This window comes from Pleomorphomonas carboxyditropha, from assembly GCF_002770725.1.
Taxonomy (GTDB): domain Bacteria; phylum Pseudomonadota; class Alphaproteobacteria; order Rhizobiales; family Pleomorphomonadaceae; genus Pleomorphomonas; species Pleomorphomonas carboxyditropha.
Genome location: NZ_NQVN01000007.1, coordinates 1 through 56,104 on the forward strand (window position 1 = coordinate 1; position 56,104 = coordinate 56,104).

54 protein-coding genes, 1 tRNA gene and 1 riboswitch (1 of these 56 cut by a window edge) are annotated in these 56,104 nt (G+C 67.3%); of the genes, 24 read left to right on the forward strand and 31 right to left on the reverse strand.

Features of this window, described 5'->3' with window-relative positions; genetic code table 11:
* Nucleotides 1-406 (forward strand): NAD-dependent epimerase/dehydratase family protein (locus CJ014_RS12150; RefSeq protein WP_118847921.1); only part of this gene is annotated, 406 nt, incomplete at its 5' end.
* 88 nt (nucleotides 407-494) lie between these two features.
* On the opposite strand, the gene CJ014_RS12155 is transcribed toward CJ014_RS12150, so the two are convergent.
* The 4 genes from CJ014_RS12155 to menC all read right to left on the reverse strand — a co-directional run bounded on the left by CJ014_RS12155 (nucleotide 495) and on the right by menC (nucleotide 5,332).
* A complete protein-coding gene (locus CJ014_RS12155) occupies nucleotides 495-1,925 on the reverse strand; it encodes a mannose-1-phosphate guanylyltransferase/mannose-6-phosphate isomerase (RefSeq protein ID WP_100080752.1) in 1,431 nt (476 codons plus the stop codon).
* Nucleotides 1,926-1,933: 8 nt separating this feature from the next.
* Entirely contained in the window at nucleotides 1,934-3,340 is a 1,407-nt protein-coding gene (locus CJ014_RS12160; RefSeq protein WP_100080753.1) for a phosphohexomutase domain-containing protein, read from the reverse strand.
* Nucleotides 3,341-3,476: 136 nt separating this feature from the next.
* The gene (locus CJ014_RS12165; RefSeq protein ID WP_100080754.1) at nucleotides 3,477-4,217 is read right to left on the reverse strand and encodes a GNAT family N-acetyltransferase; all 741 of its coding nucleotides are present in this window, start codon (nucleotides 4,215-4,217) and stop codon (nucleotides 3,477-3,479) included.
* Nucleotides 4,214-5,332, reverse strand: a complete 1,119-nt coding sequence (gene menC, locus CJ014_RS12170; protein ID WP_100080755.1) for an o-succinylbenzoate synthase — start codon at nucleotides 5,330-5,332, stop codon at nucleotides 4,214-4,216. Before menC ends, CJ014_RS12165 begins: the two co-directional genes overlap by 4 nt.
* Nucleotides 5,333-5,447: 115 nt before the next feature.
* Here menC and CJ014_RS12175 point away from each other — a divergent pair, with 115 nt between their 5' ends.
* Entirely contained in the window at nucleotides 5,448-6,404 is a 957-nt protein-coding gene (locus CJ014_RS12175) for a MurR/RpiR family transcriptional regulator (RefSeq protein WP_207765732.1), read from the forward strand.
* 9 nt (nucleotides 6,405-6,413) lie between these two features.
* Here the strand turns inward: CJ014_RS12175 and CJ014_RS12180 are convergent, their stop codons facing one another.
* Genes CJ014_RS12180 through CJ014_RS12190 form a run of 3 tightly spaced genes read right to left on the reverse strand, consistent with a single transcriptional unit; the run spans nucleotide 6,414 to nucleotide 9,275 of the window.
* On the reverse strand, nucleotides 6,414-7,046 hold the full coding sequence (locus tag CJ014_RS12180) for an anaerobic ribonucleoside-triphosphate reductase activating protein (protein WP_100080756.1): 633 nt from the start codon (nucleotides 7,044-7,046) through the stop codon (nucleotides 6,414-6,416).
* Complete coding sequence (gene nrdD, locus CJ014_RS28300; protein ID WP_100080757.1) at nucleotides 7,033-7,233, reverse strand: anaerobic ribonucleoside-triphosphate reductase; 201 nt, start codon at nucleotides 7,231-7,233, stop codon at nucleotides 7,033-7,035. Before nrdD ends, CJ014_RS12180 begins: the two co-directional genes overlap by 14 nt.
* Nucleotides 7,234-7,256: 23 nt before the next feature.
* Nucleotides 7,257-9,275 carry a ribonucleoside triphosphate reductase gene (locus tag CJ014_RS12190; protein WP_100080758.1) on the reverse strand — a complete coding sequence of 673 codons (2,019 nt, stop codon included), beginning with the start codon at nucleotides 9,273-9,275 and terminating at the stop codon, nucleotides 7,257-7,259.
* A 113-nt stretch (nucleotides 9,276-9,388) separates the two neighbouring features.
* Nucleotides 9,389-9,587: riboswitch (cobalamin riboswitch) on the reverse strand.
* A 217-nt stretch (nucleotides 9,588-9,804) separates the two neighbouring features.
* Between CJ014_RS12190 and dps the strand changes: the two genes are divergently transcribed.
* Nucleotides 9,805-10,368 carry a DNA starvation/stationary phase protection protein Dps gene (gene dps / locus CJ014_RS12195; RefSeq protein ID WP_100080759.1) on the forward strand — a complete coding sequence of 188 codons (564 nt, stop codon included), beginning with the start codon at nucleotides 9,805-9,807 and terminating at the stop codon, nucleotides 10,366-10,368.
* A 140-nt stretch (nucleotides 10,369-10,508) separates the two neighbouring features.
* On the opposite strand, the gene CJ014_RS27850 is transcribed toward dps, so the two are convergent.
* From CJ014_RS27850 to CJ014_RS12245, 10 genes are all read right to left on the reverse strand, one after another.
* Nucleotides 10,509-10,655 carry a hypothetical protein gene (locus tag CJ014_RS27850; protein WP_165790827.1) on the reverse strand — a complete coding sequence of 49 codons (147 nt, stop codon included), beginning with the start codon at nucleotides 10,653-10,655 and terminating at the stop codon, nucleotides 10,509-10,511.
* 252 nt (nucleotides 10,656-10,907) lie between these two features.
* Complete coding sequence (locus CJ014_RS12205) at nucleotides 10,908-11,678, reverse strand: fumarylacetoacetate hydrolase family protein (RefSeq protein ID WP_165790828.1); 771 nt, start codon at nucleotides 11,676-11,678, stop codon at nucleotides 10,908-10,910.
* Nucleotides 11,679-11,811: 133 nt separating this feature from the next.
* A complete protein-coding gene (locus CJ014_RS12210) occupies nucleotides 11,812-12,543 on the reverse strand; it encodes a FadR/GntR family transcriptional regulator (RefSeq protein ID WP_100080762.1) in 732 nt (243 codons plus the stop codon).
* 86 nt (nucleotides 12,544-12,629) lie between these two features.
* On the reverse strand, nucleotides 12,630-13,886 hold the full coding sequence (locus CJ014_RS12215) for a four-carbon acid sugar kinase family protein (protein ID WP_100080763.1): 1,257 nt from the start codon (nucleotides 13,884-13,886) through the stop codon (nucleotides 12,630-12,632).
* A 43-nt stretch (nucleotides 13,887-13,929) separates the two neighbouring features.
* On the reverse strand, nucleotides 13,930-15,003 hold the full coding sequence (locus CJ014_RS12220; protein WP_100080764.1) for a sialidase family protein: 1,074 nt from the start codon (nucleotides 15,001-15,003) through the stop codon (nucleotides 13,930-13,932).
* Nucleotides 15,004-15,146: 143 nt separating this feature from the next.
* Entirely contained in the window at nucleotides 15,147-16,157 is a 1,011-nt protein-coding gene (locus CJ014_RS12225; RefSeq protein ID WP_425351911.1) for an ABC transporter ATP-binding protein, read from the reverse strand.
* On the reverse strand, nucleotides 16,154-17,155 hold the full coding sequence (locus tag CJ014_RS12230) for an ABC transporter ATP-binding protein (RefSeq protein ID WP_100080766.1): 1,002 nt from the start codon (nucleotides 17,153-17,155) through the stop codon (nucleotides 16,154-16,156). Before CJ014_RS12230 ends, CJ014_RS12225 begins: the two co-directional genes overlap by 4 nt.
* A 32-nt stretch (nucleotides 17,156-17,187) precedes the next feature.
* Nucleotides 17,188-18,144 (reverse strand): ABC transporter permease, encoded by a 957-nt coding sequence (locus CJ014_RS12235; RefSeq protein ID WP_100080767.1) that lies wholly within the window; start codon nucleotides 18,142-18,144, stop codon nucleotides 17,188-17,190.
* The gene (locus CJ014_RS12240) at nucleotides 18,141-19,097 is read right to left on the reverse strand and encodes an ABC transporter permease (protein WP_100080768.1); all 957 of its coding nucleotides are present in this window, start codon (nucleotides 19,095-19,097) and stop codon (nucleotides 18,141-18,143) included. The genes CJ014_RS12235 and CJ014_RS12240 overlap by 4 nt, the downstream gene beginning before the upstream one ends.
* A 209-nt stretch (nucleotides 19,098-19,306) precedes the next feature.
* Nucleotides 19,307-20,911 carry an ABC transporter substrate-binding protein gene (locus CJ014_RS12245; protein WP_100080769.1) on the reverse strand — a complete coding sequence of 535 codons (1,605 nt, stop codon included), beginning with the start codon at nucleotides 20,909-20,911 and terminating at the stop codon, nucleotides 19,307-19,309.
* Nucleotides 20,912-21,152: 241 nt separating this feature from the next.
* Here CJ014_RS12245 and CJ014_RS12250 point away from each other — a divergent pair, with 241 nt between their 5' ends.
* A complete protein-coding gene (locus CJ014_RS12250) occupies nucleotides 21,153-23,042 on the forward strand; it encodes a sigma 54-interacting transcriptional regulator (RefSeq protein WP_165790829.1) in 1,890 nt (629 codons plus the stop codon).
* Here the strand turns inward: CJ014_RS12250 and larB are convergent.
* The 8 genes from larB to pdxA all read right to left on the reverse strand — a co-directional run bounded on the left by larB (nucleotide 23,039) and on the right by pdxA (nucleotide 31,292).
* The gene (gene larB, locus CJ014_RS12255) at nucleotides 23,039-23,695 is read right to left on the reverse strand and encodes a nickel pincer cofactor biosynthesis protein LarB (protein WP_100080771.1); all 657 of its coding nucleotides are present in this window, start codon (nucleotides 23,693-23,695) and stop codon (nucleotides 23,039-23,041) included. The genes CJ014_RS12250 and larB overlap by 4 nt on opposite strands.
* Entirely contained in the window at nucleotides 23,692-24,519 is an 828-nt protein-coding gene (gene larE / locus CJ014_RS12260; RefSeq protein ID WP_100080772.1) for an ATP-dependent sacrificial sulfur transferase LarE, read from the reverse strand. The genes larB and larE overlap by 4 nt, the downstream gene beginning before the upstream one ends.
* Nucleotides 24,509-25,798, reverse strand: coding sequence for a nickel pincer cofactor biosynthesis protein LarC (gene larC, locus CJ014_RS12265; protein ID WP_245427284.1), 1,290 nt, complete (start codon nucleotides 25,796-25,798; stop codon nucleotides 24,509-24,511). The genes larE and larC overlap by 11 nt, the downstream gene beginning before the upstream one ends.
* A gap of 11 nt (nucleotides 25,799-25,809) precedes the next feature.
* Nucleotides 25,810-27,126 carry a nickel pincer cofactor-dependent isomerase, group 22 gene (locus tag CJ014_RS12270; RefSeq protein ID WP_100080774.1) on the reverse strand — a complete coding sequence of 439 codons (1,317 nt, stop codon included), beginning with the start codon at nucleotides 27,124-27,126 and terminating at the stop codon, nucleotides 25,810-25,812.
* A gap of 33 nt (nucleotides 27,127-27,159) precedes the next feature.
* On the reverse strand, nucleotides 27,160-28,128 hold the full coding sequence (locus CJ014_RS12275) for a hydroxyacid dehydrogenase (protein WP_100080775.1): 969 nt from the start codon (nucleotides 28,126-28,128) through the stop codon (nucleotides 27,160-27,162).
* A gap of 61 nt (nucleotides 28,129-28,189) precedes the next feature.
* Nucleotides 28,190-29,080, reverse strand: a complete 891-nt coding sequence (locus CJ014_RS12280) for a dihydrodipicolinate synthase family protein (RefSeq protein WP_100080776.1) — start codon at nucleotides 29,078-29,080, stop codon at nucleotides 28,190-28,192.
* A gap of 26 nt (nucleotides 29,081-29,106) precedes the next feature.
* Nucleotides 29,107-30,237, reverse strand: coding sequence for an iron-containing alcohol dehydrogenase (locus tag CJ014_RS12285; protein WP_165790837.1), 1,131 nt, complete (start codon nucleotides 30,235-30,237; stop codon nucleotides 29,107-29,109).
* An 8-nt stretch (nucleotides 30,238-30,245) separates the two neighbouring features.
* Complete coding sequence (gene pdxA, locus CJ014_RS12290; RefSeq protein ID WP_207765733.1) at nucleotides 30,246-31,292, reverse strand: 4-hydroxythreonine-4-phosphate dehydrogenase PdxA; 1,047 nt, start codon at nucleotides 31,290-31,292, stop codon at nucleotides 30,246-30,248.
* Nucleotides 31,293-32,101: 809 nt separating this feature from the next.
* Here pdxA and CJ014_RS12295 point away from each other — a divergent pair.
* The 5 genes from CJ014_RS12295 (at nucleotide 32,102) to CJ014_RS12315 (ending at nucleotide 37,908) form a co-directional block, all read left to right on the forward strand.
* Nucleotides 32,102-32,875 carry a potassium channel family protein gene (locus tag CJ014_RS12295; protein WP_245427301.1) on the forward strand — a complete coding sequence of 258 codons (774 nt, stop codon included), beginning with the start codon at nucleotides 32,102-32,104 and terminating at the stop codon, nucleotides 32,873-32,875.
* Nucleotides 32,876-33,024: 149 nt separating this feature from the next.
* Nucleotides 33,025-34,563 carry a YjjI family glycine radical enzyme gene (locus tag CJ014_RS12300; RefSeq protein ID WP_100080780.1) on the forward strand — a complete coding sequence of 513 codons (1,539 nt, stop codon included), beginning with the start codon at nucleotides 33,025-33,027 and terminating at the stop codon, nucleotides 34,561-34,563.
* Nucleotides 34,556-35,425, forward strand: coding sequence for a YjjW family glycine radical enzyme activase (locus CJ014_RS12305; RefSeq protein WP_207765734.1), 870 nt, complete (start codon nucleotides 34,556-34,558; stop codon nucleotides 35,423-35,425). Before CJ014_RS12300 ends, CJ014_RS12305 begins: the two co-directional genes overlap by 8 nt.
* Nucleotides 35,426-35,572: 147 nt before the next feature.
* The gene (locus CJ014_RS12310; RefSeq protein ID WP_100080781.1) at nucleotides 35,573-37,090 is read left to right on the forward strand and encodes a class I adenylate-forming enzyme family protein; all 1,518 of its coding nucleotides are present in this window, start codon (nucleotides 35,573-35,575) and stop codon (nucleotides 37,088-37,090) included.
* Nucleotides 37,087-37,908 carry a creatininase family protein gene (locus tag CJ014_RS12315; protein ID WP_100080782.1) on the forward strand — a complete coding sequence of 274 codons (822 nt, stop codon included), beginning with the start codon at nucleotides 37,087-37,089 and terminating at the stop codon, nucleotides 37,906-37,908. Before CJ014_RS12310 ends, CJ014_RS12315 begins: the two co-directional genes overlap by 4 nt.
* Nucleotides 37,909-37,912: 4 nt before the next feature.
* On the opposite strand, the gene CJ014_RS12320 is transcribed toward CJ014_RS12315, so the two are convergent.
* From CJ014_RS12320 to CJ014_RS12335, 4 genes are all read right to left on the reverse strand, one after another.
* Complete coding sequence (locus CJ014_RS12320) at nucleotides 37,913-38,698, reverse strand: ABC transporter permease (protein WP_100080783.1); 786 nt, start codon at nucleotides 38,696-38,698, stop codon at nucleotides 37,913-37,915.
* Entirely contained in the window at nucleotides 38,698-39,558 is an 861-nt protein-coding gene (locus tag CJ014_RS12325) for an ABC transporter permease (protein ID WP_100080784.1), read from the reverse strand. The genes CJ014_RS12320 and CJ014_RS12325 overlap by 1 nt, the downstream gene beginning before the upstream one ends.
* Nucleotides 39,555-40,631, reverse strand: coding sequence for an ABC transporter ATP-binding protein (locus tag CJ014_RS12330; RefSeq protein WP_100080785.1), 1,077 nt, complete (start codon nucleotides 40,629-40,631; stop codon nucleotides 39,555-39,557). The genes CJ014_RS12325 and CJ014_RS12330 overlap by 4 nt, the downstream gene beginning before the upstream one ends.
* A gap of 117 nt (nucleotides 40,632-40,748) precedes the next feature.
* The gene (locus CJ014_RS12335) at nucleotides 40,749-41,831 is read right to left on the reverse strand and encodes an ABC transporter substrate-binding protein (protein ID WP_245427286.1); all 1,083 of its coding nucleotides are present in this window, start codon (nucleotides 41,829-41,831) and stop codon (nucleotides 40,749-40,751) included.
* Nucleotides 41,832-42,019: 188 nt separating this feature from the next.
* Between CJ014_RS12335 and CJ014_RS12340 the strand changes: the two genes are divergently transcribed.
* Nucleotides 42,020-42,508 carry a nucleoside deaminase gene (locus CJ014_RS12340; protein WP_100080786.1) on the forward strand — a complete coding sequence of 163 codons (489 nt, stop codon included), beginning with the start codon at nucleotides 42,020-42,022 and terminating at the stop codon, nucleotides 42,506-42,508.
* Between the two features lie 7 nt (nucleotides 42,509-42,515).
* Here the strand turns inward: CJ014_RS12340 and CJ014_RS12345 are convergent, their stop codons facing one another.
* Both CJ014_RS12345 and CJ014_RS12350 read right to left on the reverse strand, forming a co-directional pair.
* Nucleotides 42,516-43,487, reverse strand: a complete 972-nt coding sequence (locus CJ014_RS12345; RefSeq protein ID WP_100080787.1) for a LysR family transcriptional regulator — start codon at nucleotides 43,485-43,487, stop codon at nucleotides 42,516-42,518.
* Between the two features lie 116 nt (nucleotides 43,488-43,603).
* Nucleotides 43,604-43,693, reverse strand: a tRNA-Ser gene (locus tag CJ014_RS12350).
* 313 nt (nucleotides 43,694-44,006) lie between these two features.
* Between CJ014_RS12350 and rplU the strand changes: the two genes are divergently transcribed.
* The 14 genes from rplU to CJ014_RS12420 all read left to right on the forward strand — a co-directional run.
* Complete coding sequence (gene rplU / locus CJ014_RS12355) at nucleotides 44,007-44,321, forward strand: 50S ribosomal protein L21 (RefSeq protein WP_100080788.1); 315 nt, start codon at nucleotides 44,007-44,009, stop codon at nucleotides 44,319-44,321.
* A gap of 109 nt (nucleotides 44,322-44,430) precedes the next feature.
* Nucleotides 44,431-44,700, forward strand: coding sequence for a 50S ribosomal protein L27 (gene rpmA / locus CJ014_RS12360; protein WP_100080789.1), 270 nt, complete (start codon nucleotides 44,431-44,433; stop codon nucleotides 44,698-44,700).
* A 129-nt stretch (nucleotides 44,701-44,829) separates the two neighbouring features.
* Nucleotides 44,830-45,528, forward strand: a complete 699-nt coding sequence (locus CJ014_RS12365; protein ID WP_100080790.1) for a GNAT family N-acetyltransferase — start codon at nucleotides 44,830-44,832, stop codon at nucleotides 45,526-45,528.
* 154 nt (nucleotides 45,529-45,682) lie between these two features.
* Nucleotides 45,683-46,285, forward strand: coding sequence for a GNAT family N-acetyltransferase (locus tag CJ014_RS12370; RefSeq protein WP_100080791.1), 603 nt, complete (start codon nucleotides 45,683-45,685; stop codon nucleotides 46,283-46,285).
* A gap of 165 nt (nucleotides 46,286-46,450) precedes the next feature.
* Entirely contained in the window at nucleotides 46,451-47,542 is a 1,092-nt protein-coding gene (obgE, locus tag CJ014_RS12375) for a GTPase ObgE (protein ID WP_100080792.1), read from the forward strand.
* Nucleotides 47,526-48,674 (forward strand): glutamate 5-kinase, encoded by a 1,149-nt coding sequence (gene proB / locus CJ014_RS12380; RefSeq protein ID WP_100080793.1) that lies wholly within the window; start codon nucleotides 47,526-47,528, stop codon nucleotides 48,672-48,674. Before obgE ends, proB begins: the two co-directional genes overlap by 17 nt.
* 2 nt (nucleotides 48,675-48,676) lie before the next feature.
* On the forward strand, nucleotides 48,677-49,954 hold the full coding sequence (locus CJ014_RS12385) for a glutamate-5-semialdehyde dehydrogenase (protein ID WP_165790830.1): 1,278 nt from the start codon (nucleotides 48,677-48,679) through the stop codon (nucleotides 49,952-49,954).
* Nucleotides 49,951-50,556, forward strand: a complete 606-nt coding sequence (locus CJ014_RS12390; RefSeq protein WP_207765735.1) for a nicotinate-nucleotide adenylyltransferase — start codon at nucleotides 49,951-49,953, stop codon at nucleotides 50,554-50,556. The genes CJ014_RS12385 and CJ014_RS12390 overlap by 4 nt, the downstream gene beginning before the upstream one ends.
* 117 nt (nucleotides 50,557-50,673) lie before the next feature.
* Nucleotides 50,674-51,093, forward strand: a complete 420-nt coding sequence (rsfS, locus tag CJ014_RS12395) for a ribosome silencing factor (protein ID WP_100080795.1) — start codon at nucleotides 50,674-50,676, stop codon at nucleotides 51,091-51,093.
* Between the two features lie 189 nt (nucleotides 51,094-51,282).
* A complete protein-coding gene (rlmH, locus tag CJ014_RS12400; protein WP_100080796.1) occupies nucleotides 51,283-51,765 on the forward strand; it encodes a 23S rRNA (pseudouridine(1915)-N(3))-methyltransferase RlmH in 483 nt (160 codons plus the stop codon).
* A gap of 107 nt (nucleotides 51,766-51,872) precedes the next feature.
* The gene (locus CJ014_RS12405; protein ID WP_100080797.1) at nucleotides 51,873-53,228 is read left to right on the forward strand and encodes a murein hydrolase activator EnvC family protein; all 1,356 of its coding nucleotides are present in this window, start codon (nucleotides 51,873-51,875) and stop codon (nucleotides 53,226-53,228) included.
* A complete protein-coding gene (locus CJ014_RS12410; RefSeq protein ID WP_245427288.1) occupies nucleotides 53,225-54,556 on the forward strand; it encodes a S41 family peptidase in 1,332 nt (443 codons plus the stop codon). The genes CJ014_RS12405 and CJ014_RS12410 overlap by 4 nt, the downstream gene beginning before the upstream one ends.
* A 142-nt stretch (nucleotides 54,557-54,698) precedes the next feature.
* The gene (locus CJ014_RS12415) at nucleotides 54,699-55,820 is read left to right on the forward strand and encodes a divergent polysaccharide deacetylase family protein (protein ID WP_100080798.1); all 1,122 of its coding nucleotides are present in this window, start codon (nucleotides 54,699-54,701) and stop codon (nucleotides 55,818-55,820) included.
* A gap of 7 nt (nucleotides 55,821-55,827) precedes the next feature.
* Nucleotides 55,828-56,104, forward strand: partial view of an RNA pyrophosphohydrolase gene (locus CJ014_RS12420; RefSeq protein ID WP_100080799.1) — the 5' portion only. 230 nt of this gene lie beyond the right edge of the window; 277 of the gene's 507 nt are visible here — the first part of the coding sequence; it begins with the start codon at nucleotides 55,828-55,830; the stop codon falls past the right edge of the window.

The following is a 56,104-nucleotide window of genomic DNA, read 5'->3' on the forward strand; positions in this document are numbered from 1 at the left end:
CCGGGGCGAGCCGATCGACGTCTACGGCGAAGGCCACATGCGGCGCGACTTCACCTATGTCGACGACCTCATCGAGGCGATCGTCCGGCTGGTGCCCGTCGCCCCGGGCGAGGACAACCGCGTCACCGTCGGGGGCGTCACCGACACGCTGTCGCGCCAGGCGCCGTTCCGTGTCGTCAACATCGGCGGCGGCCAGCCGGTCGGCCTCCTGGACTTCATCGCGGCGATCGAGGCGGCGCTCGGCAAGCCGGCGGTCCGCAACCTGTTGCCGATGCAGAAGGGCGACGTGCCGCAGACCTACGCCGCCCCCGACCTTCTCGAGGCGCTCACCGGCTATGTGCCCCAAACCGACGTGCCGACAGGCGTCAGAAACTTCGTCGAATGGTACAGGACCTGGAAGGGCTGAAAGGCAACGGGCAAGCGACCCGAAACGTGTAGCTTGCCCGTGAGTCGAGCCGCCAATTCAGCCGGTCTCCAGCCTACTCGGCCACGTCTCAGGCGCGCTGGTAGATATCCTCGATACGCTCGATATCGTCGTTGCCGAGATAGGCGCCGGACTGCACCTCGATCAGCTCCAGCGGGATCTTGCCCCGGTTGGACAGGCGATGGCGAGCACCGAGCGGCACGTAAGCCGACTGGTTGATGGTCAGGAGGCGCGGCGCCTCACCCTCGATCTCGATGGTCGCCGTGCCGTTGACCACCACCCAGTGCTCGGCCCGGTGCTGGTGGCGCTGCAGCGACAGCACGCCGCCCGGATCGACCACGATATGCTTGACGGCAAAGCGGGGCCCGGCGACCAGCGCCTCGATATAGCCCCAGGGGCGATAATCGCGGCGATGCAGCGTCGCCTCGTCGCGCCCGCCCGCCTTCAGCGCGTCGACCAGCCCCTTGACGGCCTGCGCCTGTTCGCGTGGCGCCACCATCACCGCATCCGGCGTCGCCACCACCAGCAACCCTTCGGCGCCGACCACGGTCGTCAGGATGCCCTGGCTGTGGACCAGGCAGTCGTGCGAGGCGAGCACCACGCCGTCGCCGTGAACGGCATTACCCTCGCCGTCGCGCTCGCTCACCTGCCAGATGGCGTCCCAGGCGCCGACGTCCGACCAGCGGAAGCGGCCCTTGACCACGGCGATCTCATCCGTCTTCTCGATCACCGCATAGTCGATCGACGTCTTGCGCGCCGTCGAGAAGGCGTCCGGATCGAGCCGGACAAAGCCGATGTCCTCCGAAGCCTTGTCGACGGCCTCCGAGGCGGCCGCCGCGATATCCGGCGCGTACTTGCCGAACTCGGCCAGCATATGGCTCGCCTTGAACAGGAAGTTGCCGGAATTCCACAGATAGCCCTGCCGGAGATAATCGAGGGCCGTCGTGGCGTCGGGCTTTTCGACGAAGGCGTCGACGAGGCAGAGATCGTCGTCGCCATCGAGCGCCGCGCCGGGACGAATATAGCCGTAGGCGGTCTTCGGCTCGGTCGGCACGAGGCCGAACACCACGATCTTGCCGGCTTCCGCCGCCGTCAGGCCGAGCCGGACGGCATCGCGGAATACCTCGTCGTCGAGCACCACATGGTCGGCGGCGAGCGCCAACACCGCGCTGCCCGGGCGCGTCTTTTCGACGAAGGCGGCGGCGGCGGCAACGGCGGCGGCGCTATCGCGGCGGGCCGGCTCCAGCACCACCGTTGCCTTGACGCCGACATCCGCCGCCTGGCGGCGGGCGAAGAAGCGGAAGGCGTCCGAGGTGATCACCACCGGGTCGTCGAACAGGGCGGGATCGGCGACGCGCCGCAACGTCTCCTGATAGGTCGACAGGTCGCCGGTCAGCGGCTGGAACTGCTTGGGAAAGGCGTCGCGCGACGCCGGCCACAGGCGGGTGCCGGAGCCGCCGGCCAGGATGACGGGAACGATCTTGGAGGATCCTTGGGACATCGGTTCTCTCAGGCGGCGAAATGGCGGTTGAGGGCGGCCAGCATATCGGCGAGCAGCGCATCGGTCTTCGCGGCGCTGTCGGTCTCGACATAGCAGCGCAGCTCCGGCGCGTTACCCGACTGCCGGAAGTGGACGATGTCGCCGCCCGGCAGCACCAGGCGAAGCCCGTCGGTGCGGTCGACGGCGACCGGCGCGGCAAGGCGCGGGTCGAGCGCGACGCGCGCCTCGCGCGAGCCGTCGACGGCGGCGATCAGCCTTGCCCCGTCGGCCGGCGCGATCTTTTTGAGCCGGTCGGCCTTCATGACGCGCGGCGGCAGATCCGCCACCAGCGCCGACAGCGGTCTCTTCGCCTCGGCCGAGGCCACGAGCACGGCAACCATCGGCAAGATGGCGTCGCGGGTCGGCAGGCGCGTCAGCGAGCCACCGGCAAGCGCGATGTCGCTTTCGGTCAGGAAGCCGCCGTTGGCTTCGAAGCCGACCACCGGCGCCGCCGTCGCCGCGGCCATGCCGGCCACCACGAAAGGCGAGCCGATGCGGGTGCGGACCACGGTCTCGAACCAGCCGGTCATCTCGATGGCCGAGGTCGAGGAGATCGGCGTCACCACCGTCCTGGCGCCGAGCCGGCGGGCGGTGAGGATGCCGAGCACGTCGCCGTTGATCTGGCGGCCGCCCTCGTCGATCACCAGGGGCCGGTCGCCGTCGCCGTCGGTGGAGACCACGGCGTCGAGCCGATGGGCGGCGATCTTGTCCTTGGCGCGCGACAGGTCGGCAGGATCGAGCGCCTCGGTATCGACGGCGATGAAGCGGTCGGACCGGCGGAACGGGAACACCTCGGCGCCAAGGCCTTCGAGAATGCGGGCCGTGAGATCGCGGCCGACGGCGGAATGCAGGTCGAGCCCGACCCGAAGCCCCTCGAGCGGCCGCCCGGCAAAGGCATCGGTGTAGCGGGCGACATAGGCTTCGGCGATGGCTGGATCGACCGGCGGCAGGCTGTCGTCGCCGGCGGAAAGAGTTCCGGCGAGCAGGGCTTCGGCACGTTCGCGCACCGGCGCCTCGTCTTCCTTCAGGAATTCGCCGTCGGGGCGATAGAACTTGATGCCGTTGTAGTCCTCGGGAATGTGGCTGCCGGTGACCATGACGGCCGGCGACCGACGGGCCAGGGCATAGGCTGCCAAGGCTGGCGTCGGCACGTTGCCGGCATAGACCGGCGTCCAGCCGGCGGCGGCAATGGCCGCGGCGGCGTAGCCGGCGATCTCCGGGCTGGATGCCCTGAGATCGGCGCCGAGGTAGACGGTCCGCGACGAAGCGCCGGAGCAAATGACCTCCAGAAAGGCGCGCACATAGGCGGCCGAGGTGGAGCTGGTGAAATCGATGGCCGGGCCACGAAGACCCGACGTTCCAAAACTGACGGACATGGCATCTCGCAATCAAGAGGGACGATGATCGGAGGAAATCGTTGGAATCTATCGAAGGAACGAAAAAACCTTGTACAGATCGTATGTAGTCTAGCGGACTAGTGGGTGCAATGCTGCTCAGCGCCTGCCGCCCCGCTCAGCCGATTGGGGAACGTAGGAGGAGATAGGCCGGTTCCGCGGTATCGACGCCGGCGATGACAAAGCCGGCGGAAAAAGCCGCCTCGATCTCCCCCCGCACCCTGAAGCGTTCGGCGCCCGCCGCGCCGGGGTCGGTCTTGAGCAGGCTTCCAAAATCGGCCGGCAGGGCGACCCGGCGGGCAATGGCGGCCTCCGCCGCCGTCAGCATGGCCTCTCCGGCCCGGCAGCGGACGTAACGATCGCCGTCCAGCCGCCAGTCGGCGAGAAGCCGGTCGGACGCGGTGCCGGCATTGATGCCGCCCATCTCGCCGTAATAGTCGCGGTGATAGGTGGCGGCCGTCGCGCCGAGACGACCGATGTTGAGGGCGGCGTTGGGCAGGCGCAGCGGATCGTAGGTCCATCGCACGTGCCGGATGCCGCGCTGCAGGCACCAGTCGGCCTGGTAGAGCTTCAGTTTCAGGCCGAGCCCTAGGCCGCGCGCTTCGGTGCGCACGGCGAGGCGATGCGAATGCTGCACGCCGGGCGTCGCCGTCGGGAAGGCGAACACGTAGCCGATCAGGCGGCCGTCGAGAAAGGCGCCGGCGGCCAGCCCGCCCTCGGCCTGGATCACCATCATCAGGTCGCCGGGATCGATCTTGTCGTCCGGGCCCCAGACATCGCGCTGCAGTTCCTCGGCGGCGTGGAACTCGGCCATGCCCGCAAGATCGCGGATGACCGGCTGCCCGGCGGCGGCGCTCATGCCGAAAAGCTCCGGACCGACCGGGTGACGTCGTCGAGCGCATCGCGATCGAGATGGACGCCGATGCCCGACCCGTCCGGCACCGGCATGCGGCCGTCCGTGGTTTCGAGTTTCTCGACGATGATGTCGCGGTGGAAGTAGCGGCTCGCCGACGAGGTGTCGCCCGGCTTCCGGAAGTTGGGCAGCGTCGACAGGTGAATGTTGTGGGCACGGCCGACGCCCGATTCCAGCATGCCGCCGCACCAGACGGGAACGTCGAAGGCGGCGGCGATATCGTGGACGCGGATCGCTTCGGCGATGCCGCCGACGCGGCCGACCTTGATATTGATGACGCGCGTCGCGTCGGCCTGCAGTGCCCGCCGGGCGTGGCCGGCGCTGCGGATGCTTTCGTCAAGGCAGACAGGGGTCCTGAGACGGCGTTGCAGCAAGGCATGATCGGCGATGTCGTCGTGGGCGAGCGGCTGCTCGACATATTCGAGATGGAAGTCGTCGAGCCGGCCGAGCACCGCCCAGTCGGACAGACGGTAGGCGCTGTTGGCGTCGACGGACAGCTTGATATCCGGGAAAGCCCGGCGCACCGCCTCCAGCAGCTCGATGTCGTGGCCCGGCATGATCTTCAGCTTGATGCGCTTGTAGCCTTGCGCCACGTGGCTCTCCACCCGGGCAAGCGTGCCGTCGATCGGGCCGATGCCGAGCGACACGCCGACATCCACCGCCTCGCCCGCCCCGCCGATCAGCCGGCCGAGCGGCAGGTCGAGCCACTTGGCCCAGAGATCCCAGAAGGCCATCTCGACGGTGGCGAGCGCCATGCGGTTGCCGCGCCAGGGGAACAGCAGCCTTTCGACCGCCGCCGGGTTGTCGAACGACCGGCCCATCATCGACGGCAGGATGGTCTCGCCGATCAGGTCCATGGCGCCGGCGATCGTCTCCTCGAGAAAATCGGGCAGCGGATCCATCACGCCCTCGGCGTAGCCCTCCAGCCCGCCCGCCGACAGCGTCACCAGCGGGAAGACGCGCTCGGTCATGGTACCGGTCGAGATGGTGAAGGGATTGATCAGCGGCAGCCGGACGAGCCTCAATTCGGCACGCTCGATCGGCGGAAGGGAACGGGTCATCGGCGGGATCTCCGGGAAATGCCGACGGACGGTAGGCTGCTGCAAGTTTCTTTGCAAGATTGACACTCGGCAATTTCCCTGTCAGCGTTCCGGCAGACTTCGAAGGGAGCTTGGCGTGCAGGAACGGCGCGGCGCAAAGCAAACGGCGGGACCGGGCGCCGACCTCCGACGCCGCATCGAGAACAGCCTTGCCGCCGCCACGCGGACGGAGGCGGCCATCGCCGGCTTCTTCCTGAGCGATCTATCCAGCCTGCCCTTCGAGACCGCCGGCTCGGTTGCCCGGCGCATCGGCGTGTCCGAAGCCTCGGTTGGCCGCTATTGCCGGGCCATCGGCTTTCGCCATTTCAAGGACCTCAAGGCATCGCTCCTCGGCGACAGCGCCTTCCTGATCGGCGACCGGCTGCGCGATTTCGCCGCACGCAGCCGGGCGGGAGAAAGCCAGGCCCTCGAAAAGGAAATCGCGGCCATCGTGGCCAATCACGAACTGGCGGCGACACCGGCTTTCCGTGCCGTGGCGGCGCGGCTCGCCAAGGCCGGCAAGGTGTTCGTCGCCGGCTTCCAGACGGAACGCGGCCATGCCCAGTATCTGGCCCACGGCCTTTCCTATCTGCGGCCGGGCGTCCATCTGATGGATGCCGCCGACGGCACGTTCGCCGATCTCCTGCTCGACGCGCCCGAGGAAACGGCGCTGGTGATCGTCGATGCCCGCCGCTATTCCCGCCTTGCCCGCCATCTCGGCATCGCCGCCCGCGCCGCCGGCGTGAAGGTGACGCTGATCACCGATCCCTATTGCGCCTGGGGCCGCGAAGCGGCGGACGAGGTGTTCGCCGTCCGCACCGATTTCGATCAGTTCTGGGATGCCACGTCGGCCATGGCGAGCCTGATCGGCCTCATCGTCAACGCGGTATTCGCCGAGCTGGGGCCGGAGGTGGAGGCGCGCCTCAGCGCGATGTCCGCTCTTTATAACGACTTCATCGGCCACACGGCGGCCGGCGGGCACGGCACCGATCGACCGGCGCGACGGCCGGCCACCGGCCGGCCCCGCCGCAAGGCCGACATCGGCCGAAAATAGACTGCCTCATCAGCCGGCCTTGAGCAGCAGTTCCGCGTCGCGGCATCCCTCGGCCCGGAACGGCTGCCGGCGCGTCGGCCCGAGGCCCAGCGCGGCGAGATCGGCGTCGAGACGGACGAGATCGGCATCGGCGAGCAGCCATGGATGCACGGTGGTGCGAACCTCGAAGGCGACGCCGCTGCCGGCCAGCGCGACAAGGCTTTCGCGTGCCCTGACGCCGCTTCCGGGAACGCCGGTGATGCGTTCATAGTCGGCAAACGGCGCCTTGACGTCGAAGCCGACCCAGTCGAGCTGCGACAAAAGACGCGCAAGACGATCGGGATAGGGACCGGCGGTGTGCAGGCCGACGCGGAAGCCGCGCGCCCTGACGGCGGCGATCGCGTCCGGCAGGGCCTTTTGCAGGGTCGGCTCGCCACCCGAGAACAATACGCCGTCCAGAAGTCCTCGCCGCCTGTCCAGCACGCTGAGAATCGTCGCGAACTCCGGCCCGCCGCCTCGGCCGGGCGGGATCAGGTCGGCGTTGTGGCAATAGCGGCAGGCGAGCGGGCAACCCTGGCAGAATACCGTTGCCGTGAGTTCGCCCGGCCAGTCGCAGGAGGACAGCGGCGTGAAGCCGCCGACCGCGATGTCAGCGCCGTTCATCGAGGTCGCGCCGCGCCGCCTCCAGGAAATAGGTGCGTTCGGCGAATTCGCTCTTCTTGCCCTTGTTGAAGGACGAGACGGGGCGGTGATAGCCCATCACCCGCGTCCAGATCTCGCAGCGCTGGCGCTCGTCATCGGCGAGCTGGAGGGCGGCGTCGGCTTCGAGGGTGGTCAGAGGCTTGTTCATGGCGGATCTCCTTGGATGAAAGGTCATTCGGCGGCGGCGCGTTTTTCGGCCAGCCGTTCGGCGTCGCAGATCGGGCAGAATTCGTGCTCGCCGGCGATGTAGCCGTGCTTGGGACAGATCGAGAAGGTCGGCGTCACGGTGATGTAGGGCAGCCGGAAATTCTCGAGCGCCCGCCGGACCAGCTTCTTGCAGGCCTCGGCCGACGACACCCGCTCGCCGAGATAAAGGTGCAGCACCGTGCCGCCGGTATAGCGGGTCTGAAGCGGCTCCTGGCGACGAAGCGCCTCGAAGGTGTCGTCGGTGAAGCCGACCGGGAGCTGGCTGGAATTGGTGTAGTAGGGCGCCTCCGGCGTGCCGGCCTGCAGGATGCCGGGAAAGCGCTTCCCGTCCTCCCGGGCGAAGCGATAGGTCGTTCCCTCCGCCGGCGTCGCTTCGAGATTGTAGAGATGCCCCGTCTCCTCCTGGAAGGCGACGATCCTCGCCCGCACGTGGTCGAGCAGACGGACGGCGAACGCCTCGCCCCACGCCGTCGTGATGTCCTCGGCGTCGCCGCTGAAGTTGCGGACCATCTCGTTGACGCCGTTGAGGCCAAGCGTCGAGAAGTGGTTGCGGAGCGTGCCGAGGTAGCGTTTCGTATAGGGGAACAGGCCCTGATCCATCAGCGACTGGATAACCTTGCGCTTGATCTCCAGGCTGGTGCGGCCGATCGCCAGGAGATCGTCGAGCCGCCTGAACAGTCCGGCCTCGTCGCCTTTGTGAAGGTAGCCGAGCCGCGCGCAGTTCACCGTGACGACGCCCACCGACCCCGTCTGCTCGGCCGAGCCGAACAGGCCGTTGCCGCGCTTCAAGAGTTCCCTGAGATCGAGTTGCAGCCGGCAGCACATGGAGCGCACCATGTTCGGCGTCAGCTCGGAATTGAGGAAATTCTGGAAATAGGGCAGCCCGTATTTGGCCGTCATCTCGAACAGCCGGCTGGCGTTGTCGCTGTCCCAGGGAAAATCGCCGGTGATGTTGTAGGTCGGGATCGGGAAGGTGAAGACGCGGCCCTTGGCATCGCCCGCCGTCATCACTTCCATGTAGGCTCGGTTGATGACGTCCATCTCGGCCTGCAGGTCGCCATAGCGGAAGTCCATCTCGATGCCGCCGATGACCGGCACCTGGTCCTTGAGGTCGTCCGGACACACCCAGTCGAAGGTGAGGTTGGTGAACGGCGTCTGGGTACCCCAGCGCGAGGGGACGTTGAGGTTATAGATCAGCTCCTGGATCGACTGCCGCACCTCCTCGTAGGTCAGCCGGTCCTTGCGGACGAAGGGCGCCATATAGGTGTCGAAGGACGAAAAGGCCTGGGCGCCGGCCCATTCGTTCTGCAAGGTGCCGAGGAAATTGACGATCTGGCCGACGGCGCTCGAAAGATGCTTCGGCGGCCCGGCTTCCACCTTGCCCGGCACGCCGTTGAGGCCTTCGGTGAGCAAGGTCCGGAGCGACCAGCCGGCGCAATAGCCCGAGAGCATGTCGAGGTCGTGAATGTGGATGTCACCGTCGCGGTGCGCACGGCCGACCTCCGGCGGATAGACGTGGCTGAGCCAGTAATTGGCGGTTACCTTGCCGGAGACGTTGAGGATCAGGCCGCCCAGCGAATAGCCCTGGTTGGCGTTGGCGTTGACCCGCCAGTCGGCGCGTTCGAGATATTCGTCGACCGACGCGACGACGTCGACGACGGTATTGGCGTCGCGGCGCAGCCGGGCCCGCTGCTCGCGATAGACGATATAGGCGCGCGCCGTGGCGAAATGGTTCGCGGAGATCAGTGCCTGCTCGACGACGTCCTGGATCTCCTCGATCGACGGCGTGCGGCCGGCAAAGCGATGGGCGAGCACCTTGACCGCCTGCATGGCGAGAAGCTGCGCCTCGCCGCCGGAAAATTCGCCGGTGGCGGCGCCGGCCCGTTCCACGGCCGATCGGATCTTGTCCGCATCGAACGGGACGAGCGCGCCCGAACGCTTGAGGACGCTGAGAGGGGGACTGGCTGGACTGACTTCCGACATCGTTCTTCTGCACCCGGATCAGGGCGGGGAACGACGGGAACGCGGCCGGCGATGGCGGAGACGCACTCCGGCCATGCGACGACGACGATCCACCGGTGCACCCCGCCCGAGGACATTTCTCATAGGCCGGGGCAGGTCTCCTGGCTCGCGGGTCTCGGCGGCCGATCCGTCTTCCCAGTGCGTCGCACCAGTGACATTCGTGGATCGGTCACTTCCCGCCTACAGTTGCGGGGGCAGCGCCGGTATTGGACCGGCTTCCCTCTTCGCTCCAGATGTTGTGGCATCCGGAGAACCTCGGCTCAACACATGGTATTCACCGCCAAGCGAGTCGGGTCAATCCAGCAGAGCGACCTTCAGTAGTTCCCCAGATACGGTTTGTGAACGGGCTGTGGATCACGTAGCATCCCGCGCAAGGAAAACCGCCCCGCCCGCCTGCCGCCGGAGCGGCCTGCGAGGTATGCTTTTCCCGCCATACGGGTTTTCGCAGCTTGCCATCGCATCCGGAAAACCTACGTCATGTCTTTGCAGGATGAATCATGCCGGCTGCGCGACGCCAACCTCCCGGACGGAAACTGCCGGCGATCTCCAACCCGAAGCACCAACGAAGAGGAACGATCTGATGACGACCCGCAACACGCTGAAGTCCAATGCCAAGAAGGTTTCGACCGAGGTTCTCGGCGCGCTTCTCGCCGACGGCATCGACCTGGCGCTGCTGACCAAGCAGGCGCACTGGAACCTGAAGGGCCCGCGCTTCATCGCCATCCACGAAATGCTCGACGGATTCCGCACGGAAATCGACGGGCATGTCGACACCATGGCCGAGCGCATCGTCCAGCTGGGCGGGATTGCCAACGGCACACTGCAGGGCGTCGCGGCGGCGAGCCGCCTGCCGGCTTATCCGGCCGACATCACCGCCGAGGACGATCACCTCAAGGCGCTGACCGAACGCTATACCAAGGCCGCCACGACGGTGCGTGACGGCATCGACCAGACGAGCGAAGCCGGCGATGCCGACACGGCCGACATCCTGACCGGCTATTCGCGCGCCCTCGACAAGGCGCTGTGGTTCCTCGAGGCCCACCTGCCGAACTGATCAGTCCGGCCGGAAAGCATCTCCCGCGCCCCCCGGGCGCGGGCAGCGCCGCTTTGACGTCGTCCCAAAAAGCAAAGCGCCCGACATCCTTGCGGATCGGGCGCTTGAGACCTGGGTGGATCGGCTGGCGGCCGTCCTTGTCAGAGGCCGGCAATCCGGCTGCCGCCGGTGGCGCGAACATACTGACGCTCGCGGAATTCCGAACCGAAGCCGCGCACATAGGTGGTATCCCGCTCGACGGCGCGGGAGTCGCGGTACGTCCTGTTGAGGGGAGCCTGGGCGAACATCTCGGTTTCCTTTCCTTGCGCCGAACAATCGCGTTCGACGCCCTCCATATAGGCTCTTGCCCGCATATACGAAAGTAGCATTCGCTGAAGGCCGGCCAAAGAAAATCTAAAGGCGGCGTTAGGTTCTCCTTTACCTTTCCCTAGAGCGGCGGACGCTCGGATATATCCGGGCTGCCGCTCCAGTCTTTTGTTTGCGCATCGGACCGAAAAGTGGTCCATTTTTCGGTCCGATGCTCTGGCCGGCCCAGCTCGTTACGCCTTGAGCGTGAAACGGATCGGCTCGAACCCCTCGATGGTCGCCACCGCCGTCTCGCCCGGCGCGATGTCATGGCCGCCGCCAAAGGCGCCGGTGGTCACCACCTCGCCCGCCCGCAGCGGACGGCCGGCAGCGGCGAGCGCGTTGGCGAGCCAGGTCAGCGGATGCGCCGGGGCGCCCGACGGGTGCCCGCCTTTCTGGTCGACCGCGACGCGGCCGCCGACTTCCAGCCGCACCGCCACGTCGGCATGGACGCGGGCGCGCCAGTCGGCGACCACCGGGCCGCGCACAAGACCCCAGTTGCCCATGAAGTCGGCGCGGCCCAGAAGCGGCGATGGCCGAGGCTCGGCGGCAAGGCAGCTCTCCAGAATCTCGAAAGCGGCGAAGGCGCCATCGATCGCCGCCGCCACGTCGTCGGCCGAATAAGCCGCGCCATCCGGTTTGCCGGGAAGATCGCGACCGAACACGAAAGCGATCTCAGCCTCGACCTTGAGCGGCGAGACCGAATAGGCAACCGCGGCGGGCGCCTCGAAAATGCGCTTGGCCAGGACGGCGCCCCAGGCGCCGGGGTTATCGCCGACCTGCAGCACCTTGTAGCCGCCGATCGAACCGAGCCGGGCGGCAACGGCGAGCTGGACCGCATCGGCCGCCGCGGCGTCGGGCGGAACGAGATCGCCGATCGCTTCCGAAGTGAGCTTTTTCCCCTTTTCACGGGCCTCGATCAGCAGATCGGCAAGACGGCTTGCGGCTCCGATTTCATGTGACACCTCAAAAATCTCCTTGTTTCGGCGAACGGCCACCCTTCCCGGGCGGGAGAGAGGCGGAACGTTGTGTTGCGTGGGCGCAAGACTTGTCAACTCGCTCGGGACGGCCTTGCGAAACCCGTCGCCCTCGTGCCGATCAGGCCGGTGGCTGGCGCGACATGCGAAGATCGAGCAGACCGCCGCCGAACAGGCGGTCGCGCGAATGCTCGAGATGCCCGCGCATCAGCTCGGACGCCTGCGCCCGGTCGCCGGCCGATATGGCGTCGAACAAACCGTTGTGCTCGGCCAGCGTTTCCTCGAGCCCGCCGCCGGCCATCAGCGACATGCCGTGCAGGCGCATGCCGACGTTGATGTGCTCGCGCAACGCCCGGAAAGTCGCCTCGAAATACTGGTTGTTGGAGGCCTGGGCGATCGCCAGGTGGAAGGCGAAATCGGCGTCCTCGCGGTGCTGGTGCGAGCCCGTCGCCGCCCGCATCAGCTCAAGCGCCTGCGCGATTCCCCGGAGCGCCGTTTCGTCGCGCCGGTCGGCGGCGAGCGCCGCCGCCTGGGTTTCGATCGTCAGGCGGAATTCGTAACAGCGCTGGATGTCGGCCAGCGTTTCGACGGGCGAAAAGCCGACCGGCGTCGAGGCGGTCGCCGTGCGCACATAGCTGCCGGCCCCTTGTCGCGAATGGATCAGCCCTTCCTCGCGCAGCCGCTCGAGCGCCATCCGCAGCACGGGGCGGGAAACGCCGAACTCCTGCGACAGCACCGTCTCCGGCGGCAGCTTCTCGTTCACCCGATACTCGCCGTTGGAGATCCGGCCGAACAGGGAATGATAGACGCTGTCCGACAGCGTCGTCCGGCGCCTGGCGTTCGGGTTCGTCACGGTTCTGGCCTCGGATGAAGAATGCGAAGAGCCAGAACAACTAATCCCAATTTGTAAATTTGTGCAAGCGGCCGCCGGCGCCCCCGTCACACGCCGACGCAACGGGCGTCGATCTCGGTCAGAACGCTGTCGTCTCCGAAGCCGCCGGCCTTGGAAATGAACCACTCGATGCCGCCGTTCGGCCGATTGCAGGCGCCGACGACGATGCCGGGCAGGATTTCATCGACGAGGTCCACCGATTCGATGCCCAGCGCCTCGGCCACGGCCATCGACGTGCTGCCGCCCGTCGACACCACCGTCCGGCATGGCACCAGGGAGCAGATGCTGGCGGTGGCATAGCCGAGCTTTTCGGCCACCCGCTCGCCGTCCTCACGCGAGATCTTGTCCGGTCGCTCCCCATTCACCACCCGCAGGAGAATGTTCGGCTGGTTCCGGCCGGGCTCGCTGAGGCGCGCCTCGCAAGCGTTCCGGATATCGGCCGGCGGCGCGTCCGAGCGGATGTCGATGGTCCGGAACAGGCCGCTTTTGTCGGCATGCGCCGCCTGGCGGCGCGACACCTCCGTCAGGCTGCCCACCACCGAAACGATCGGCCGACGAAGCCTCACCTTGCGCCCCTCGCAGTCCGTCCATCCCTCCGGCGCGCTGAGGCGGGCCAGCGCCTCGGCAAAGCCGCCGGCGCCGACCGGCAGCAGATCGCCCGGCGCAAGCTGCCGCGCCAGCGCGGCGAGATGATGATCCTCGACGGCATCGGCAACCATCAGGCGGACGCCGCGCTCCAGCAGGGAGGCGATGGTCTGTCGAAGCGCCGCCTCGCCGGCCTCGATGTCCTGGAGGCCGATGTGACCGATCGGCAGGTCGGTCTGCAGGCAGAGAAGATCGGACACATTGGAGCTTGACAGCGGATGAAAGGGATCGCGCCCGATATCGCTCCGGTGCAGCGGCACGCCATCGAGATAGATCACGCCATCGAGACAGGTCCGGCCGGTCTTCGGCATGGCGGGGCAGATCAGCGCGGCGGCGAGGCCCATTCCCGCCAGCACGGCCTCGATCTCGCTGCCCGGGTTGCCCCGCATGGTGGAATCGATCTTCTTGAAGATGCGGTCATAGCCGGCGGCGCGGCACTGCCGGACCATGTCGAGCACCACGGCTCCCGCCTCGCCGGGATCGAGGAACCGCGTCTCGCTGGTGAGGGCGATATCGCTGTTGTCCCGATGCTTCCGGGCAAGGGCGTCGATATGCAGCAACAGCTCGATCTTCCGGCCGAAGCGGGCGAAATGAATGCCCGCGTCCCCGGCCCCGGTGTAGTCGTCGGCAATGATCGCGATCTTTTCAATTGGCATCATGACGAGCTCCTGCTCGGATCGGCTTGAGTTCGAGCTGAAACGTCTAGGTGGCGAGCGTCACATGCTTGATGTAATCGCGAAGATACGAGTAGCTGACCTGCACCCGCCCATCGCTCGTCTGGATGATGGACGGATAGGAATAGTCGCCGACGAAGGCGCCGCGATCGTCGTGGGCCGAACGGAGAGCGGGATCGGCCTCCAGCACCAGCTCCTTGCGCCAGCTCAGCCCGAGATCGGCCGAGGTGGAGAGGACGAGGGGATTGCGCGGCACCCCCCAGATGGCGCCATTCTCGATCGCCCCGCAGGCGGCGAGGAACGCCTGCCGATCCTTGATCCACGGCGGAACGGCGCTCTCGCCGGCGCGGCCGGCCGCCGCGATGGCATTGTAGACGATGGCGAGACGGCCATCCCCGAGCACGCGGGCCTGGATCGACGAGTTGTTGTTGGGCAGCGTCGTCGGCTCCGGCGGCGACCAGTTGAGGCCGCCGTCCTGCGACACGCTGCGGAAGACGCAGTCGGCCTGGCGCCGCCGGAAGAAAGCCACCTGGCAGTTCTCGAGGATGTCCATGTGGACGCATCCCCGGCTGTCCGGCACCGCCAGGAGGTCCCAACTGCCGCCCCCGTCGGCCGACACCTGCACGAGGCTCGAATCGTCGCCGAAGGCATTGTGCATGTCGCTGTGCCAGACCGGCAGGAGCAGCAGCCCCGACGGGTTGATCACCGGCGCATGGCGGATGAAGGTGCCCGGCCGCGCGATGAGATCGCGCGTCTCGCTCCACGTCCGGCCGTCGTCGGCCGACCGGCGGAGATGGACGACGGCCGTTCCCTGGTCGGCCTTGTCCTGGGCGGTGTAGAGAAGCCACACCTCGCCCGAGGGATGCCGGAACAGGGCCGGATTCTGTTCCGAGCGCATGGGGTCGTCCGACATCCTGACGGCGTCAAGCCAGGCGTCGCGGCCGCGGTCGTGCCGGGCGATGTAGATGCTGATATCCGAAGACCCCTCCATGGAGCCGCCGAACCAGGCGCAGAGGAGATCGCCGTTTCCGAGCTCCACGAGGTTGGAGGCGTGATTGCTCACGCAGGGCGTCGGTATTTTTTTCTCTTGAAGCACTTTCATGGGTGCGTTCCCGCTTTCGTGTCTTGCTTGCCGGCAGCGACGCGGGGGATGCCCTTGTTCAGGGACAGATCCTCCCTTTCCCGGCCGCCTCTGGTCAGGCGGCCGGGCCGATACGCATTCGGCTCGCTCGGTCAATCGGTGGACTAGGCGGTCTCTTTCTCAATCTCGGCCAGGCGGAGACAGGCGACCCGGTGCCCCTCTCCCTGGTCATGAAGCTCGGGGATCGACTGGGTGCAAATGTCCGCCGCGTAGGCGCAGCGCGGATGGAACCGGCAGCCGGCGGGCGGATCGATGGCGTTCGATACGTCGCCCTGCAGGATGATGCGCTTGCGTGTCCGCTCCAGATCCGGATCGGCCTCGGGCACGGCCGACAGCAGCGCCTTGGTGTAGGGATGCATCGGACGCCCGAACAGGTCGTCCTTGCTGGCGATTTCCATGATCTTGCCGAGATACATCACGGCGACCCGGTCGGAGATGTGCCGGACCACGGCCAAGTCATGGGCGATGAACAGGTAAGTCAGGTTGTACTTTTCCTGTATGTCCATCAGCAGATTGATGATTTGCGCCTGGATCGACACGTCGAGCGCCGAGATCGGTTCGTCGCAGACGATGAACTCCGGATTGCTGGCCAGCGCCCGGGCGATGCAGATGCGCTGCCTCTGGCCGCCGGAAAATTCGTGTGGATAGCGGTTGGCCACATTGGGATTGAGCCCGACGTCACGGATGAGCTGGGCGACGCGATGCTGGATATCCTTCTCCGGGCAGGTCTTGTGCACCCGCATCGGCTCGGCCAGCGCCTCGCCGATGGTCATGCGCGGGTTGAGCGTCGAATAAGGATCCTGAAAGACGATCTGCACCCGCTTGCGCATCGCTCGGAGCTCGTTGGCCGGCAGCCGGGCAAGGTCGACGCCGTCGAATTTCACGCTGCCGGACGTCGCCTTGTGCAATTGCAGCAGGGCAAAGCCGGTGGTCGACTTGCCGCAGCCCGATTCGCCGACGAGGCCGAGGGTCTCGCCCTGGTAGATCTCGAAGCTGACGCCATCGATGGCGTGGACCACGGCCGATTGGTTGCCGAAGGCTCCGAGCTTGACCGGAAAATGCTTGACCAGGTTCTCCACCACGACGAGCGGCTTCTGCTTTGCGTGCATATTCATTGCTCCACCCCCCGCTCGCGCACGTCGACCCAGCAGGCAACCCGGTGCGGCCTTTCGCCCCCGGCTCCCGAAACCGCCGCCAGCATGGGCACTTCGTCCTGGCAGCGACCGATTTTGTAGGCGCAGCGCGGCGCGAAGGGACAGCCGGTGGGTGGGCTGAAAAGGTTGGGCGGCGCCCCCGGAATCGACGGCAGGCGGCTGCCGGCCTCGGTCTTCAGGCTCGGGATCGATTTCAGGAGACCGATCGTGTAGGGGTGCAGCGGCGCCTTGTAGATGTCGTCGAGCACCGCTTCCTCGACGACGTAGCCGCCGTACATGACCATGATCCGGTCGACCATGCCGGCCAACAGGCTGAGGTCATGGGTGATCCAGATGATCGACATGTTCAGCTTTTCGCGCAGCCCCTTCACCAGCTCGACGATCTGCGCCTGGATGGTCACGTCGAGCGCCGTGGTCGGCTCGTCGGCGATCACCAGCGACGGCTCGTTGAGCAGCGCCATGGCGATCATCACCCGCTGGCGCATGCCGCCCGACAACTGGTGCGGATACTCGTTCAGCCGGTGCTCGGCGTTGGAGATGCCGACCATCTTCAGGTATCTGGCGGCCTGCTTCAGCGCCTCGGCCTTCGCTATCTTCCTGTGATAGACGATGCCCTCGACGAGCTGGTCGCCGATCTTCATGAACGGATTGAGCGAGGTCATCGGGTCCTGGAAGATCATGCCGACCTTGGATCCGCGGATGGAATTGACCCGGCTGACGCTGGCGTGGGTGATGTCCTCGCCATCGAGCAGCACCTCGCCCTCGGTGATCTGCGCCGCCGGCGGCAACAGCCGGATCAGGCTCATCATCGACACGCTCTTGCCGCAGCCCGATTCGCCGACCACGCCCAGCATCTCGCCCTTGTCGAGGCTGAACGACACGCCGTTGACGGCATGGAGATAGCCGTTTCGCACCTTGAAGCGCGTGTGCAGATTGTTGACTTCCAGGAGCTTGGTCACGACGCCCTCCCCTTCTTGTCGTTGTTGCGCGCTCATTTCCATTGCCGCGGATTGAGGGCGTCGTTCAGGCCGTCGCCGAGGAAGCTGAACGCGATGGTGACGATCGCCAGCACCGCCGCCGGCGCGGCAAGCACGTGCGGGTAGAGCTGCCAGATGCGCAGGCCGTCGCTGATCATGTTGCCCCAGCTCGGAATGGGCGGACGCACGCCGACGCCGAGGAAGCTGAAGGAAGATTCCAGCACCATGGCCTCGCCCAGCGAGGCGCTGATGTAGACGATGATCGGGCCGAGCGCGTTGGGGATGACGTAGCGGCGGACGATCTTGGCCGTCGGCACGCCGAGCGCCTCGGCCGCCAGCACGTAGTTCTTGTTGCGGATCGACAGGATCTGGCCGCGGACGATACGGGCGGCCTTCGGCCACTTGATCAGCGCCAGCGAGCCGAACACCAGCACGAAGTCGACCCAGATGGTGTTGCGATAGAACTCGTTGCCGGTGGCGAGGAAGCGGGCGTCCATCCAGTTCACCAGCGGCGGCTTCAGCGACACGTTGATCACGATGACGAGGAGCAGCGAGGGAATCGACATGGTGATATCGATCAGCCACACCACGAAGGCGTCGATCTTGCCGCCGAAGTAGCCGCCGAGCGCGCCCATGAACAGGCCGATCACCAGGCTGAACGACACCGTCGAGAAGCCGACGATGACGGCGGTCCGCGAGCCGTAGATGACGCGGCTCATGATGTCGCGTCCGAGGTCGTCGGTGCCGAACCAGTGCTGCCACGACGGCGGCTGGTTACGCGCCATCAGGTCCTGGCTCAGGAAGTCGTAGGGCGTGATGTACGGGCCGAATATGGCGACAAAGAACAGGAAGAGGACCAGCACCATGCCGACGATCGCCAGCCGGTTAGCGATCAGACGGATGAAGGCATCCTTGGCCAGGCTGAACTGCTTTTCTTCCTGCTGCAAAGGGAGAGCTTGGTCCGTCATCATTCATCCTCCGTCTTTTTTGCGGCGGCGCGGGGGTCGAGCAGCGGATAGGAGATGTCCACGAGGAGGTTGGAGGCCATGACGACGATCGAGAAGATCAGCACGATCGCCAGGATGACCGGATAATCCGACGACTTGATCGCCGTCTCGGTCATCCGGCCGAGGCCCGGCAGGCCGAACACCTTCTCGATGAGGATCGAGTTGTTCAGCGTGGCGATCACCAGGAGGCCGATCTGGCTGACCACCGGGGTCAGCACCGGCCGCATGATGTGGCGCATCACCACCTGATAGTTGGGAATGCCCTTGGCGCGGGCGGTGCGCACGTAGTCCTCGCTCAGCACCTCCAGCACGCCGGCGCGCGCCTGGCGGATGATCAGCGCCATCGGGTTGAGGCCGAGCACCAGGAGCGGCACGATCACCTTGGTGTCGAACAGGCCGGCCCAGCCGTAGGGAACGTTGAGGTTCAGCACCAGGACCATGAAGACGATGATCAGCGGGCCGGCGACGAACACCGGAATGCCCCAGATGACCAGCGCGAAGCCGACGATGAGGTTGTCGAGCCACTTGTTCTGGTTGAGGGCGGCGATCACGCCGAGGACGATGCCGACCAGCGACACGATGACGATGGCCGACAGGCCGATCTTCAGCGTCACCGGCACCGCGGCGGCGATCATCGAGTTGACCGACCGGCCCGACACCAGCGAGTTGCCGAAATTGCCCTGGGCGACGTTCACGACGTAGTCCCAGAACTGGACCAGGAACGGACGGTTCAGGCCGGCCGCTTCGCGGATCGCCTCGACGCGCGCCGGATCATAGGCAACGTCGCCGGGGGCCTGCAGGAAGATGAGCTTGATCGGGTCGCCGGCACCGAAATACACCAGTGCATAGACGAGCAGGAGAAGGATGAAGACAGATGGTATCCACCTGACAAGTCTACTGACTATATAGCGCCCCATGGGGTATCCTCCGGCAAATTCCGGAGCATTCGTGGATCGGACCGAAAAGTCCTGTCGTCAGGCGAACGCTCCAGCTTCTTTTTCTTCAGCTTTTTCTTCAGCGGCCGTTTTTCGCTCGGGTCGCATCAACCCGACCGACGAATGCCTTAGGCATAGGGGAGCGGGCGAAGACATCGCCTCTCTGCCCGCTCCTCTTTTGGCATGGGTCCTTACGGGCGCTTCTCTTCGTCGATGGTGACGTTCCAGGGCTCGATGACTTGCCAGTCATCGTTCTTGTCGAAGTTCTGCACCCAGGGCATCGCCCACTTCGACATCACGTCGTAGTAGTAGGGAATGTACATCCAGTCTTCGCGGAACAGGCGCTGCGCCTTCTGGGCGAAGCCGACGCGATCCGGATCGTCGACGCCCTTGGCGGCAGCTTCCTCGAGGAGCTTGTCGACCTCTTCGTTCTTGTACCCGCCCATCTTGTTGAGAGCATTGCCGGATCCCGAGTGGATGGCGCCCATCAGGTAGGAAACCGCGTCCGGCACGCGCGTGCCGACGTCGTCGCGGAACACCTGGACGCTCTTCTGGTCCGGGCCGGCATAGGTCTCGATGGCCGGCTTCATCTCGGTGCCCTGGATGCCCAGGATCTTGCGCCATTGTTCGGCGACATACTGGGCGGCCGCCTCATGCGTCGGCGTGGAGATGCCGACGAACATGATCTTGGGAAGATGACCACCATCCTTGTACTTGGAGGCCGCGAGCGCCGCCTTGGCCGCTTCCGGGTCGAACGGATAGTTCGGGAAGTCCGGATCGACGCCGGGCACCTTGTTGAGGATCTGGCCGGCCGCCGTGAATGGCCCTTCGGGGAAGGCCGCAAGGGCGAGCTCCTGCGAGTTGACCGACATGGTCAGCGCCTTGCGGACGTTGATGTCGTCCATCGGCGGCTTGGAGATGTCGAACCAGAACTGCTGGCCCTTGGCGAGCGGCGGGCCATCGAGGAAATCGGCGCCGAGGTCCTGGATGATGGTCGGCGTGATCAGCTCGGTAGCGGCATCCATTTCGCCGCGCTTCAGCATCAGCGTCGCCGTGATCGGATCGGACACGGTGGTGATCACCACCTTCTCGAGCTTGGGCTTCGGACCGAAGAAGTTCGGATTGGGCACCATGGTGACGATGCCCTGATCGAGGTCCATGCTCTCCGGCATGAACGGACCGGAGACGACGACGCCGTTTTCCGGCCGCCACCAGTCGGTCTTCTCGGCGCCGCTGTCGTCGACGGCCTGCGAGATCTTCACCGGCGGAATCAGGGCGGTGGCGATCTTCTGGTCGAAGATGGGATCCGGCACCGCCAGCTTGACGGTGACCGTGCCGTCGCCGGCGACCGAAAGACCGGTCATGTCCTTGGCCTTGCCGAGCACCACATCGCTGAAGCCCTCGACATCGCCCAGGAACAGGTTGACGCGGGCATGCTTGGTTGCCGGGCGGGCACAGAGGTTCCAGGTACCGACGAGATCCTCGGCGGTGATCTTCGAACCGTCGGAGAAGACGGCCTTCGGGTCGATGGCGAGCGTCCAGGTCTTGAAGCTTCCGTCATGGGTGGCGCTCGACAGCACGTAAGGCGTCAGCTTGCCGTCCTTGTCGAAATACATCGGCGCCGCCCACCACAGCGACTGCCAGCGGCCGACGTGCCCGCCGCCCTGCAACGGCGACCAGCTCTGCTCGAGGGCCGGATGGGCGATGTTCAGCACCTGATCGGCCCAGGCGGGAACGGCGGTCGACAGCGCCGCCGCCGCAAGCCCGATCATCAGGTATTTCCGGAAGTCCTTCATGGATGTCTCCTCTCCATAATTTTATCATCCGTACTCAGCGCTCCTCCAAGCGCCTTGGCAGCATCAAACGCAAACGATGTGCCAACCTATCTATTATATTGAATTATCTGGATTTTCTATTGCCGCAAGGTTGGGAAGACCCAACGATTGCTGAAAGATGCCGGAGCGGCTGGTGCAATACGCAACGGCGCTCTCTTGCCTTTCGCCCTGGCCGCTTCCATGCTCCCGGCGGGAGGAAACCATGGTCATTGCATTCATCGCGCCGCACGAGCGCATCAGCATTGCCGCCCAGAGCATCGTCGAAGCGTCGGGTTATCCGGCAAAGGTCTATCTCGGCGACCTGCAGCAGGGTGTCCGGGCGGCGCGGCAGGCCATCGCCGAAGGCGCCAGGATCATCATCAGCCGCGGTGGCACCGCGCGCCTCATCCGCCAGGAGCTCGGCGTCGAGGTGATCGAGGTCGAGGCGTCGGTGCAGCGCACCCTCGCCTACGTCTACAAGGAAACCACGGAAGAAACGAAGATCGCCGTCGCCGGCTTCGAGCCGCTAATCAACCTGGTGGCGCCGGTGTGCGACGTGCTCGGCCGCACCTACCGGTCCTTCGAGCTGAAGGAAAAGTCGTCCTTCCAGGTGCAGATGGACCGGATCGGCAAATGGGACCCGGACGTCGTCATCGGCGACGCCATCGCCTATCACTGGGCGCAGGCGCGGGGCCTCGACGCCTACCTGATCGAATCCAGCCTGGAGACGCTGCTCGACGCCTTCGAGCGCGCCATGCTGGTCTACAACAACCTCTGCCGCTACATCCTCGCCGAGGAGAAGCTCGCCACCGTGCTCGACTGTTCGCGGGAGGGCGCCATCCTGGTCAATCGGGAAGGCGTCATCGAGGAGATCAACCGGCAGGGCTGCGACATCCTGTCGCAGTCGCGCGAGGAGCTGATCGGCGCCCTGCTCTCCGACTATTTCGACAGCACCGAGCTCAGCAGGGCTTTCCGCAAGAACCAGACCGCCCGCAACATGCTCGTCAACTACCGCGACGAGAAACTGGCGCTCGATCACATCACGGTGTCGGCCGACGGCCAGACCGGCAGCGCGTCGGTCATCCTGTTCCAGCCCGTCCAGAAGATCCAGGACGCCGGCAACGTCATTCGCAGGAAGCTCGCCGACAGCGGCTTCTACGCCAAATACACCTTCGACGACATCTTCTTTGCCAGCGAAAAGATGCGCCAGTTGGTGGCGGTGGCAAAACAGTACAGCCAAAGCGACAGCAACATCATGATCGTCGGCGAGACCGGCACCGGCAAGGAGCTGTTCGCCCAGTCCATCCACAACGCCGGGCCGCTCGCCAAGGGCCCCTTCGTGGCGGTGAACTGCGCGGCGCTGCCCGGCGCGCTGCTCGAGAGCGAACTGTTCGGCTATGCGCCGGGCGCCTTCACCGGCGCCGCCCGCTCGGGCAAGATCGGCCTGTTCGAGCTCGCCCACGAGGGAACGCTGTTCCTCGACGAGCTGACGGAGATGGACTTTTTCCTGCAGTCCAAGCTGCTCAGGGCGCTGCAGACGCAGGAGATCATGCGGGTCGGCGGCAACAAGATCATCCCGATCAAGGTCCGCATCATCGCCACCACCAATCGGAAGCCGCTCGAGGAGATCCAGCAGGGCCGCCTGCGCGCCGACCTGTTCTATCGCCTCAACACGCTGGACCTGAAAATCCCGCCGCTGCGCGAGCGGGAGAACGACCCCGAGCAACTGTTCGAACTGTTCCTCGCCAGGAAGTGCGAGCGGCGCGGCATCGCCATGCCGGCGATCCCCGAAAAGATCCTGACGCTGCTGCGCCGCTATTCCTGGCCGGGCAACGTCCGGGAGCTCGAGAATCTTGCCGAGAAATACGCGACGCTGCACACGCTGTCGCCGTTCGACATGCCATTGATGACCGAGTTCGCCAGCATAGGCATGACGGGCGCCGACGACGAAAATCAGCAGGAGGCGACGCTCGAGGATTTCATCGTCGCCAAGGTCAGCAAAGTATTCCGGGCCGAAAACGGTAACGTCACCCGCACCGCCCAGCGTCTCGGCATCGACCGCAATACCGTCAAGCGCTGGCTGGACAAAGCGCCGGATAAGGTTCCTGCCTAAGCGTGCCGGGGTGCCAGCCGCAGCATGCGGAGTGCGAGGCAGGCCGCCCCGAAGCCGTTGTCGATATTGACGGTGGCAAGGCCGGGCGCACAGGAGGCGAGCGCCGACGACAGCGCCGCCCGTCCGCCCTCGGCGACGCCATAGCCGACGGAGGTCGGCACCGCGATGACCGGAGCGTCGACGAGACCGGCCAGCACGGAGAATAGCGCGCCTTCCATGCCGGCCACCGCGACCACCACCGCGTGACGGCGGATCGCCTCGATCTCAGACATCAGCCGCCACAGGCCGGCAACGCCGACGTCGCCAATGAGGTGTGCGCCTTCGCCATGGAAGGCGAGCGTGCGTTCGGCCTCCCTGGCCACGGGCAGATCGGAGGTACCGGCGGCAACGATGCAGACCCGCGCCGGGGCCACGACCACGGCAGGCCCCAGAACGGCGGTATGGGAGAGAGGATCGAAGTCGAGCCGCGCCGCGAGGTCGGCCGGCAAGGCTTCAAGAGCCGTCGCCGAGAGCCGGGTGAGCAACAGCCGCTGTTCCCCGGCCGATCGCAGGATAGCCGTGAGCTGCAGGGTGCTCTTGCCGGCACAGAATATCGCTTCCGTCACTCCCGTTCGTCGCTCACGGTCCCAGTCGATCAGAAAGTCGTCGCTCATTGCATCGATCGCCCATCGCGCGCGTCCGTGGACGCAGGCCGCAGGAAGGCCGAACCGCGCCGGTAGGGACGCAGACCAACGAAGATGCGGCCGGCCTCGTCGCAGAGACGGGCCGCCAGGGAAGCGACGGCTTCGCTCTCATCGTTAGCAGGCAAAGGATCGGCCTCGACAACCGTGCCGGCGGCGGTGACGCGACAGCGCAAATGGGCCGCTTGCGGCAAAAGTGGCGCCAGCGCCGTTTCCACCCGTTCGACGAAGGCAAGCGTCGGAGCGTCGACGACATGCCCGGTTTCGATGCGGCTGGCAAGACAGGGCTGCGCCGGCAGCGCGGCGAGATCGTCGAGCCCAAGGGCAGCGGCCAGCGCGTAGACGTCACGCTTGGCAAGCCCCGCCTCGACAAAGGGATGGACGACCTGGTGATCCTCGGCTGCCCTGAGACCCGGACGATAGTCGCCGAGATCGTCGAGGTTCGTGCCGGAAGCGGTCGGCAGGCCGGCAACGGATCGAATGCGACCGTAGAGCCGGCTCTTGCAAAAGAAGCAGCGATCGACCGGGTTGGCGCGATAGGTCGGATCGTCAAGCTCGCCGGCATCGACGACCCGAAGCTGCCACCCGAAACGGTGCGCATGGGCCCGGACACGCTCCGTCGCCGCGGCGGGCACCGCCGGCGAGGCAGCGTGGAAGGCCACGAGCCGCGTCCGCGTGCGGTCGTGGACGACGTGGGCGAGCACCATGCTGTCGACGCCGCCGCTGACGGCGACGGCCAGCGTCGAAAAACGTTCGATCGTCTCGACGAGCCGCGCGGGAACCGGGTCAGTCGTCATGGTTCCTCTCCGTCAGGCGGGCCATCCTTCGACGGGCGGCGAGACCATCGAGACGGCCGATGTCGTCGGCCTCGATCTTCCGGGTAACGCTGCCGTCCGGCCGGGTCACGGCCTTCAGCCGCAGGGAGCCGCCGGAACCGGCAGCCGTTTCCGCGCGCCGGTCGAGCACGCGGCGCTCGACCATGTGCCAGCGAACACCGATCGTCGACGTCTCGACAAGACAGAGGTCGACCACCTCGTCGCGGCGCGCCGGATCGACCAACAGGCGAAACGTGGTCAGCGGCCGGGATTTCTTGCCGAGATGCGCGGCGAGAGCGAGATCGAAAACGCCGGGCGTCGCCCTGAGGCGCTCGGCGGCGTGGCCAATCTCCTCGCCGGTCATGTCATCGACGTCGAAGGCGACGACGAAAACGGCATCCCGCGTCGGCAATGGCCGCGCGGCGATGTCATGCACCATCGCCCGCAGAATGTTGGGTATGCCCGGCAGCTCGCGCGTGCCGGCTCCCAGGCCGCTGGCGAGCAGCCTCGCACTCGCCGGCGGACGAGCAGCGGCATCGACGAGATGGGCGAGAATAGCCGCGCCGGTCGGCGTCACCCGCTCCCCGGCGACCCCGTCGTCCACGAGGCGGAAGCCTTCGAGCAGCAGCGCCGTTGCCGGCGCCGGCACCGGCAGCAGGCCGTGACGGGTGCGGACGCGGCCGCCGCCGCGCGGCAGATCCGACACGCTCCAGGTCACCTCGCCGAGCGCGGCGATGATCGAGCCGGCGGCCGTGACGTCGGCAAGCGAATCCCAGTCGGCAATCTCGTGAAAATGCACGGCGGAAAGCGGCACGCCGTGCACCCGGCTCTCTGCTTCGCCAAGCCGGCGCAGGATTCCCAAGGCCTCCTCGGCGCTGCCCGGCGCCAGCGGAGCAGCCCGGATCAAGGCGACGATGTCGTCGTAGCGGACGGGCGCCGACGGCCTTGCTCCATCCACCGGTCCTCGGGGATGTCCATGATCATGGTGATGATCATGAGGAGGGTCGTCGCGATCAACCGGCGACACCAGGGCGAAGCGCCGGACGGCGAGGCCGCCGCTCGTACCGCGCGTGATGTCGATCCGTCCCGCCGCCACGGGCAGCACCGCCGCAAGGTCGGCCCGTACCCGCGCCTCGAGATCCGGCAGAGCATCGAGCATGGCGGCCACGAACATGTCGCCGGCAATACCGCCGACGGCATCCAGGTGAACGTGCCGCCGAATGTCCATGCCGCCTTGCCCGTTGTCCCGGGAAGTCCTCATGTCGGTGGTCCTCAATGCGGCCACGGGTCGAGGAGCCGGCCGTCGCCGTCGAAGCGCATGGCCCTTGCCTCCCCGATGACGTCGACACCCGGCCTCGACAGGAGCTCGGGCAGCAGCGCCTCGGAAGCGTAGAGATACTCGAGATGCAACGTGTTCGGAATCCGGATCATGCTAATGGCGTCCGGCCGATGCGATTCGCAGGTCTTCACCGCCGCCTGGATCGCGGTCCTGTCGTCCGGCATGGCCATCGGCAAAGCGGCGGCGATCAACACGCCCGAGGTCAGCGAGTTGGTGTAGACCGCCTCCCTGTCGAACCGGTTGAACAGGCGCTCGGTGATGACGTCGGCACGCGCGACGCCGTTGGCATTGCCCTCGCTCTTGTCGGTCACGTCCAGCACGACAATGCGCGACACCGACGGACCGCCGCTGATCGCCCGGGTGGACGGCCGGCCATTGATGTTGGGATCCATGCCGCTGCCGGAGAATTCCTTGCCGACATAGTCGACGACGAGCACGTCGAGCGGCCCCGAGGCGAGCGGCTGGTCGAGCGGGCCGAGCGGCAGGCGCGGCATGTTGGCCATGGCGATGGCGAGATAGTCGCGCTCGCGTTCGATCATGCCGTCCGTCGGCAGCACCACGACCTGCGACAAGCGGTCGTAGGCATTCTCGATGGTGGCGATGCCGAACAGCACGCGGCAGGTGGCGAGCTTCACCCGCGCCATCTCGACGATGAACCGGCCGACGTAATCGAAACCCCAGGCATGGCAATTGTCGGCACCCGACTGCTTGCCGAGCCCGATCGACAGCATCTTGACGAGGCCGCTCTCGTTGGGCGCGCGGAAGGCGCTGTGCGGCTTGATGCGGTTGAACAGCACGATGCCGTCGGCTTCAAAGGCCAACTTGTCGATGCGGACCGACATGCCGTTGGCGAGCCGGCCGACCTCGACGGTCTCCATGCTGGAGCGGATCGGACAGCCGGCGCTCGCCTCGGTCACGCCGAGATGCGCCAGCACCTTCGTCTGGCCTTCGGCGGTGGCGCCGCCGTGGCTGCCCATCGCCGGCACGATGAACGGCACGGCGCCGCGTGTCCTGAGCTCGCCGACGATCGCCCGTACGAGCTCGGGCAGCGCGGCAAGCCCCCGGCTGCCGACCGTGAGCGCCACCGACATTCCCGGCCGGATGGTCTCGGCCACGCAAGCGGCGCCTGCCATGGCCTCGTGAACGGCTCTTTCCGGCGAGGGTGCGTCGACCGCAGGGAAGGTCTGGCGCACCAGCGCCATCTTGGGAAGGGCGACGTTCTCGACCAGCCTGACGTAGCTCGGCTGCATGCTTGTTCTCCGCGGTCGGGATAGTCCGGCCCGTTACGCCGGACGAACCAGGAAGCGTGCGTCGACCTTGCGCCCTTCGAGGAGCGCCACGAGATTGCGGCAGGTCATGACGGAGAGCTCGCGCCGCGCCTCCTCGGTGACGCCGCCGACGTGCGGGCTGACGATCACGTTGGGGAACGACCAGAGCGGGTTGGCGGCGGCCGGCGGCTCCGGCGCGAAGACATCGAGGCCGGCAGCGGCGATGCCGCCGCTCCTGAGCGCCTCGACGAGCGAAGGCTCGTCCACCACTTCGCCGCGGGCCGTGTTGATCAGGACGGCATCCCGCTTCATCGCCGCCAGCGCACGCGCACCGATCATGCCACGCGTCTCCTCCGTCAGCGGGCAGTGCAGGCTGACGATATCGGCCCTGGAGAGCAGCGTGTCGAGCTCTGTCACCTTTTCGGCATGGGGACCGAAGGCCGCATCGGAGATGTAAGGATCGTAGGCGATCGTCTTCAAGCCGAACGGAACGGCCAGCCGGGCGACGACGCTGCCGATGGCACCGATGCCGACGATGCCCAGGGTACGGCCGCGTAGCTCGTGACCGCGATAGGCCTTCTTTTCCCAGCCGCCGCCGCGCACGAAAGCGTCCTGGGCCCGTAGATCCTTGGCCAGCGCCAGCATGAGCGTCAGCGCATGCTCGGCCACGGAGTGGGCATTGGCACCGACGGCAGCCAGCACGGGAATGCCAAGCGCGGCGGCGGCGGCGATATCGATGTCGTTGGTGCCGGCGCCGTGCTTGGCGACCGCCTTCAGCTTCGGCGACGCCATCATGACCTCGGCGTCGACACGCTCGATCAGCCTCACCACCAGCGCGTCGGGCTGGATCTCGGCAAGAAGGGTAAGGAGTTCCGTCTTGCCGGGATAGGGACCGGTCGACAGTGAGACGATGCCGGCGGCGCGGAGGATCTCCTCGCCCTCGGGCGCCACCGGTCCGCCGAGACTGAGGACGGTGAAGGGCATGGGTTCACACTCCGGAGAAGGGCGGTGCGCCAGGCAGCGGGCGAAAGAGCCGGCGGCCGCCTCAGGCGACGGCCTCGGCAAAGGTCTTCGAGACCAGCGCCACCTTGTCGTTGACCTCGTCGGTGACGATCGCCGGACCGCGGCTCCTGCCGACCTCCGGCATGGCGAGAGAGAGGGCGCGCTTGACCATGGTGGGCGGGAAGCCGTGGGCATAGAGCGCCTTGCGCAACGCGCCATAGTGGGCCTGGGCGGCGTCGGCGCCGGCATTGTCGCCGGCGACATGCGCCTTCCAGATGGCGTTCAGCGTCAGCGGCGCGATATTGCCGAGGCCGGAGATGCAGCCGGCGGCGCCGTTTCTGAGGCCATGCAGGATCAGATGATCCGGCCCGACCAGCACGTCGAAATCCTTGCGCGGCCGGGCGACGGCAAGGAAGCCGTCGAGGCTTTCCTCGGAGCCGGCGCTGTCCTTGATGCCGACGATGTTCGGGTGCTCGGCGAGCCGCGCGGCCGTCTCCAGCTCGATCCTGTTCCCGGTGCGGGCCGGTATGTTGTAGAGATAGACCGGCACCGAAAGCGCATCGGCGACGCGCGTATAGTGAGTGACCAGCTCATCCTGCGAGCAGGCGATGAACGATGGCGCCACCACCGAAACGGCGGCGACCCCCAGCTTATCCACCGCCTTGCCGAGGGCGATGGTCTGGTGCGTCGAGATCTCGCCGATATGGGCGAGCACCGGCACGCGGCCGGCCGCAGCCTCGACGCAGGTTTTCGCCACCCGCACCTTCTCCTCGAAGGACAGCGTGTAGAACTCGCCGTTGGTGCCGGCGCAGAACACGCCGTTGCCGGCCGCCGCCTGGCGCTCGACCTGCCGGGCGAGCGCCGCGACGTTGACTTCCTCCCGGTCGTCGAACGGGGTGACGATGGCGACGAAGGGGCCTTGGGTGTTGCTCATCAGGCTTTCCACTTCCCTTGAATGCGTCAGAAGGCGGCGCGGTAGATCGACAGGATGTCCGGTTCGCTGAGGTCGCGCGGGTTGTTGTCGAGGAGCCGCCGGATGGCGTGCGCTTCCCTGGCCATGGCCGGCAACTCGGCGGCCGGCACGCCAAAGGCCGACATCCGCATCTCGCAGCCGAGCCGCACGCACCAGCCATGGGCGGCGGCGAACACCTTTTCCGGCTCGGTGGAGACGGGCAGCCCCAACGCTTCGAGGATAGCCGCCGTCCGTTCCGGCGCCGCCGGCGCGTTGAAGGCCAGCACGTGCGGGAAGATCAGCGCGTTGGCGGCGCCGTGCGCCACGTGATAGCGGGCGCCGAGCGGATAGGAGACGGCATGGCCGCCGGCAGTATTGACCGGCCCGAGGCAATAGCCGCCGTAGAGCGAGGCAAGCGCCATGCCGGCGCGCGCTTCCGGGTCATGATCGTCGTCGGCCGCCTTGGCCAGCCAGCGGCCGACGAGCCGGATGCCCTCGAGGGCGTAAAGGTCGATGAACGGATGCGCCTTCCTGTTGGTGAAGGCCTCGACGCAATGGGCGAGCGCGTCGACGCCCGTCGCCACGGTGATCGCCCGGGGCATGCCGAGCGCCAGATCGGCATCGACGACGGCGAGATCGGCCAGCATGTGAAGGCTCTGCACCGCGGACTTGGCCGCCGCCGCCACGTCGGTGACCAGCGCCCGCGTTCCGACCTCGCTGCCGGTGCCGGCCGTCGTCGGCACCTGGACGATCGGCAGCCTCTTGCCGGCGACCTTCTCGGCGCCCACCACGTCGGAAAAGCTCTGCCCGCTGCCCGTGAGGACGGCGACCAGCTTGGCGAGATCCATGGAGCTGCCGCCGCCGAAGCCGACGACGGCGTCGACCCCGGCCGCCTCGGCCGCACCGACGACGCGGGCCAGGTCGTCGGTGGTCGGCTCGCCGGCGAGTTCTCCCCAGACGACGGGCTCGCCCGGCAGTTCCAGGCAGCCGACGCGGGCGGCGTTGAAGGTGTCGGTGACGACCATCGGACGGCGGACGCCGCGCCGTCCCAGCCAGCGGCCGGCCTCGCCGGCCGTGCCCCGCCCGAACACCAGACGGGCCGGCTGCACGAGATCGATGGGCGTTCCCAGGGCGTTCAGGGGGGCGATCATGGCTTGGCGGCTCCCTCGAGCCCGGTGACGCGCGTCGCCGCCAGGCGCACGGCATAATCGACCGCCTCCAAGAGGCTCAGCTCGTTGGCGATGCCCTTGCCGGCAATGTCGAAGGCCGTGCCGTGATCGACCGAGGTGCGGATGATCGGCAGGCCGAGCGTGATGTTGACGCCTGACAGCGAGTTCCAGGTGCCCGTCTTCGGGTCGACGTTGAAGCCGAGCAGCTTGACCGGGATGTGGCCTTGGTCGTGATACATGGCGACCACCGCGTCATACTGGCCGGCGTGCAGCTTGACGAACACCGTGTCGCCCGGCACCGGCCCGACGACGTCGAGCCCGTCGGCAACGCACTGGGCGATCACCGGCTCGCTGACCTCGATATCCTGGCGGCCGAACAGGCCGCCCTCGCCGGCATGCGGGTTGAGGGCGGCAACGGCGATGCGGCGGCGCGGCAGGCCGAGACCGTCGAGCGTCTCGGCCGTGAGGTCGATGACGTAGCGCAGCCGTTCCGGCGTCAGCTTCTTCGGCACGTCCTCGAGGGCGATATGCGTGGTGACGTGGCTGACCCGCATGTTGCCGTGGGCGAGCATCATCACCGAGCCCTTGGCGCCGGTCAGGTGGGCGAGCAGGTCGGTATGGCCGGCGAAATGGAAGCCGGCCTTGTTCAGCGCTTCCTTGTTGAGCGGCGCGGTGACGATGCCGTGGATGCGGCCCGCCTTGGCGAGCTCCACGGCCTGCTCCACCGCGTGATAGGCGAAACGGCCGCCATCGGTCGAAAGCACGCCGGGCTGGATCGGCGCCCCCTCCGGGCAGGCCTGCAACTTGGCGAGGCCCGGCCAGTCCCCCGTTGCGTCCACTGCGGGAATGTCGAGTTCGGGCGCAAAGGCCCGGCAGGCCCGGTCGAGCGCGTCGTTCGAACCGATGACCAGGAGGCGCAGCTCGTCCGCATCGAGGCGCGGCTTCAGCACTTTGCAAGCCTTGGCGATGATCTCGGGACCGACGCCGGCCGGATCGCCCATGGTGATTGCCAGATGTGGGATCAACGGTGGTTCCTCTCGTAGCCGGAGAGCGGGCGCTGCCGGTGTTGATGGAGCAGAAGTTTCCGCCTCGGATCGGGCGCTGCAAAGGACCGCAGCCGCCGCCCCGAAGCCGTTTGGCGGCGCCGTTCGATATCGGCTTGACCCGTTGGTTCCTCTCTCCCTCTACCGTCAGAAAGCGCGCCATTTGGTCACATGTCAATATGTTGTAAGGTTATTCGTGTTTGTCCGTGACGCGGACTGGCGCCCGGGCCTTCCGAAAACCGGATATTTCCCTTGTTTTCTGCCGATCCTATCGCTGCACAGCCTTGCCACCGGCTTGGCATTCGCCCCAAAGGACGATTCGGCGCCGAAACAAGGCAAAAGCTCATATTCTTCGAAATCTGGCCGCACTAATGGATTCTATTTTTCATATCAAAGTGATAACCAGAGTCTGATTGGATTGCCCGTTTGTCGAAGAGACAGCTTGTTCTTCCAGATTTTACAAATTTGACAACCCGCTCAACCGGCCTCGAAGCGGCAACGTCATGCCATGGCATCGGGTTCGGGAAGGCGACACGGAACCCGTCGCCCGGCCGACGGTTGTTCGACCGACTATCGGAACGCCCGTGAACATGGCGAAATCCGGCGGCAAGGTCCGGAGCGCGCCCACAATTTCCCGCCGTCTTCGGACGAGGCGTCCGTGGGGAGGAGCCATCGTGACGACCGAACCACCCGTTCCCCCGCCTGGTGCTTCGCGGGCGTCGACGACAGATGGCCCCAGCGTGGAGGCGCTTCTCGAATTCCGGCGCCGATACGCGGAAGAGCCGGAAGACCTGCCGCCCCGCGCGCCCTGGCGGCGGCGCTTGCGGCGGCTCTATACCGGAACGGACCCGCAGGCGGTGCGCTTCCAATGGGCCTTCGCCAGCGTGGACCTCGTCATCATCGGCTTCTTCATCCTGAGCCCGGTGCTGCAGGAATGGCGGGCCTTCCTTTGGTTCGACTATGCCGTGGCCTGCCTGCTCGCCGCCGATCTGGCGGCGCGAGCGGCGGCGGCCGTCAGCCTCCGGCAGTGGTTGCGGCGGCCGTCCGTCTGGGTGGACTTCATCGTGCTCGGAACGCTGCTGGCGCCGCTATGGGTCGCCAACCTCGGCTTCCTGCGCATCCTCCGCCTCTGGTCACTGTCGCAGAAAGGGCTGTTCTGGCGCTCCCTGCGCCGGCACGGTTATCGCGAGTGGGAAGACGTCGGCCGGGCGGCCGTCAATCTCGTTACCTGCCTCTTCGTCATCACCGGCTTCGTCTATACCGCCTTCGCCCGGCCCGGCTCGGGCATGGAAGGATGGATCGACGCGCTCTATTTCACCGTCGCCACCGTCACCACCACCGGCTTCGGCGACATCACCCTGCCCGGAACGGTCGGCAAGCTGACCTCCATCGTCACCATGATCGTCGGCATCTCGTTGTTCGTCCGCCTGGCGCAGGCGCTGTTTCGGCCTCGCAAGGTTACCTTCCGCTGCCCGAAATGCGCCCTCATGCGGCACGAGCCGGACGCCGTTCATTGCAAGGCCTGCGGCCATCTCCTGGCGATTCCCGACCAGGGCGACGAGTGAGCCGTCCAACGGCACGGCCGGGCCGAGGATCGGTAACCCTCCGGCTGGACAAGGCGCCGTTTATCTCGCTTGATGGCCGGCGCACCATGGTCGCGCCGCCAACGGCGGCGTATCATGGACAAAAGACGCGCCGACGACGAGGAACCGCCATGACCGAAACGCTGAGCCAGTTGCGCAGGATCGCCACCAATCCGACCCTGAGCTTCAAGCAGAAGGAACATGCGCTGGCGGTCGCGGCCGAGAACATGTTGCCCTACGTGCTGCTCGATGCCGAGACGCGTGCCGCGCTCGATGCGCGCATCATCTGCGACATGTACGAGGGAAACGCCCCCTACAAGCCGCGCTACGTTCTGCCCGACTACGGGATGGTGCTGAAAAACGGCTCCGCCCATCTGGAATTGCCGAAGCCGGCAACGCTCGACGAGGCGATCAACACGTTGCAGATCGCCTACCATCACGTACCCTCGGTGACCGGCATGCCGGTGTTCATCGGTCATCTCGACGCGCTGCTCCTGCCGTTCTGCGACGGCGTGTCCGACGACGAGCTTTATCGCAAGATCAAGCTGTTCTGGCGCTACATCGACCGCGTGCTGCCGGACGCCTTCCTGCATGCCGACATCGGCCCCACCGATAACCGCGTCGCCCGCGCCATTCTCCGGGTCGACGCCGAGTTGCAGCAGGTGGCGCCCAACCTGACCTTCCTCTACGACCCCGAGGTCAGCGGCGAAGCCATGCTGCGGCTTTGCACCGACAACATCATCGCCTGCTCCAAGCCGCATATCGCCAACCATCCGATCCACCGCGAGGTGTTCGACGAGCCGGGCTACGCCATCGTCAGTTGCTACAACGCCCTGCCGCTCCGGGGCGGCGCCGCGTCGCTTTCCCGCATCAACCTCAAGAAGGTGGCCGAGGCGAGCGCCGGCGAGGCCGATTTCCTCGATGTCCAGTTGCCGCGCTACGTCGATCTCAACGCCCGCCTGATGCGCGCTCGCATCGATTACCTGTTCCGCCAGTCGGGCTTCTTCGACGGCAACTTCCTCGTCGAGGAGGGCTGGATCGACAAGGACCGCTTCACGGCGATGTTCGGCATCTTCGCCATGGCCGAGGCCGTCGACCACTTGCAGGATCTCGCCGGCCGGACCGGCCGCTACGGCCACGACGCCACCGCCAACGCGCTCGGCCACCGCATTTCGGCGCGGCTCGCCGAACTCGTCGATCGCGAGCCGATGGAGCACGTCTGGCGCGGCGGCGCCATGCTGCACGCCCAGGCCGGCCTTTCCAGCGACGCCGGCACCACGCCCGGCGTGCGCATTCCCTACGGCAGCGAGCCCGACCCGGTCAGCCATGTGCAGGCGCTGCTGCCGCACCACCGCCACTACCTGTCGGGCGTTTCGGAAATTCTCACCCTCGACGAGACGGTGCGGGCCAACCCGGAAGCGGTGTTCCAGCTTGCCAAGGGCGCGCTGCAGCTCGGCTTCCGCGAGTTCACCGCCAATGTCGCCGGCAACGATCTGGTGCGCGTCACCGGCTTCATGATCCGCCTCTCCGACATCAAGCTCTACAACGCGGCGAAAGGATCGCGCGTCAACACCACCGCGCTCGGCGCCGAGGCGGCCGACACGGTGCATATTCTCGAACGCAAGCCGCGCGTCGTCGGGCTGGAGCTGATGGCGGGTTCGGGTGTCTGACGGAATCGCCGCCGTCAGCAAGTTCCTGACCTGGTCGGTGGTCGACGGGCCGGGAAACCGCTTCGTGCTGTTCCTGCAGGGCTGCAACTATCGCTGCGTTACCTGCCACAACCCGCATACCATCGGCGTCTGCAGCGACTGCGGCGCCTGCGTCGCCGTCTGTCCGTCGGGTGCCCTGACCAAGACCGGCCGCAAGGTCGTCCACGACCCCGGTCCCTGCATCGCCTGCGACAGCTGCCTTGCCGCCTGCCCGACGCGCGCCAACCCGATGGTGCGGCGCATGACGGTGGCGGATGTCCTGGCTCTCCTCCGCCGCAACGCGCCCTTCCTCAATGGTCTCACCGTCTCGGGCGGCGAGGCGACGCTGCACCTCGACTTCCTGATCGATCTGTTCACGGCCGTCAGGGCGGCGCCGGAGCTTGCTCATCTGACGCTGTTCATCGACAGCAACGGCCATCTGCCGGCCGAGGGCTGGCAAAGAATCCTGGCGCTCACCGACGGCGTGATGCTCGACGTCAAGGCCTTCGAGCCCGAGCGCCACCGCCGCCTCACCGGCGTCGGCAACGACCTGTCGCTCGCCTCGGCCAAGCTGCTCGCCGAGGCCGGCAAGCTCTACGAACTGCGCTTCCTGCTGATTCCCGGCGAGACCGACCGCCCCGAGGAGATCGCCGCGCTCGCCGACCTGGCGCACGAGCTCGGCCCGGAAACGCGCCTGCGGCTCAACGCTTTCCAGCATCACGGCGTGCGCGGGCCGGCCGCCGGCTGGCCGGCCATGCCGCGCGACGGCGTCGAGGCCGCCGCCGCCGTCCTCAGGGCCGCCGGTGTCGCCGACGTGGCGGTGCCGTCGGTCTGGTTGCCCTGAAGCCGGCGAGAAGCGGCGACGCCGCGCTCGTCGGGCGTCAATTGGCGGCTCCCAATGAACTCTATGTCGGGCATCGAATTTCCTTCGCCCGCCGGCTTGCCCATGTTCGGCGCACATGACGCCGTTCGCTAAGGGAGCCGCCAGACCATGCTGATGCACCACCTGCTCTACCGCGCCGCGGAACGCGCGCCGGACGCTCCCGCCCTCAACTGGGTCGACCGCGACGTCGCGCTCACCGCCGCCGAGGCCGTGGACGGCATGGAGAAGATGGCCGGCGCCCTGGCCCATCTCGGCATCGCGCCCGGCGACCGCGTGCTGATCTTCGCCCATAACGGCATGGACTACCTCCTCGCCATGCTCGGCGCCTGGCGCATCGGCGCCATCTCGGCGCTGGTCAACGTCAAATACGCCGACGATCTCGCCTATTACGTCGACGACCACCGCCCCAAGGCGATCGTCTACACCCACGACATGGAAGGGCCGGTGAAAACCGCCGCTGCCGCGGTGGGATGCGTCTCCCACCTCGTCTGCATGGACGGGCCTCAGGAGGGCGCCCATGCCCTGCCCGAACTCCTGGCGGCCCGCTTCGCACCGCCGGACGACCCCGAGGACGCCACGGCGATCGCCCATCTGTCCTACACCTCCGGCACCACGGGCAAACCCAAGGGCGCCTGCCTCGCCCACGAGCCGACCGTCACCGCCGCCCGCTGCATCGGCGAGCGGCTGCGCATCCGCGCCACCGACCGTTCCTTCGGGCCGACGGCACTGTCGAGCTCCTATCAGCTCGTCGCCAACCTGTTGCCGCCGATGGCGGCCGGCGCCACCGTCAACGTCATGGGCAAGTGGACGCAGGCGACCGGCTGGGAGGCGCTCGAACGCACCGGAGCCACCGTCTTCGTCGGCAATCCGGTGGTGCTGACCGAGCTTCTCGAGGAATCTCAGGCGCGCGGCCGGCTGCCGTCGCCGCTGCGCTTCGGCCTTTCCGGCGGCGGACCGGTGCCGCCGACCCTGCGAAAGGCCTTCCGCGACGTGCTGAAGCTGCCGCTGGTCGAGAGCTTCGGCCAGAGCGAGATCGGCGGCTTCTTCGCCCTCGGCTTTCCCGAACTCGAACCCGACGACGGCAAGCTGGTGCGCGTCGGCCCGGGCACGCCGGACAAGGAGGTGGCGATTCTCACTACCACCGGCGCCCGCGCGCCGATCGGCGCCGTGGGCGAGATCTGCCTGAGGGGCGGCTTCATGGCCGGCTACTGGGGCCGGCCGGAAAAGACCGCCGAAGCGACCCGTGGCGGCTGGCTGCATTCCGGCGATCTCGGCAGCATCGATGCCGACGGCTACGTCACCATGCGCGGCCGCCTCGCCGAACTCGTCACCGTGGATGGCGTCGACTGGTTCCCGCGCGACGTCGAGGAGGCGCTCGCCGCGCAACCCGGCGTGCTGCTGGCCGCGCTGGTCGGCGTTGCCAACCCTTCGGGCGGAAGCACGCCCATCGCCTTCGTTACCGAGCGACCGGGCGAAACGGTCGACCTCACCGCCCTCAAGGCGGCCATCGCACCGCTCGTCCCCTATGACGTCGCGCCGCTGGTCATCCGCAAGGCGGCGAGCCTGCCGATGACGCCGACCGGCAAAATCGCCAAGGCGACGCTCGCCGCCGAAGCCGCCGCATGAGCCACGCCATGACCTCCTTTTCCTGGTGGAACCTCTCGACCGCCGACTTCGCCGGCCGCGATCTTTCGAACACCGTCGCCGTGCTGCCCGTCGGCGCCGTCGAGCAGCACGGGCCGCATCTGCCGGTCAGCGTCGACGCGGCGATCAATGCCGGCGTATTGGCCGACGCGCTCGCCAAGCTCGACGCAAATGCCGATGTGCTGGTGCTGCCGCCGTTGCCCTATGGCAAGTCCGACGAGCACCTGGCCTTTCCCGGAACGATCGCCATCTCCGGCGAAACGCTCTCCCGCATCTGGTTCGAGATCGCCGCCAGCGTCCACCGCGCCGGCGTCCGCAAGCTGGTGTTCTTCAACGCCCATGGCGGCCAGGTCGCCCTGATCGACATCGTCTGCCGCGACATCCGGGTGAAGCTCGGCATGCTGGCGGTCGCCTGCTCGTGGTTCCGCATCACCGCGGTCGACGACATCATTGCCGCCGCCGAATCGGCGCATGGCATCCACGGCGGCGATCTCGAGACCAGCGCCATGCTGCATCTGCACGGCGATCTCGTCGCCATGGACAAGGCCGAGGATTTCGTGCCGCTGACCGTCGAGATCGAAGCGTCCGGCAGCCTGCTCACCGCCGAAGGCGCCGTCGGCTTCGGCTGGCAGGCGCAGGACCTTCACCCCAAGGGCGTCGCCGGCAACGCCAGGGCCGCCACCGCCGAAAAGGGACGGATCATCGTCGACCGCGCCGGCTCGGCCTTCGTATCCCTGCTCGCCGACGTCGCCGCCTTCGATCTCGACCGGTTGACCGGCCGGACGGCCTTTTCGCGCTGAATGGTCAAGCTTCCGCCGCCAGCTTTTTCAGCCGGCGGCGGCGATAGGCTTCACTCAGGCCGACCAGCACCGCCGTCAGCACGAGCACCACCACCTGCATGGCATTGAGGTCCGGCCGCAGCTCGCGCCGGAACTCCGAGGCGACCATCAGCGACAACGGTTGCGTCCGGCCGGCGAGGAACATGGCGATGGTCAGGTCGGCCAGCGACAGGATGACGCCGACCGAATAGGCGCCCGACAGCGCCGGCCGGATCTGCGGCAGCAGCACGCGCAGAAACGCCTGCCAGGGCGAGGCGCCGAGATCGCGCGCCGCCTCGATCAGCCGTGGATCGAGGCGCACCATCACCGCCGCGATCAAGGCGGTGGCGAACGGCAGCGCCACCAGCGACTGGGCGAGGATCAGCGCCGTGGCGCCGCGCTCGAAACCGATGCGGCTCATGATCATCGCCTGGGCGATCGACAGCACGCTCTTCGGCACCAGGAACGGCACCAGCAGCAGGACGGCGAACAGGCCACGCCAGCGGAAGCCGGGCGCCGTCAGGGCGAGCGAGGCCATCAGGCCGAACAGCATGGCCAGGATGCCGACCGGCTGGGCGATCAGGAAGGAGGTGACGAAGCCCCGGAGGAAATTCTCGTTCCCTGCCAGCTCGCGGTACCATTCGAGCGTGAAGCCGGACAGCGGAAAGGCCATCAGCGCCGAATCGTTGAAAGAGAACACTGCGAGCACGACGAGCGGCAGGTAGAGAAACCCGGCCGCGACGATCAGTACGGAGAGGCCGATCCGTCCCATCACACCCTCCCGACCACGGCACGCGCGCCCTTGAGGCGCAGCAGCAGTCCGGCCATCGCCGAGGCGACGAGGAACAGCGTCGCGAGCAGCGCCAGGGCCAGCGCCGAGGCAAGCGGCCAGTCGAACGCCGTGCCGAACAGGTTGTCGACCAGCGCCATGGCCGTTGATCCCGACGTGCCGCCCAGCAGGCTCGGCGTCAGCATTTCGCCGGCCGACAGCGCGAAGACGGTGAGGCTGCCGGCGGCGAGGCCCGGCGTGGTCAGCGGAAAGATGACGCGGAAGAAGGCGTCGATGGGTCGGGCGCCGAGATCGCGCGCCGCCTCGATCAGCCGCCGGTCGACCATCTCGGCCGACACCCAGATGGCGAGCACCATGAACGGCAGATTGTTGTAGGTGAGGACGAGCGCGATGGTGAAGGGCGAAAACAGCAGGAATTTCAGCGGCTCGTCGATCAATCCCACTCCCTGGAGCAGCGTGTTGACCAGCCCCTCGCCGCCGAGAACGATCCGCCAGGCATAGATGCGGACGATCTCGCCGGTGTAGAGCGGCGTCAGCAGCACGATGACGGCAAGTCCCTTCCCCGACGCGGCAAGCCGCGTCAGCGCAAGGGCGACCGGATAACCGAGGATGGCGGTGAACACCGTCGTCGCGACGCCCGACAGCACCGCCTTGCCGATCAGGAACCAATCGGTCGAGGAAAAGGCGAGTTCGCCCCACGCCCGGAACGAGAAGGCCGGGACTAGCTCGAAGTCTTCCACCTCGTAGAAGCTGAAGGCGACGAGCACGGCGAGCGGCGCGAGACAGCCGGCGACGATCGCCGCCGCGACCGGCAGCGCAAGATGGCGCTGGCGGAAGGTCATGCGGCAATCCTCGTGATGAAGCTGCGATCGGCATCGAGCCAGAGGGCGACCGGCGTGCCGGCGGCGAGCGGCGCCTCGGCGGCAAAGCGCAACGATACCCCGGCGACCTCGGCCTCGATCATGCTCCGCTCGCCCTGGAAAACAGAGTTGCCGACGCTACCGGTGAAGGTCGCCACCCCTTCCCCGCGCGTCGACAACAGCTCGGGCCGGATGACCAGCATGGCGGCATCACCGGCGGCGAGGCCGTCGGCGGCCGGCGCGGTGACGTCGCCGAGCGCGGTTGCGATCGTCGCCCGGTCGCCATGGCGCTCCCGGATCCGCCCTTCGACCAGCGTCGAATTGCCGATGAAATCGGCGACGAAACTGTCGGCCGGGCGGCTGTAGATGGTCTGAGGGTCGGCCTTCTGGGCGATGCGCCCTTTGTTCATCACCACCACGATGTCGGACAGCGCAAAGGCTTCTTCCTGGTCATGCGTCACGTAGACGAAGGCGATGCCGAGACGACGCTGCAGCGCCTTGAGCTCGATCTGCAGATGCCCCCGCATCTTGCGGTCGAGGGCCGACAACGGCTCGTCCAGCAGCAGCAGGCGCGGCTCGGCAATGATCGAACGGGCCACGGCGACGCGCTGCTGCTGGCCGCCGGATAGCTGGTGCGGATAGCGGTCGCCGAAGTCGGCCATATGGACGGCGTCGAGCGCCCGCCGCACGCGGGCGGCGATATCGACGACGCCACCCCGCAGCTTCAGCGAGAAGGCGACGTTGTCGTTGACGGTGAGGTGGGGGAAGAGCGCGTAGGACTGGAAGACCGTATTGACGGGCCGCCGCTCGGGCGGCACGTCGGCCAGCGGCGTGTTGTCGAGACGCATGTCGCCGGCATCCGGCGTCTCGAATCCGGCGATCATCCTGAGAACCGTCGTCTTGCCGCACCCCGACGGGCCGAGCAGCGTCAGGAATGCCCGTTCGGGTACGTCAAGGTCGATGCCGTCCACCGCCGTCGACCGGCCGAATGTCTTGACGATCCCCCGCATCGCGAGAAGCAGCGGCGACAAGGCCGGCTCCGTCCGCTTTTCCATCCTGCTTCCCACCAATATCGATGCCCTGGTATCCGGGATCGGATGGCCTCACCCGACCTCGCACGACAAGCAAATCCCGCACCGCCCGACCTTCGGCCGAGAGGTGCGGGCGGCGGATCAGGCGGCCTTGACTTCGTTCCAGACCTTCAGCCACTCGGAATAGTTTTCCGGCGCCACCGGCCACATGAAGTTCTGCATGACCGAGAGATCGTCGACGAAGATCGCTTCCTGCTTCTCGGGCGTCAGCTTGTCGCGGATGATCGACGAGGTGGTGGCGTAGTTGCCGATCTCGGCGATGGTGGAAGCGTAATCGGCGCCGAGCAGGTAGTCGGCGAACTTGTAGGCGATGTCCATTTTTTCGTCGGGCAGGTTGGCGGGAATGCCGAAGCAGTCGCACCAGCCCATGATGCCGGCCTTGGGCTTGGCCATCGCCACCTTCATCTTGTCCTTCAGCGCATCGTAGGGCACGCGCCAGGAGAAGGCGGCCGTCACCTCGCCGGTGGCGAACAGGTTGGTGAGGTCGCCGATGGTCTGCCAGTAGGTGCGGAGCAGCGGCTTCTGGGCGATCAGCGCCTTCTTGACCTCGGCGAGTTCGTCCGACGTCAGCAGGAAGGCGCGCTCGCGCGGAATGCCGAGGTGCAGGGCGGCGACGGCGATCGATTCGAGGGCATAGTCGCGCATGGCGAGCTGGCCCTTGAACTTGGGATCGAACAGCGTCGAGTAGGTCGGCTCTTCGGTGTGGATGTCCGACCGGTAGACGATCGGGTTGAGGCCCCAGAGATAGGGGATGGCATAGGTGGCGCCGTCCTCGCCCTTCACCTTGTCGGTCGTCTTGAACACGTCGTACATGTGCGCAAGGTTGGGAACCTTGGAAAGGTCGAGCGGCTTCAGCACCTTGGCCTTGATGTAGCGCCAGGCGCCGTTCAGCGAGGGATTGACGATATCCCAGTCGGAAGCCGAGCCGGTCTTGAGGGCGGCGAACTGCGCGTCCTCGCTCGACAGGAACGACAGCTTGACCTTGGTGCCCGTCGCCTTCTCGAAGGGCGCCACATATTCGGGGTGGCCGTTGGAATCCCAGGTCGCCCAGACGATTTCCGACACGGCGGCGGAAGCCCGGCCCATCGGGCCGAGGAGCGAAAGCCCGGCGCCGGCGGCCAGTCCTCCGAGCATCTGTCGGCGGTTGAGTGTGAAGCGCTGCATGTGAAACCCCTCTCGCTGGCGGAAAGACAGTCCTGTTCCCTTTGTTTTGAGGAAGTTTGCCTTGGCCTCGCCGGCAGCGTCCATAGGATGGTCGCAATAGACACTATAGGTTCCTGCCGAGGCCGGACGCCTTTGCCGGCGGCAAATCTCGGCTAAGATGGGCGCGACATCACCTGCTCCGGATCGCCATGCCGCTTCCCGACCTCGACCACCCCGCCTATCTCCGCCTGACCTTCGCCATCGCCGCAAAGGCGGCCGACGACGGCAGCCACCCGTTCGGGGCCATCCTGGTCGGCGGCGACGGAAGCGTGCTGATGGAACAGGGCAACGCCTATCTGCCGGATCACGACATGACCGGCCACGCCGAACGCGTGCTGGCAACGCGCGCCTCGCAGCGCTTCCGGCCGGCCGAACTCGCCGACGCCACGCTCTATTCATCGGCCGAACCGTGCGCCATGTGCGCCGGCGCTGCCTATTGGGCAGGCATCGGCCGCATCGTTTACGGGCTTTCCGAAAGCGCCCTGCGGCGGATCACCGGCAACCATCCGGAAAATCCGACGCTCGACCTGCCCTGCCGGGTGGTGCTGGACAGCGGCCAGCGCTCCGTCGAGGTGGTCGGCCCGCTGCTCGAAGACGAAGCGGCCGAGCTTCACCGCTCCTTCTGGGCGAGGCGCTGAGCCGGCGTCACTCGGCAGCGACGCGCAGCATTAGCGGCATCGCATCGGCCGAGCCGCGCAGGTCGGCGACCGCGGCCTTCACCAGATGCCGGAACCAGGTGTGGGCCGGCGAGTGATGCTTGCAATCGTGCCAGAGCAGATAGAAATCCATGCATCCGAATTCGGCCGGCGCGTCGATCACCACGAAATTTCCCCGCTCGGCCAATTGCTCGGCGAAGGGAGCGCCGGTGGTGAACACCAGGTCGGAGCCGGCCAGCATGTGCGGCACGATGGCATATTCCGGCACCGAGGCGGCGATATGCCTGGCAAGGCCGAGCTCCATCAGGCGGCCGTCGATCGGACTATACTGCTTCATCACGTCGGCCGACGGCGATAGGTGCCGCTCGGCGAGATAGCGATCCATGGCGAGCGAGCCGATGGTGCCGGCGAGCCGGTGATCGGCGGCGACGACGCATTTGATCGGCGTCAAAAGCAGCGGCGCCAGGCGCAGTTGTTCCGGCGGCCGCGGCCAGTTGCCGACCACCAGGTCGAGCGAGCCGTCGGCGAGATGCGCCATCAGTTCGTCATGGCCCGGCAGCGTCGCGACGTCGATCGAGGCCCCCGGTGCCTCCTCGGCAAGCCGGGCGAAGATGCGCGGCAGAAAGGCTGCATCCAGGCAATTGGCGGCGGCGATGCGGAACCGCCGCTCGGTGCGCTCGGGATCGAAACTGGGCGGTGGCGCCAGCAGCGCATCGATATCGGCGAGCAGCCGCTGCAACGTCGTCCTGAGTTCGAGGCCGCGTTCGGTGGGAACCAGTGCGCCGCCGGAACGCACCAGGATGGGATCGCCGATCAGCTCGCGCAGCCGCTTCAGCGCCAGGCTGACGGTCGGTTGCGTCTGGCCGAGAATCTCGGCGGTGCGCGACACGCTGCATTCGGTGACCAGCAGCAGCAGGGTCCGCATCAGGCGGACATCGAAGGCGCCGTGGGCGGGCTCCATGGACAATCGATCCTCGAAAGAGGGAAACGGCTATGTCCACGGAAAGCAGCAAGCGTGCCAAGCAGCGCGATGGTCGCCGGTCCGGGCGACGAACTAAGGGGTAGGAAATTGGAAAATGGCGGAGAGGGAGGGATTTGAACCCCCGATACCCTTGCGAGTATGCCGCATTTCGAGTGCGGTGCAATCGACCACTCTGCCACCTCTCCGCGGTGCTCTGGGGATTGGATCCCGGTCGAAAGCGGCGCGGACCATAACCGCGGGCAAAGCCTCTGGCAAGAGGGGCAAAAGCCGTTGGGAACGGTTTTTTGAAGCGCCCGGAAGGCTGACCGGACGCCCCGGCGCCGCTAACGACCGGAAACGCCCGCTTCGGCGTTGACCGGCGGGGGCTTTCCGTGTAGGGAAAACGCGGCTGAACGGGAGCCCGGTCCACTGTCCGGGGATTTCCCCTTTTGTCGATCAGCCGCGCGCCCGTGAGGTGCGGCGCGGCCAAGAACCATCTGAAGAAGGACTGGCACGACCATGTTCGCAGTGATCAAGACCGGCGGCAAGCAGTACAAGGTTGCCGTTGACGACGTGCTCGACATCGAAAAGATCGAGCTCGAGGACGGCGCGGCCGTCACCTTCGACGAAGTGCTGGCCGTCGGTTCCGACGCCGGCGTCACCGTCGGCGCCCCCACCGTTGCCGGCGCCACCGTCGTCGCCGAGGTGGTCGAGCAGACCCGCGGCCCCAAGGTGATTTCCTTCAAGAAGCGCCGCCGCCAGAACTCCAAGCGCAAGCGCGGCCATCGGCAGCTTCTGACCACGGTGAAGGTCACCGCGATCAACGCCGCCTGACGAAATTCCGTTCCGGCACGCTGCTGCCGGAACCTGACCCGACAACCGTCCAAGGTGTTGAGCGCCGAACCGCTCCGCCAGCGGACGATACGACAGACAGGAGACTGAAATGGCTCACAAGAAGGCAGGCGGTTCGTCCCGCAACGGTCGCGACACGGCTGGTCGACGCCTCGGCGTGAAGAAGTTCGGCGGCGAAGCCGTCATTCCCGGCAATATCATCATTCGCCAGCGCGGCACCCAGTGGCACCCGGGCGCCAATGTCGGCATCGGCGTCGATCATACGATCTTCGCCCTCACCGAAGGCAACGTGTCCTTCGCCACCAAAAGCAACGGCCGAGTCTATGTTTCGGTCGTTCCGACGACGGCGGCAGCAGAGTAAGCCGGATGGAGCTGAAGCGGCCCGCCGGCGTCCCACGGACCCGGACGGACCGCGCTTCAAGCGCGCGATGTGACAGGGGAAGTGGGGCGCCACTTCCCCTGAATTCATTTGGAGCGCTAGGAGAGCCCCATGTCCGAACCGAGCGACATCGAGGACCCTGACAGTCCCTGCGGCTGGCCGTTGATGGCGGCTGTCAGACCGGCTATCGAGACGCGGCGGCTGATCCTGAGGCCGCCGGTCGACGACGACGCCGAAGCCATCGTCCGGCTGGCCAATTCGGCCGCCGTCGCCCGCAACCTCGTGGGCATGCCCCATCCCTATCGCATCGAGCATGCGCGCGTCTGGCTGGCCGAGCCGGTCGATCCGCGCGGCCAGCGTCACCTCGTCTGCCGGAAAGGCTTCGACGCGGCGCCGACGCCGATCGGCATTCTGACGCTCGACATGCACGGCCGGGTCGGGCCCGGCTGGATCGGCTGCTGGCTCGGCGAGCGCCACTGGGGACAGGGCTTCGCCACCGAGGCCTGCCACGCCGCGATCGATTATGCCTTTGTTCACCAGAGGCATGAGAAGTTGTTGTTCGCCTGCCGGGTCACCAACCCGGCCGGGCGACGGGTGATCGAGAAGTGCGGTTTCCAGATGGTGGCGCAGGAACTGGCCTCGGCGGTCGGGAACGGCGCCGCGGTGGCCATCGACCGTTTCCGCATCGATCGCAGCACCTGGGAGAGTATCAGGGCCTGGGAGCCCTTGCGCGTCCATAGCCATGAGGCCGAAAGGGCCGAGTGGGGAGAGCGGCGCGCCGAGCTTCGGGCTCCGGTGGAGCGCATTTGAACTTTGACGCCGGCGAACTTCGGCTTGCCGATCAAATGTCGGATACTCCACCGGAAACAGTGAGTACTAGCGGGCTTTCGCTTCTATATCTGCTCGGAGGTCCATCCCACCGACGCAGATGCCGGAGCCGGACCGCTAGAGAAGTGAGTACGGAATGAAGTTGCTTTCCGGTGCCTTCGGTTCCTGGAGGCCGCGTGCGGCCCTTTTCCCGCGCATCGAGACGGGCCGTCTCGTTCTTCGGCCGCTCGAGCCGGTCGATGCCGACGCCGTCGCGGTCTACCTCGGTGATATCGAGGTAGCGCGCTGGCTGGTGCGCGTGCCGCATCCCTTCACCGTCGAGGACGCCGCCGACTTCATCGGCCAATGCTGCACCACCGCCGGCCTCGGCACGGCAACGACGCTGGGCATCGTGGTGCGCGGCGACGATCGCGCGGTCGTGCGCGGCATCGTGGCGCTGCACAGCCTCGACACGCGGCCGGAAATAGGCTTCTGGCTCGGCCGGCCTTTCTGGGGGCACGGATTGATGAGCGAGGCCGTCGACGCCACGCTCACCTGGGCCTATGCCAGCCTCGATATCGACGCCATCGCCGCCGGCGCCTTCCAGGGCAACGTCGCCTCGCTGACCATCCAGGCCCGCCAGGGCTTCGAGGTCGTCGGCATGAGCCGCCGGCCGTCGCTGATCGAGGAGCGGCTGCTCGACCACGTCGATACCCGCCTGACGCGGGAGCGTCACGCCGGCCGACCGTGGCGACCGTGATCCTCGGCGCCCCGCAATCCTAAAAATCCGTTCATTTTCGCCGCGCGATGCTCTAAAGGGCAAGCTGCGGCCGCGTCGGAACGGTGGGCGGCGCGCCGTCATCCGAAATTCCGGGCTGCCGGCGGAGCAAAGCGCCACCCCGGTCGCCATTCCAGGAAAGCCCCGATGAAATTCCTCGATCAAGCCAAGGTCTACGTACGCTCAGGCGATGGTGGCGCCGGCGCCGTGTCGTTCCGGCGGGAGAAGTTCATCGAGTTCGGCGGGCCGGACGGCGGCGACGGCGGCCGCGGCGGCGACGTCTGGGCCGAATGCGTCGGCGGCCTCAACACGCTGATCGACTATCGTTACCAGCAGCATTTCAAGGCGAAGACCGGCGGCCACGGCATGGGCCGCGACCGCCATGGCGCCAAGGGCGGCGATGTCGTGCTGAAGGTGCCGGTCGGCACCCAGATCATCGAGGAGGACGGCGAGACGCTGATCGCCGACATGGTCGAGATCGGCCAGCGCGTGCTGCTCGCCAAGGGCGGCAACGGCGGCTTCGGCAACGCCTATTTCAAGACCTCCACCAACCAGGCGCCGCGCCGCGCCAACCCCGGCCTGCCCGGCGAGGAAAAGTGGCTGTGGCTGCGCCTGAAATTGATCGCCGACGCCGGCCTCGTCGGCCTGCCCAACGCCGGCAAGTCGACCTTCCTCGCCCGCACCACCGCCGCCAAGCCGAAGATCGCCGACTATCCCTTCACCACGCTGCATCCCGGCCTCGGCGTCGTCCGCATCGATGCCCGCGAGTTCGTGCTGGCCGACATTCCCGGCCTGATCGAGGGCGCCCACGAAGGCGTCGGCCTCGGCGACCGCTTCCTCGGCCATGTCGAACGCTGCGGCGTGCTGCTGCATCTCGTCGACGCCAGCCAGGACGACGTGGTCGGCGCCTGGCGCACGGTGCGGGCCGAGCTCGACGCCTATGACGAGGCGCTCGGCGACAAGCCGGAGATCGTCGCCCTGTCCAAATGCGAGCTGGTGCCGGAGGATGAACTCGCCGCCAAGGCCAGAAAGCTGAAGCGGGCCGCCAAGGCGACGCCCATTCTCCTGTCGGCCGTCACCGGCACCGGCGTCGAGGCGATGCTGCGCGCCATGGCGACGGCGGTCGAGACGAGCCGCGCCGAAAACGACGAATCGCGGGCGGCCACCGCCACGCGCATCTGGCAGCCCCTTCCCCGCGATGGCGATGACGGCAGAGACGACGATGACGACGACTATTGAAGCTTTCACCGGGCCGCTCGCCGGCTATCGCCGCGTGGTGATCAAGATCGGTTCGGCGCTGCTCGTCGAAGGCCGTGGCACGCTGAAGCGCGGCTGGATGGAGAGCGTCGCCGCCGATGTCGCCCGTCTCAGGGCCGGCGGCGCCGGGGTGCTCCTCGTCTCGTCCGGCGCCATCGCCATGGGCCGCGGCGTGTTGAAGCTGCCGAAGGGCAAGCTGAAACTCGAGGATAGCCAGGCCGCCGCCGCCGTCGGCCAGATCGCGCTGGCGAAAGCCTGGGCCGAGGTGCTCGGCGACCATGGAATCACCGCTGGCCAGATCCTGCTGACCCTCGGCGACACCGAGGAACGCCGCCGCTATCTCAACGGCCGCGCCACCATCGGCAAGCTGTTGAAGCTCGGCGCCGTGCCGGTGATCAACGAGAACGACACTGTGGCCACCACCGAGATCCGCTACGGCGACAACGACCGGCTCGCCGCCCGCGTCGCCGCCATGATGAGCGCCGACCTCCTGGTGCTGCTGTCCGATATCGACGGCCTTTACACCGCGCCGCCGCAGGTCGACCCCAACGCCACGCTGATCCCGGTGATCGACCGCATCACGCCGGAGATCGAGGCGATGGCCGGCGGCGCCGCTTCCGAACTGTCGCGCGGCGGCATGAAGACCAAGATCGACGCCGGCAAGATCGCCACCGTCGCCGGCACGGCGATGATCATCGCCTCCGGCAAGGTTGCCGCGCCGCTCTCCCGCGTCGACGTCGGCGGGCCGCACTCGCTGTTCCGCGCCGAGGCCACCCCGGTTACCGCCCGCAAGGCCTGGATCGCCGGTCATATCGAAGCGCCGGGCGTGCTGACCATCGACGCCGGCGCCGTGCGGGCGCTGAAGCAGGGCCGCAGCCTGCTGCCGCCCGGCGTCACCCGCGTCGACGGCGACTTCCACCGCGGCGACACGGTGATCGTCGTCGATGAGGCCGGCATCGAGCTGGCCCGCGGCCTCGTCGCCTATGACGCCGTCGATGCGCGCCGCATCCGCGGCCAGAACTCGACGGTGATCGAGAATATCCTCGGCGCGCCCGGCCGCACCGAAATGATCCATCGCGACGACCTCGTGCTGAAGGGCGACCTCGGAGACTGACCATGACCGCACTGACCGACGTTTCCGTTCATGACCTGATGGCCGACATCGGCCGGCGCGCCCGCGCCGCCGCCCGCCGTCTCGCCCGTGCCTCCACCGGGGAGAAGGTGGCGGCGCTCGTCGCCATGGCCGCCGAAGTGCGCGCCCGCGAGGCCGACATTCTCGAGGCCAATGCCGCCGACGTCGCAGCGATGAAGGAGAACGGCGTCGTCGCCTCCTTCCTCGATCGCGGCACGCTCGACCCCGCCCGCGTCGAGGCCATCGCCAGAGCGCTGGAGGAAATCGCCGCCCTGCCCGATCCGGTCGGCCGCGTGCTCGCCGCCTGGACGCGGCCGAATGGCCTCGCCATAGAGCGCGTGGCAACGCCGCTCGGCGTCATCGGCATCATTTTCGAAAGCCGGCCCAACGTGACCGCCGACGCCGGCGCCCTCTCGCTGATGGCCGGCAACGCCGCCATCCTGCGCTGCGGCTCCGATTCGCTTCGCTCGTCCCAGGCGATCCTCGCCGCGCTCGCCGCCGGCCTCCGGACGGCCAGCCTGCCCGAGGACGCCATCCAGTTGGTGCCGGTCAGGGATCGCGCCGCCGTCGGCGAGATGCTGACCGGCCTCGACGGCTCGATCGACGTCATCGTGCCGCGCGGCGGCAAGAGCCTGGTCGCCCGCGTGCAGGCCGAGGCGCGCGTGCCGGTGTTCGCCCATCTCGAGGGCATCTGCCATATCTACGTCGATCGCGCCGCCGATCTCGACATGGCCGTCACCGTCACCGTCAACGCCAAGCTGAGGCGCGTCGGCGTCTGCGGTTCGGCCGAGACGCTGCTCGTCGACCGCGCGGTGGCCGACACCCACCTGGTGCCGATCCTGAAGGCCCTCCACGAACGCGGCTGCGAAATCCGGGCAACCGAAGAGATTCGCGCCCGCTTCCCGGAGGCCGTGCCGGTGACCGAGGCCGACTGGTCGACCGAATATCTGGCGCCGATCATTTCGGTGGCGCTGGTCGACGGCGTCGATGCCGCCATCGAGCACATCGAAACCTACGGCTCGCATCACACCGACAGCATCATCACCGCCGACGAGGCCACCGCCGCCCGCTTCCTCGCCGGCGTCGATTCGGCCATCGTGCTGCACAACGCCTCGACGCAATTCGCCGACGGCGGTGAATTCGGCATGGGCGCCGAGATCGGCATCGCCACCGGCAAGATGCACGCGCGCGGCCCGGTCGGCGTCGAGCAACTGACATCCTTCAAATACCGCGTGCGCGGCAGCGGCCAGACGCGGCCGTGACGACACCGCGCCTCCCCGCCACCTTCCCCGGCATGCGCGTCGGCCTCTACGGCGGCTCGTTCAACCCGCCGCACCGCGGCCACGCCCACGTGGGCCGTCTGGCGCTCCAGCGGCTCGGGCTCGACCGCATCTGGTGGCTGGTCAGCCCCGGCAATCCCCTGAAGTCGACGGACGGCCTGCCGGATGTCGGCCAGCGGCTGGCGGCCGTCCGGCGGGTCGCCAACCATCCGCGGGCGGTCGTCACCGACCTCGAGGCGCGGCTCGGCACCCGCTACACCATCGACCTCGTCCGCCGGCTGAAAGCGCTGAGACCGCACGTCCGCTTCGTGCTGGTCATCGGCGCCGACAACTGGGCCACCTTCCACCGCTGGGGCGGTTGGCGGGAGATCGCCCGCATGGTGCCGATCGCCGTCGTCGACCGGCCCGGCGCCACCTTCGCGGCACTGGCCTCGCCGGCCGCCCGCACGTTTGCCGGCGCGCGCGTCGCCGAACGCGACGGTCTTCTGCTGCCGGATCTCGTTCCGCCCGCCTGGATATTCATCGCCGGCGTCAAGGTGCCGCTGTCGTCGACCGACCTGCGCCGGGCCGCCGAACGGGCTTAGCCATTGGTCCCGGTCGATCTTGAAAACGTCACCATCAAGGTTCATCCTTTCAGTCATCCGCGATTGCCGGCATGGGGCCGGACGCCGCGGACCACGTCACGAGGTGCACCCCTGAGCATGCCCTTCACCGAGGGCGCCTTCAGCGCCAACCCCTTTGCCGACGTCGCCGCGTTCTCGAGCGACGTCACCCCTCTCCCGCGATCCCTGCTCGACACGATTCTCGCCAGCCTTGACGATGCCAAGGCCGAGGACGTCGTCGATATCGACGTTGCCGCCAAGACGCCGATCGCCGATCACATGGTGATCTGCACGGGGCGTTCCAGCCGCCACGTCGGTGCCATCGCCGATCATCTGGTCAAGGACCTGAAGGATGCCGGCTTCGGCACCGTCGCCGTCGAGGGCCAGCCAGCCTGCGACTGGGTGCTGATCGACGCGGGTTCGATCATCGTCCACGTCTTCCGGCCGGAAGTGCGCGAGTTCTATCACCTTGAGAAGATCTGGGCGCCCGACCCGGCGCCGGCCGCCGGCCGCCGTTGAGGTGTCCGCCCAAAAGGCGCAGATTTTCCGGGTAGAGCGGAACTCGAGCTGGAACGATCCGTTCGGAATGCTTTAGACTTTTCGAAAGTGCGGACGATCCGGCAAGGGTTCGGAAGCTTTTCTTGACCCCGTCGCGCGGGGCCGCTGGCCCCGCCGGTATGGCGTGTGCGCCCGACTAAGAAGACACCGATGCGCATCGCCATTCATGCCGTTGGAAAACTGAAGGCCGGTCCCGAACGCGAGCTCGCCGACCGCTATCTCGACCGCGCCGACAAGGCCGGCCGCGCCATCGGCTTTTCCTCGGTCACCGCCCGCGAAATCGCCGAAAGCCGGGCGCGCGACGCCTTGCAGCGCAAGCAGGAGGAGGCGCGCGACCTGCTCGCCGACCTGCCGCCCGGCGCCTTGCTGATCGCTCTGGACGAGCGGGGCGATTCGCCGACCTCCGAGCGATTCGCCGAGATGCTGGGCGAGGCACGCGACCGCGGCACGCCGAACACCGTCCTGCTGATCGGCGGACCGGACGGCCACGGCCAGGAGCTCCTGTCGCGCGCCGGCCATCGCATTTCTTTCGGCCGATTGACCTGGCCGCACCAGATCGTCCGCATTCTCGCCGCAGAGCAGATCTATCGTGCGGTCACCATATTGAGCGGCCATCCCTATCACCGGCCCTGACCCGCCCCGACGTCTCGTAACCGGCGATCCTTGGTTGACGAAGCGTTAACGGAAAGGCCGATAGGTTCGGCCGCTCGACCGCAACGCCACCGGACAGCCCATCGTCCATGCCGCCCGAAACGCGACGCCCCGGAGCCTGCCGCCTCATCATCGCCGTCCTCGCCGCGGCGCTGCCCGGCCATGTCGCCGCTCAGGAGGGCCTGCCGCCCGAGGCGACCGCCTTTGCGCCGGCGACCGTGGCCGTCCGGCCGGCCTCCGTCCCTCTCGGCACCGCCGATTCCGATCAGATGGAAGCCGAGCGCGCCCTGAAGGACCAGGAGCTCGCCAAGCTTCGCAGCTCCATGGAACTGTCGGCGGAAAAGCAGGCGGAGATCGCAGCCGAAATCGCCGGCCTTTCCCGTGACCAGCAGGCGCTCAACGATCAGCTCGTCACCTCGGCGGCCCGCGTCCAGGCGCTCGAGCAATCGATCACCGACAGCGAGGAGCGCCTTGCCCGCGGCGCCGACAACGAGGCGCGTATCCGCACCTCGCTGGCCGCCCGGCGCGACGTGCTGATCGCCGTGCTCTCCACCGCGCAGCGCATCGGCCGGCAGCCGCCGCCGGCGCTGGTGGTCAGCCCCGAGGACGCCCTGAAGGCGGTACGCTCGGCGGTGGTGGTCGGCGCCGTACTGCCGGAAATCCGCATCGAGGCCGAGGCGCTGCAATCCGATCTCGATGCGCTCGTCGCCGAACGGACGCGCGCCGCCGCCGAACGCGACCGCCTCAGGGTCGACGCCGCCGCCATTGCCGAGGAACGGCAGCGCCTGACGCTGCTCATCGACAAGAAGAGGGCGGAGAGCGAAGCCCGGACCGCCGATCTGGCGGCCGAGAAGGCGCGGGCCGAGGAGCTGGCGAAGAACGCCCGCAGCCTCGAGGACCTGATCGCCGGCATGAAGAAGGCGCTGCCGGCAGCCCGCAACGAACCGTCGGCTCCCGCGGCATCGGCGCCCGGCGCCGGCAGTCGCCTCGGGCCGGCCATCGCCTTCGCGGACGCCAAGGGCCGGCTGATCCCGCCGGTGCGCGGCGTCAACCTGCAGACCTTCGGCGACGACAACGGCCTTGGCGGCGTCTCGCAGGGTCAGTCGATCGCCACCCGCGCCGGCGCCCGCGTGGTGTCGCCGGCCGACGGCCGCGTCGTCTATGCCGGACCGTTCCGCTCTTACGGACAGCTCTTGATCCTCGACGCCGGCGGTGACTATCATATCGTGCTTGCCGGCATGGAACGGATCGACGTCCAGCTGGACCAATTTGTTTTGACGGGCGAGCCCGTCGGTGTCATGGGAAACCAGCGGCTGGCCAGCGCCGCCGCGCTGGATGCCAGCGTTACGCAGCCCGTGCTCTACGTCGAATTTCGCAAAGGTGGAACTTCGATCGATCCCTCCCCCTGGTGGGTCGCATCGCAGGATCGGAAGGTCAGCGGATGATCAGAAAACTGTCGCTACTCGCAGCAGGCGCCGTTCTTGGCGCCGGCGTTACCACCCTGACCCTCGAGCACCGCCTGCCCGGCTTCGGGTCGGCCGTGGCCGCCGGCGTCGATACCTATCGCCAGCTCAACCTGTTCGGCGACGTGTTCGAGCGCATCCGCTCCGACTATGTCGAGGAACCCGACGAGCCGGCGCTGATCGAGGCGGCGATCAACGGCATGCTGACGTCGCTAGATCCGCATTCGAGCTACATGAATGCCAAGAGCTACCAGGACATGCAGGTCCAGACCAAGGGCGAGTTCGGCGGGCTCGGCATCGAGGTCACCATGGAGGACGGCATCGTCAAGGTGGTGACGCCGATCGACGATACGCCCGCCACCAAGGCGGGCATCCGGGCCGGCGACCTGATCACCGGCATCGACGGCACCGACGTGAAGGGCCTTACCCTCAACGAGGCGGTCGACAAGATGCGCGGGCCGGTCAACTCGTCGATCACCCTCACCGTGGTGCGCGGTACCGACAAGCCGTTCGACGTCAAGATCGTGCGCGACGTCATCAAGATGCAGTCGGTGCGCTACGAGGTGAAGGACGATGTCGGTTATATCCGCATCTCCCAGTTCACCGCCCAGACCTTCGACGGCCTCAAGACCTCGATCGACAAGATCAACGAGGCCATCCCCGAAGACAAGCTCAAGGGCTACGTGCTCGACCTGCGCAACGATCCGGGCGGGCTGCTCGACCAGGCGATCGCCGTCTCCGACGCCTTCCTCGACAAGGGCGAAATCGTCTCGACCCGCGGCCGCCACGACGCCGATACCCGCCGCTATGCCGCCAAGACCGGCGAGCTGGTCGGCGACAAGCCGGTGATCGTGCTGATCAACGGCGGTTCGGCCTCGGCGTCGGAGATCGTCGCCGGCGCGCTGCAGGACCACCGCCGGGCGACGATCCTCGGCACGCGGTCCTTCGGCAAGGGGTCGGTGCAGACCATCATCCCGCTGGGCGCCAACGGCGCCATCCGCCTGACCACCGCCCGCTACTACACGCCGTCGGGCAACTCGATCCAGGCCAAGGGCATCCACCCCGACATCGAGGTGCTGCAGGACCTGCCCGAGGACCTCAAGGACCAGGTGACCGAGACCAAGGGCGAGGCTTCGCTGAAGGGCCATCTCAAGAGCGAGACCGAGGGCACCGAGGCCTCCGGCAGCCAGGCCTACGTGCCGCCCGATCCCAAGAACGACAAGCAGCTCAACCTGGCGCTCGACCTGCTGCGCGGGCTTCAGGCCAACGCCGCCTTCCCGCCGAAGGGCGACGATCCCGTTCCCAACTGAGCGGGCCATGAGCCGAAAGGATGCCGGGCCGGAGTTCATCTCCGGCCCGTCGCGTTTCAGCGGCATACCGCGCCGCCGCGGATTGAACTAAGCTCGGGAAGACCGAATCAGGGCGGCCGCCAGTAGCCGGATTTCACGCGCCATGAACGACCTGACCAATCCCCTCGGCTTCGGCGGCTCCGGTGGCCGGAAGTTTCGCGTGCCGGTCGGCGCCATCGCCGCCGTCATCACGGCGAGCCTTTTCGCCGGTCTCGCCGTCTGGCTGATGGTGGTGAGCGACCCGCTCGGCGGCGAGCCTTATGCGCGCGCCAGGATCGAGACCTCCGACACCGGATACGCCCGCGTCGACATCGCCACGGTGGGCGTGAAATCGGGCACCGGCGAACTGTTGCCGCCGCCGTCCGACAGCAAGCCCGAGGCCGGCGTGCCGGTGGAAGGCCCCACCGGCGCCGAGGTGGCGGTGGCGTTGCCGGTCGAGGCCGACACCGCGCTCATCGAGACGTCGCCTTTCGGTCCGCTGCCGCGCGTCGCCGCCGACGGCCGCAGGCCTCTGGACGTCTACGCTCGCCCGGTCCCCGGCTTCGTCGGCGCTTCGCCGAAAATCGCCATCGTGGTCGGCGATCTCGGCCTCAGCCAGACCGGGACGCAGGAGGCGCTCGCCAAGCTGCCGCCCGAGGTCACGCTCGGCTTCGCGCCCTATGGCGCCAGCCTCGACCGCTGGACCGCCAAGGCACGGCAGGACGGCCACGAGCTCCTGCTGCAGGTGCCGCTCGAGCCCTTCGACTATCCCGACAACGACCCCGGCGAAAACACGCTACTGGTCGGCAAGGACGCGCGCCAGAACGTCGAGAATCTGCACCGGGTGATGGGGCGCCTCACCACCTATGTCGGCATCGTCAACTACATGGGCGCCCGCTTCACCTCCGAGGCGGCCGCCCTCGACCCGGTGATGCAGGAGATCGCCCTGCGCGGGCTTCTCTATCTCGACGACGGCAGCTCGCCGCGCAGCGTTGCCGAGCAGTCGGCCGGCAAGTTCAAGACGGCCTTCGCCCGGGCCGACCTCGTCATCGACGCCATACCGACGCCGAACGAGATTACCGGCCGCCTCGCCCAGCTCGAGCAGATCGCCCGCACGCGCGGCCTCGCCGTCGGCGTCGCCAGCGCCCGGCCGGCGACGCTGAAGGCGCTTGCCGGCTGGACGAGCGGCCTCGACGGCCGCGGCATCACGCTGGTGCCGATCACCGCCGTTCCCCAGCAGAATTGAGACTGCCATGACCTCCCGAGCCGATCTTCCCTACCGCCCCTGCGCCGGGGCCGTGCTGATCAACCGCGCCGGCCTCGTCTTCGTCGGCCACCGCGCCGACCTCGAAGGCGCGCCGGAGGCCACCCCCTGGCAAATGCCCCAGGGGGGCATCGACGGCGACGAAGCGCCGCTCGACGCCGCCCGCCGCGAGCTCTGGGAGGAAACTTCGGTGCGCTCGGTCGAACTTTTGGGTGAGGCGCCGGAGTGGTATCGCTACGACGTTCCCGACGAGCTCGCCACCGGCC

Coding starts and splice junctions, on each gene's coding strand:
- CJ014_RS12155 (WP_100080752.1), bottom strand. CDS start 1,925: ATGTCCCAAGGATCCTCCAAGATCGTTCCCGTCATCCTGGCCGGCGGC.
- CJ014_RS12160 (WP_100080753.1), bottom strand. CDS start 3,340: ATGTCCGTCAGTTTTGGAACGTCGGGTCTTCGTGGCCCGGCCATCGAT.
- CJ014_RS12165 (WP_100080754.1), bottom strand. CDS start 4,217: ATGAGCGCCGCCGCCGGGCAGCCGGTCATCCGCGATCTTGCGGGCATG.
- menC (WP_100080755.1), bottom strand. CDS start 5,332: ATGACCCGTTCCCTTCCGCCGATCGAGCGTGCCGAATTGAGGCTCGTC.
- CJ014_RS12180 (WP_100080756.1), bottom strand. CDS start 7,046: ATGAACGGCGCTGACATCGCGGTCGGCGGCTTCACGCCGCTGTCCTCC.
- nrdD (WP_100080757.1), bottom strand. CDS start 7,233: ATGAACAAGCCTCTGACCACCCTCGAAGCCGACGCCGCCCTCCAGCTC.
- CJ014_RS12190 (WP_100080758.1), bottom strand. CDS start 9,275: ATGTCGGAAGTCAGTCCAGCCAGTCCCCCTCTCAGCGTCCTCAAGCGT.
- dps (WP_100080759.1), top strand. CDS start 9,805: ATGAATCATGCCGGCTGCGCGACGCCAACCTCCCGGACGGAAACTGCC.
- CJ014_RS27850 (WP_165790827.1), bottom strand. CDS start 10,655: ATGTTCGCCCAGGCTCCCCTCAACAGGACGTACCGCGACTCCCGCGCC.
- CJ014_RS12215 (WP_100080763.1), bottom strand. CDS start 13,886: ATGATGCCAATTGAAAAGATCGCGATCATTGCCGACGACTACACCGGG.
- CJ014_RS12220 (WP_100080764.1), bottom strand. CDS start 15,003: ATGAAAGTGCTTCAAGAGAAAAAAATACCGACGCCCTGCGTGAGCAAT.
- CJ014_RS12225 (WP_425351911.1), bottom strand. CDS start 16,157: ATGAATATGCACGCAAAGCAGAAGCCGCTCGTCGTGGTGGAGAACCTG.
- CJ014_RS12235 (WP_100080767.1), bottom strand. CDS start 18,144: ATGATGACGGACCAAGCTCTCCCTTTGCAGCAGGAAGAAAAGCAGTTC.
- CJ014_RS12240 (WP_100080768.1), bottom strand. CDS start 19,097: ATGGGGCGCTATATAGTCAGTAGACTTGTCAGGTGGATACCATCTGTC.
- CJ014_RS12245 (WP_100080769.1), bottom strand. CDS start 20,911: ATGAAGGACTTCCGGAAATACCTGATGATCGGGCTTGCGGCGGCGGCG.
- CJ014_RS12250 (WP_165790829.1), top strand. CDS start 21,153: ATGGTCATTGCATTCATCGCGCCGCACGAGCGCATCAGCATTGCCGCC.
- larB (WP_100080771.1), bottom strand. CDS start 23,695: ATGAGCGACGACTTTCTGATCGACTGGGACCGTGAGCGACGAACGGGA.
- larE (WP_100080772.1), bottom strand. CDS start 24,519: ATGACGACTGACCCGGTTCCCGCGCGGCTCGTCGAGACGATCGAACGT.
- larC (WP_245427284.1), bottom strand. CDS start 25,798: ATGAGGACTTCCCGGGACAACGGGCAAGGCGGCATGGACATTCGGCGG.
- CJ014_RS12270 (WP_100080774.1), bottom strand. CDS start 27,126: ATGCAGCCGAGCTACGTCAGGCTGGTCGAGAACGTCGCCCTTCCCAAG.
- CJ014_RS12275 (WP_100080775.1), bottom strand. CDS start 28,128: ATGCCCTTCACCGTCCTCAGTCTCGGCGGACCGGTGGCGCCCGAGGGC.
- CJ014_RS12280 (WP_100080776.1), bottom strand. CDS start 29,080: ATGAGCAACACCCAAGGCCCCTTCGTCGCCATCGTCACCCCGTTCGAC.
- CJ014_RS12300 (WP_100080780.1), top strand. CDS start 33,025: ATGACCGAAACGCTGAGCCAGTTGCGCAGGATCGCCACCAATCCGACC.
- CJ014_RS12310 (WP_100080781.1), top strand. CDS start 35,573: ATGCTGATGCACCACCTGCTCTACCGCGCCGCGGAACGCGCGCCGGAC.
- CJ014_RS12315 (WP_100080782.1), top strand. CDS start 37,087: ATGAGCCACGCCATGACCTCCTTTTCCTGGTGGAACCTCTCGACCGCC.
- CJ014_RS12320 (WP_100080783.1), bottom strand. CDS start 38,698: ATGGGACGGATCGGCCTCTCCGTACTGATCGTCGCGGCCGGGTTTCTC.
- CJ014_RS12325 (WP_100080784.1), bottom strand. CDS start 39,558: ATGACCTTCCGCCAGCGCCATCTTGCGCTGCCGGTCGCGGCGGCGATC.
- CJ014_RS12330 (WP_100080785.1), bottom strand. CDS start 40,631: ATGGAAAAGCGGACGGAGCCGGCCTTGTCGCCGCTGCTTCTCGCGATG.
- CJ014_RS12335 (WP_245427286.1), bottom strand. CDS start 41,831: ATGCAGCGCTTCACACTCAACCGCCGACAGATGCTCGGAGGACTGGCC.
- CJ014_RS12340 (WP_100080786.1), top strand. CDS start 42,020: ATGCCGCTTCCCGACCTCGACCACCCCGCCTATCTCCGCCTGACCTTC.
- CJ014_RS12345 (WP_100080787.1), bottom strand. CDS start 43,487: ATGGAGCCCGCCCACGGCGCCTTCGATGTCCGCCTGATGCGGACCCTG.
- rplU (WP_100080788.1), top strand. CDS start 44,007: ATGTTCGCAGTGATCAAGACCGGCGGCAAGCAGTACAAGGTTGCCGTT.
- rpmA (WP_100080789.1), top strand. CDS start 44,431: ATGGCTCACAAGAAGGCAGGCGGTTCGTCCCGCAACGGTCGCGACACG.
- CJ014_RS12365 (WP_100080790.1), top strand. CDS start 44,830: ATGTCCGAACCGAGCGACATCGAGGACCCTGACAGTCCCTGCGGCTGG.
- CJ014_RS12370 (WP_100080791.1), top strand. CDS start 45,683: ATGAAGTTGCTTTCCGGTGCCTTCGGTTCCTGGAGGCCGCGTGCGGCC.
- obgE (WP_100080792.1), top strand. CDS start 46,451: ATGAAATTCCTCGATCAAGCCAAGGTCTACGTACGCTCAGGCGATGGT.
- proB (WP_100080793.1), top strand. CDS start 47,526: ATGACGACGACTATTGAAGCTTTCACCGGGCCGCTCGCCGGCTATCGC.
- CJ014_RS12385 (WP_165790830.1), top strand. CDS start 48,677: ATGACCGCACTGACCGACGTTTCCGTTCATGACCTGATGGCCGACATC.
- rsfS (WP_100080795.1), top strand. CDS start 50,674: ATGCCCTTCACCGAGGGCGCCTTCAGCGCCAACCCCTTTGCCGACGTC.
- rlmH (WP_100080796.1), top strand. CDS start 51,283: ATGCGCATCGCCATTCATGCCGTTGGAAAACTGAAGGCCGGTCCCGAA.
- CJ014_RS12405 (WP_100080797.1), top strand. CDS start 51,873: ATGCCGCCCGAAACGCGACGCCCCGGAGCCTGCCGCCTCATCATCGCC.
- CJ014_RS12410 (WP_245427288.1), top strand. CDS start 53,225: ATGATCAGAAAACTGTCGCTACTCGCAGCAGGCGCCGTTCTTGGCGCC.
- CJ014_RS12415 (WP_100080798.1), top strand. CDS start 54,699: ATGAACGACCTGACCAATCCCCTCGGCTTCGGCGGCTCCGGTGGCCGG.